The sequence below is a fragment of the Nanoarchaeota archaeon genome, assembly GCA_018897155.1.
Taxonomy (GTDB): Archaea; EX4484-52; EX4484-52; order EX4484-52; family LFW-46; genus LFW-46.
Genome location: JAHILE010000024.1, coordinates 1 through 52,624, shown reverse-complemented (window position 1 = coordinate 52,624; position 52,624 = coordinate 1). Strand labels below are relative to the sequence as shown.

Below are 52,624 nucleotides of genomic sequence, written 5' to 3'. Positions count from 1 at the left end.
GCCGGAAGTAGTTATGGCGTTATTTTCTATGAGGCTGTTTGCCATGCCGTATGCCTCGATTGCGTGGGCGGCTGATACGGATGAATTCCCCTGAACAATATTTAGGTTCTTTATGGTGATGTTATCATAGCCGCCGGTATTATTGATTGCGTACCCCGTCACTTCCTGCGAATAATTCACCATAAATCCTGCGCCGTCTAGGATTATGTTGTTGGCTAGAATATTGAAGCACGTCCCGTTCGATGTTACGTTCTGCACCAGAATGTAGCTGCCTCCTGCTATCGTCAGATCCTGGCATGCTGTCAAAGTGTTGGCGGACGTATAGTTCAAAGTCACGGTCATCGTCTCCGAGACATTCATGTTCCCTGCAGTGTCATTTGCATAAACTTTGTAGGTTATCGTCCCATTCTGATCTGTCATGTTAATGTAGAAATTTGTCCCTGAGCCATGCATTGTGTAATTTGCTAACGTTCCATTGTTCCATTCCAGCAATGAAACATTCCCCTGCTCGTTAAGCGTGATATTTACATATGCCCAATTCTCCGGCCTTTGCGAATTGTTTAGCCATTTTGGAGAAACAAAGGTTATTGATGGAGGCATTGTATCTGACTCCATACTACCAAGTATATCATAGGTTGTCGGGCTGTCAAACGTCATGTTTATCCAGACGAAAGATGCGCCAGAACAGCCCCAATCGACATCTTTGGTTTGGAGTATGCTTTGCCGAAGGATAGTTGTAGCTCCATTGCATGTTGCATACACCGTCAGGTTTGTCTCATTAAATCCTTCAGCATTGATTGTCCAGTTGCCCGAGGTTACGTTTGCATGAAGATATGTTAAGCGTTTGGTTGCATCCAAGTAAGTTATGCCGTTGAATGTGTAATTGGATCCAGATATCATGAATATGCTTTGAAGTGTGCCGTTTGCGTATCCTCTGCTGTAAGATTGCTCCGCATTTGAGCCGTATGAAGAATCAAATGTTATGTATTCGCCATCAGTATTTGTTATTCTGTCTATGAATGTAGAATTTACAACCTTGACTGCATAATCATTGCCAGAACCTCCGGAAACCGATACGGTTGTTACGTTTTTTATACTTCCAAGAGTGGTGTTAAATGTGTCGTGGATCGTGATGTACTTTACATTGTTCCCAACTTGCCGGGATTTTATGTAGGGGTGCCACATATGATCTCGGGAATTATTTGAGAGCTCTCCTGTCTGGTGCCCTGTTCTGTCGTTAGTAATATTGGTGGATGGCGCAATATATGTCCGGATACTAACATTATCATTTGTGCCCCATAACGGATTTATGTAAACACGTTTTACGCTCTCGGTTGTCCAATTGATGGTGTTCGTTTCTATTGTAACTGTCTCGTTTGTCTGATTCCATCCGCCGTACCATGAAACACTTTCATTTCCAATATTTAGTTCGCCTTTAACAGGAAGGTTTCTGTCTGCAGGGTCATCTGTGTTCGTTACCTCGGAAGTGTCTGCTTCTGTTCCACCATAATGTATAGTCATATCAAAATCATATGGTGATGTGGATGCTAAGCTATCCAATACAATAAAATAATCCTTCGGAAATAGCACTGTCCGGTTCCAATTTATTGCGGGTTTTATTGATTCAGTATCTGTGGATAGATCCCTGAATTTGCTCAAAGTTATTCTGTGCTTTGAATAATCTATCTGGCTTGAAGTGTAGTGTCTGACTAATTCAGCGGGGTTTGTCAATGGCGAATACGTCTCATGTCGAGAGGGTACTAATGTGTTATTGAATATGAATGATGAAAATCCCATCCCGCCTTCCTGTTCGTTTTCTGCAGTGGTGTTTACCCATCCGCGTTCGTCTGCCCGTTCGACAACAAGGTATGCCCTGTCGCTCCAGATGGTGTACGCCCCCTGATACGTTCTTGTTGTCTCTGCATTCGCGGCGCTTGATTCGTTTATGCCGTAAACTTTCATCCATTTATCATAATGTCCCGGACCGCTTCTAAAAATTACGATTGGATTGAGATTGTTTTCTTCAACATAGGTGTAAGAACCGTTCCATAACGGAAGAGTATAACTTTCTGAATAGTTCCAGAAAAGCCCTTTCGTAAAGTGTGTGGACTGGGTGATTTCAGCTCTTGCAAGAGTTGGTGTTTTGTTTAGTACTTCAGCAGCATACCATGCCACATTTTTTCTCTCCAGTCCTGAGAAAAGGTCTGTAAGCAACCACATTTCTCCATATGTTGCGTGCCCCGAAGATTCTCCCTTTCCTGCCGGTTCAGTCCATATTGGTGTAATATGATATACTGGCTGCAGCAGGACACCTTTAGCCAAGGCATTTCCCTGAAACTCTGCTGGTCCGAAAAACTTGCCATATACTGCCAGACCGTTTGCAAGATAAGCTATTGTCTGAAGTCTGTAACCGCCCTGATATTGAAAACCTCCGGCTTCGGAATTGATGCGTGCCTGAGGTTGTGAATCTCCATTCATATCTTCGACAAACTCGTTTCTGAAGCTATCTCGGGCAAAATTATATGGATCCAATTCATCTATTTTTGTTCCGGTATATCCCATAAGACCTATAGATGCAGTCATGGAGACTCCGTTTGCAAGGTATCCTGCATTGTTGGTGTCCCCAACAATGGTGCAGTTGCCACGTGTTCTTGGAATGCCTTCGTAACCTCCGGCGCCTACAAAGTAGTTGTCCCGGAATTCTTTAATATCTAGTGCTTGTTCAACCAAACGATCTTCGATAAGTTCGTATTCTGTAGAATTTAGATACCCTCTGAGCATGTCAAAAGCCAGAAAATACTCCTGGAGATATTCCACATTATAATAGTAGTCCATTACTCCGCCGCAGCTCCAGCCAACATTTGAAAACTCATCGTTTGCAGTCAATAATATTTCCTTAGCTTTATCCCGGTATGTTTGATTAGTGTAGAGATCCGCACATGCAGTAAAATACGTAGCGTATCTGGCTTTGAGTGTATTATTGGTTAAATTTACGTTTAACTGCAAATCGCATGTTGATTTAAGGGCGGTTTTCAATCCAGAATATGGCGAAATTGATTGATAAACATATAGCGGCGATTCAGTAAAATTATTGACAACCATGTACGGGTGGTTCGGTGTTATGTACCTTACAGCATTGTTGTTATCGGGTATTGAGTCATTCGTGCTGTTTATCCGGACATCGATTTTTTTCGCGCCGTCTAAATACGCATAATTCTCATAGAGTATAACCGTTTTATTTTTTCCTTTTGCCAAACTAAAATCTTGTGAACTGTTCATTTTTATGCCATCCACATATAAGTCCAAGGATACATTGCTGGCATTTGCAGAGCCGATATTAAAGACAGTTGCGCTTATGTTAATCGTACTGGATTTGTTTTGGGGATTCTCGGGGCCGAAAATAATGCCCGAAGGCGTTATGCTTAGTTCGGGATACTGCGCAAGAATTTGTGATGAATATTCAACATAGTTGTTTGTTGGTATGCTGTCGTAAACATTCTTGACTACTGTTAGTGTCTGTTGGCGTCCATATACGTTCTTTGCAATAAATGATTCATTGGTTTTGGTAATTGTCCAATTGGCAGACCGCAGATATTCCCCATTCTTTTTTACGTGTATGTTTGTGAGCCTCACCCATAATGCGGTTCCTGCATTCGTATTGATGACCCTTATTTTTACAACATAATTATTGCTTGTGTTTACTACGCCAAGAGATTTGCTAACGTTCTCAGGCAAATTGGTTGGGGCGCGGTAGTTGTCGTTGGTAAAATCTGTCGGGTTGATTGTCGACTTCAATGTGTCATTCAGGTAAATCTCAATCTTTCCGGCACTAACCCAATATCCCTTGACATCGAAAGAGACATATGTCGGATATTCGCTTGTTGAGAAATTATATATGTCGCTTTGGGTTATATTTGTTCCATCAGACACATTTATGCGCCAGCGATATGAGGTTGAATAATTTACTGCCCATACACAAGATGTGTTGCCTCCATCCGCAATTTCCGTCTTTTCACAGATCACAAAATTGGTATCTGCATCATAAAATGTAATATTCATCATATTTCCATCCCAGTCGCCGAAGCTGGCACTCAGAGTGATATTAGTGCTTTCAATATTTGCTGTGCCGTTTGCCGGTGAAACGGATGCGTTGTCTATGAAAGGCGCATGGTTTATGCCGCAATCAGTTATATTGCTGTAAATAATACCTTTGACAGAGCCGGAATTATCTTTTTGCATAGTGTTTGTGAAGAAATTCAGGTTTGCTTGTCTTTCGGATCCGCAGGCAATAATGCTGTGGGTTTTGTTGTATGTCGATTGGGCAAACTCACGTGATACCTCAATACACCCATTTGAATCAGTTGTTGAATTTGATAGTTTCGTTCCGTTGTAGTATATGGCAACATATTTTCCAGAGCCCACGTTTGTGCTGTTAAGTGTGTCATTGTATATGCAAATTGGATAATGCCTTGTTGTAGTGGCAGTTGCAATCCAAGCGCCTCCAGTATCCGTGATATTTGCGTAACCATAAATACTGCTGTTATCGCCGCGCAAAACCACCCAGTTGAGGTTTGATGCTGGAGCGGTCATATTTATCGTACCCTTAGAATACCAGTCTCCAAAAATAGTCATGTTTGAGTTGCTTATCGTCAGCGTTTTGCCAAGCCCTCCTTGATATTGAAAAGTGTACTTGAATGTGGAGTTCACTACATCAATATCACCGTCCATATAATAAAAACTATCTGTTGCAGGTGAAACAGAGTTGTGAAAAATTATCCTGCTGCCTGCTTCAGAAACGTGTTGTTTGCTGCCAAAAGAACCCGTATATGTAAATACTGTTTTGTTGTAATGGGTGTAAGATCCTGACGTCCAATGTATTTCATCTTCAAATGATGCGGTCTGGTTCGATATGAGGGTGCAGTTATTGCACGTCCAATTGGCGCCATTTTTTACATACACGTCAACAGAATAATAGATTGTTGCGTTTATGCATTCCATTTGAGCAGTTATGTTGTATCCTCCGGTCGTATTCCAATAGTATGTGCCATTGGAACACATGGGCGATTTCGTAAACGTAAAATTCCACCCAACATCCAAACTCGATTCACTCGCAGTCCCGTTCGTGCAGTTCACCCACCAGTTATGCGCGCCTTCAGAAATCGTCTGGTTCGAAAGGACGGCGGTGTTCGTATCTGCCGCAACAGCGGCAGTGTAATTTACTTCAACATCGTCAAGAAGCAGAGTGCAGTTTACAACGCCTGTCAAAGAGCCCGTGTGATTATACACGAACTGCAAAGTGTCGTTGTTCTGGTTCGTATACGAATTGTTCAACGGAGAAACAAGATACACTGTATGATGAATCGGCGCATCCGCCATTGCTCCAATACCAAAAAGAGAAAACAAATCCGAAAAAGAAAATGCAGAAGCAGTTGCTGATACAATAAGGAAGGCAATAAGCGCTAAAATCCACAGCTTTTTTCCAGAATACGCCTTAGAAACCAAAACAATCCCTCAAATAATATCTCGTTATATTTACTGTACCCAACTATGCAAATGCTACAGTATCAAACAAAAGCATCAGTTCATAGCCTGATAACTGCCAGTACGATTGTTTTATTCCCTATGCTTTTTTATTGTCTGTGAACGCATATATAAATGCTTGCAATTTTTGAAAAACCGACCCCCCCTAGACATGATTTCGAACCATTTTTTGGATGCGAAGCAGATAAAAAAGCCAAGAACGGAGCGTAAGCGGAGTGAATGGATCCACAAATCGCTTTGGTTTCAAAAGCTTCGAGAGTGGATGCCCGGATTATTTCAGCACAATAAAAAACAGGTGCTCCGAAGCATCATCAAGCATTCAAATTAAAACTCAGAGAACACATAACCTTGCCTGCAAATTGGCGTTTTCGCTTTGAAAGCATCTGAAAGAAACGCAGAGCGCCACAAGTTTGTCGAAAACTTTATGCTGATAAACGATTCCTCAACAGTCGCATGCGAAGTCCTTGTCTGGTTCTGGGAAAAGAATCGTAATGCAGGGATCTGCGGGCACATAGATCTTCTGCAAGTAAGAAACGGATTGATTTACCTCCTTGATTTCAAGCCCGAAGCGGAAAAAGAAGATGAGCAGAAAGTCGCAAGCCAATTGTTCTTTTATGCGTCCGGCTTATCCTTCAGGACCGGAATAAAGCTTGATACTTTCCGATGCGCGCAGTTCGACAACTTGCATTATTTCGAGTTTGAGCCGAGAGAAGTGAGAATCAATTCAAAACAGATGAACCAAGAATTACATATTCCCCAGAACCTTTTTTCCCTTTTCCATCGGCATAACAGCAAGTTTTGCCCGAGTAAATTTCTTCAGAAGCTCCTTGCCTTCGAAGAATTCATGCATGAATATTGCAAGTGCGGCAACCTCTGAATGCGGCTGGCTGGTTACTGCAATGTTGTAGTCTGCGGCGTGATATATTTCGCCCGGAACTTTTTCTCCACCAACGATTATCAGCAGGTTTTTTCCTTTTGCCGCAGTTTTTATCTCGCTGATTTTTTCCTGCACAGGCATGCCGTACATAGTAAGATGCACTTTCACGCCTTTGAATTTTTTGATTATTTTATTTCCTTTTTCTTCGTAGCGGATTTTGAAATTCCCGCCCCAGCGCGAGGACAGCGAAGAAACGGATTTTAGAATATGCTCGTCATGCTCGCCGGATATTATTGCTTCATCAGCACCAAGTGCGCGGGCTGCAAGGCAGACGTGCGTTGTTGCGCGCGCATCGCGCGCGCAGCGGTGGCTGAGGCGAAGGACGGTTATCATAAGAATTATTGGGTGTTACGCTTTTATTAATGTGCCAATGCCTTTTTCTCCGTGAAGTGCGCGCTTTATATTATTTTGTTTATTGCCGTTTATTATTTCACCTGTTAGCCCGTTAATCTCAAAAATTTCTTTGACTTTTGCAAACATTCCGCCGGTAACGTCCGTGTTTGTTGAGCCGGATATTTTTCGGGCAATTTCTGCGAAATTTGCGCGGCTTATTTCCTTTATCAGTTTTGCCTTCGGATTTTTATTCGGGTCTGCATCAAATACTCCGTCAACATCAGTTGCAAGTATTATTCTTGAAGCTTTCAGCCTTTTTGCAAGATAGGTTATTATCTGGTCTCCGGATAGAATTGAGCAGCCTTGCGCAATATCATATGCCGGAACGCCGTAAAGCACAGGCACAAGCCCGATTTTAAGCATTCCTTCAAGCGCGCCGGTATCAAGCGAGATGAGCCTGCCTTCATCCATTACTGCGGTTGATGCCGGCTCAAACGGCATTGCAGGAATTTTGTTTTTTATCAGCTCTTTGCAGACGTCGGAGTTTAGTTCGTTCTGTAGCCTCTGGGTTTCGGCAAAAGCAAGCAAATGCTCTTTGTTTGATATGCCTTTATGTATTCCAGTTTCTTTGACAATAACATGCCCGAATGAGCCTGCTCCGTGGACTATGGCAAGAATTTGCTTTTCGGGATTGAATCCTTGCGAGATTTCTTTGGAGATTCGCGCAAGATTCTTTTGATTTACTTTCGGAACTTTCGCCGCTTTGTCAGTTATTAATGAGCCGCCGATTTTAAGCAAAATTACTTCTTTCATGCCTGCCACCTTTTGTAAAGATTGTGCGCTATGTCAAATGCTTCAAGCACTTTTCCTGCAATATAATATTCTATATCATCGGCATTTTTCGGCTTGAAAAAAAGGCCGTATACTGCAGGAATTATCCAAACATCCTGATTCGAGAGTTTGAGCATATTTTCAAGATGAATCGAGCTGAACGGGGTTTCGCGCGGAACTATTACTAATTTCCTTTTCTGCTTTATGCAGACATCTGCCGCGCGCGTTATTAAATTATCAGAATATCCGTGCGCAATTGCGGCAAGGGTTTTCATGCTGCACGGCGCGACAATCATGCCGTCGGTTTTGAAAGAGCCTGATGCTATGGGTGCGGCAAGGTCTTTTTCGGTGTAGAAAAATGATGCGTTCTTTTTGATTTTGTTCAGAACTTCTTCAGAATTGTTTGTTTCGTGCTTTAAGACAACTTTCGCGCCTTCAGAAACAATGACGTGCGTCTCGATTTTTTTATCGTGCAGAGCTTCGACTATCTTTGCGCCGATTGTTGCGCCGCTTGCGCCTGTGATTGCTACGATAATTTTCATATTTGAATCACTTTTTCATATTATTAAGACGCCTTTATTTGCATCTACTTTAACAGTTTTGCCGTTGTATGATTCTATCTTTTTAATCTCAACTTTATCAATTAAAGGAATATCAGAAATTATGGCGCCTACTGCAACTATGGGCTCGCATTCGGAATTTATTATTGCAACTGGTGCTTTGTTGTTTTTCTTTAAGCGATATAATGTATAAGAGCCAACTGTAGAGCCTTTGCCGCGCGGGAAATAAAGCACTTTTCCTGCAATTGAAATTCCGAGAAGCGCGTGTCCCTTTTCAACAACAATGCCTGTATTTGGATCAACGCCTCCGTAAAACGAAATCGCGTCTTTGCTGATTAATAATTCGCCCGAGGCAGTGCCGCGGGATATGATGCGCGCTTTTAGCTCCATAAAAATACCTATTTGGGAGAAGGTTTATATAGGGTTTTTTTATTATATTGAGACGCTCATCTAACGTGGCGCTAAATGGGTTTGCTTCGCTTCACTCAATTTTTTCGGCTTGACAGAAGGGTAGAGCTTAAATATTTGAGGGGTTAATGGTAAATAGAGCGGTATATTTAGGTTTGCTTTTAACGTCTATTAGAGTCACTTGGAAGCATTTCTGACTCTTTTTGAGTTGAATTATATGGTAAAACAAGAAAGTTTAAGAATTACAAATATGGTTTGTACTGGCAAATTACCTAAAACGATATTACCCATTAATTTTCGCGAGATTGTTAAATCATCTAAATATTATTGCGTGGTGAATAACGAAGACTGCTCACCAATTTTGGCATTTACCTTTCCAAGGGAGAATGGAAAGAAGATTTGCGTTTCTATCTGGACTTCAGGAAGTGTAAATATTGTTGGCGTATTAAGTTTAAATGAGGCAAAAAAATACTATGACGTCGTTGTTACTGAAATTTCAATGCTAAAAAAGCTTGACTTTGGCGCAAAGGAGTTTTTAGGTGTGAAGTCGTCTATCGGCAACTCATAGAGCTTAGATATATATGTCCAACAAGATAATGTTATATAACGCATAATCTGATAAAAAATAATGATGGGCGGGGAATAAAATGAATGATTCTTTATCTTTTCAGGAAAATAGACAAACGTTTAATTTTAATACTGCAAATATTTCGATCCAACAAATCGAAAAACATAATGATGTATTGAATCAAACAACGAATGTTCTAAATTTTTTTGAGTTAAACGGTCATAACTTAATGAGGGGTGATGCGCTCAAAATTTTAAGAACGATACCAGATAATTCTGTTAATTTGATATTTGTGGATCCGCCGTATAATATCGGGAAAAATTTTAATGGATATAAAGATAAATGGGAAAACGATGAAAAATATATGTCATGGTGCTACGAGTGGATTGATTTATGTATTCAAAAGCTAAAAGATAATGGTTCTATGTATTTGATGGGTGCAACTCAATTTATGCCTTATTTTGACACATATTTAAGGAAAAAAATGGATATTCTTGCACGAATTATTTGGCATTATGATAGTTCGGGAGTTCAAGCAAAGAAGTTCTATGGTTCATTATACGAACCAATTATTTTTGCAGTCAAAGGTAAGGGTGATTATGTATTTAATTCTAAAGATATACTTGTGGAGGCAAAAACCGGCGCAAAACGAAAATTAATCGATTATAGAAAATCGATACCGACAATCTATAACAGCAAAAAAGTTCCGGGTAATGTGTGGTATTTTCCAAGAGTTCGTTTTAAAATGTCCGAATATGAAACACATCCATCGCAAAAACCGGAATCTTTATTAAATAGGATCATTTTAGCAAGTAGTAACGTTGGTGATGTTGTGTTAGATCCATTTTCAGGAACGTTCACCACATCTGCTGTTGCTATGAAATTAAACAGAAAATCAATTGGTATAGAATTAGACAAAGATTATTTTGAAACGGGTGTTAATCGACTTCAAAATATTAATAAATCTATAAATAATAACCAAAAACAACAAAAATTAGGTGTGCTTCATGGTCAATAAATCTAATTCATTTACGGAGAAAATTATTGCAATTTTAAAAGAAGATTTTGGGGAGGCCTATGAGGATATCTTCGATAAATCTCTTCTGATTCAGTATTTGAATATTAAAACACGATCAGCACATAGTGGTTCTAAATCAAGGAGTAGTTTTGCTAACATTTATGTAATTTATGTTTTAGTAGAGGACTACCTTAAAAATGACTTTCATAAAAATGGAGGTTATAAAGACTATGAAGGGGCAATATTCACGGATTTATTCAGGCGGCAAAGAGAATTACCCTTTGGTCAAAAGTTACAAAATCACGCATTCAATAATAGATTAAATGGAGAATTTAAAAAATATTTTCCCGCAGCTAAATATCCTCCGATAATTAGCGATGTTACAACACGTCGTTATTGGTTTAATGAAAAGCTCCTTATTGTTTCTAGTGGGAAAGAAAAGATCAATATTGCTGAAACCGTTATTAAAATCATTGATAATTACATGGCTGCAAAACAGTCATCCTTTGAAAGTTTTATCAAATCATGTGAGGAGATTATTCAATTGGAAGGAGCAGAAAACGGGAAAGCGATTATTTTCATCAAGGGTTTATTAGCACCCAATGTTGATGCAAGACTTTTTGAGATTGCAAGTTACAGTATTTTGAAGTATTATTATCACGATCAAATCATATATTTTGGATTTAATTTGAGCAATCTTAAAAAACAAAATTTAGTTTTGTATAAAACTGGAAGAACTAACGCTAATGATGGTGGAATAGATTTCGTTATGAAACCGCTTGGTAGGTTCTTTCAAGTTACAGAAACAACGGATGTGCATAAATTTTTGTTGGATATAGATAAGATCGAAAGATATCCGATTACATTTGTAATAAAATCCGAAAGTAAAGTTGATGTATTATTACAAAAAATGGAAGAAAACGCAGAAGAAATATATTCTGTGAAGGCAATCGTGAAAAAGTACATGGATTGTATAGAGGAAGTTGTAAACATTCCAAAATTGATGGACTGTCTTGACATTGCGATTAAGAACGGGTATCTAAAGTCGATTATTCATGAGATCATGATTCAAAGTAAAGTAGAGTTTAATCTAATTGATGCAGAAGATTTGGAAAAATCCGATAAAAAAACATATTGATGATTTATCTCCACGTTCCACTCACCGCCGCCTCAATGCACTGTTTCAAACTTCCGAATCGCGTTTTGAATCCGTTTGAACCGCGCCCGTAAAAGCATGCTTTTGCAGAGTTTGTTGCCATGCATTTGAATCTCCCTTTTAATGGCGCGACCGCCATACAGGTATCTGTTGCAATGAGCGCGCCTGATTTTTCTATTTTTCCGATGTAGCCTTTTTTCTCTGCTATGTCGCGCACAAAGCGCGATGTTGCAATCCATGTTTCTATCTTTACTTTTTTCCCGTCAAGCATGCTCGCGATTTCCTTCAATTCTTCCAAAGAAGCATGCGGGCAGCCGAGCGCGACAAAGTCAACGTCTTCGCCGTCGGAAAGAAATGCACGCGCATTATCAATATCTTTTCCGGTGATTATTGTACTTTCTTTAGGAACTGTTGTTTTGTTCGGCGTGATTCCTTCGATATGAAATAGCGCGGTTCCGCCGTATGTCGCAATTGATGCCGAGAAATTTTTAAGATTGTCAAGAGTTGCATTTTCTTTCTTTATTCCTTTGATGTATGGGATTTTCTCGCCAATCTTTTTCCCGATTGCGCATCCTAAGGCGCTGAAATCATCAACTGATTTTACCTGCGCATCAACAAAGACAGTAATCTGCGCCTGCCGGTTTTTGTCAAGATGCAGTCCATACTCTGCTGTTTTTCCGACAATTGCGGAAGCCAAAGCAGACGGTCCGCCTTCCCTGTTTGTTTTCGCGCCAAGAACAGAGTTTGCAAAACAAACTGCGGATGATTCCGACCACGCAATGTGCTCGCCGGTTTTTGGCGTATTTCCCGCAAGGTACGGTGTGCATGTCATTGTGATTTCAATCCCGAGCTTTTTGAAAGAATCAATCACTTTCAATTGCTTTTGTGCAAACTCTTTAGTTATGCCGAGCTTTTTCCAGTCAATTAAATCCATGCCTGCGGGATTCAGCGTTGTCTTTACGCGGACTTTTCCGTCTTTTGCAAGCTCTGATAAGTATTCAAGCCCTGCATCGCCTAAATTATGGTAAGAAACCCCGGCCACTTGCACAGAAGTTATCGGCACAAGCCTTTTTGCGCCGAAAATCTCGCCCAGCGCGACAAGTATTTCCATTGACTTTTGGGCCGCGCGCCCGTGCTTTCCGGCAAGCATTTCGGTTTCTTCTTTTGTCAGTTGCATAAAAATCATTTTTGCTTTTTTTCTATTATTCCCACCACCCATTCTTTTGAGATGTCGGTAATGCCTGTCGTGTCATTAACGGGCAAATAAATTAGGTCGTTTTCATTTTTTCCTTTTAATTTATTTTCCCACTTACGAACTTCATTAGGGTTTGTATTATTTGGATATCTCATTAAGAAGAGACACATATCTGCTTTATGATTATGCGAGTGCTTCTGTTTTAAACCACTTTTAATCCAAGCGTAGTTGTTAGATTCGTTACTGCTTTTAAGTTCGATATAAATTGTTTTTTCATTCACACTATTTAAAACTAAATCAGGTCCCATATTCCGTACCTTGACATCATAGTTTAGCGATTCAAGTGCCTTAAGTACCTCAATTTTAAACCATGCTTCGAAGCCTAGTCCGCAATTTTTATAATTGTCTTTATCTAATACCAATAGAGAATCTAATCTATCGAATATTCGTTTTCTTACTTCTTCTAAAATATTCTTAGGGTTCATAGCGCCTCCAAATCAAGTCAGTACTTTCATTTTAGATTATTTTCTAAAGATATTTTTTAATATCTACGTCCTGATATTTCACTTTTTTGAAATCATTTTTATCTGCGCCAAACGGAATCGTTGCATCAATTCCCAGTTTGTCGGTCTTGCTTTTCTTTCCGGGTTCGTGGCGCGCAGACGGGTCAAGAGAGCTACCGTCCGCATCTTTTAGTACAACAAGCCCGCGCCCTGATTGGAATCTTGTAGCAATCGCCCATTCTACTTCTGCAGGATTTCGGATGTCGATATCCGTGTCAACAACAATGCATTGCTTCAGCGAGCCGTGCCCGCGAAAAGCTGCTTCAATCGCCTTTCTGCCGTCGTCTGCGCATTTCTTCTCAATCTGCACAATTGCATGTAGCCAGGAGCATCCGCCTGTTGTGATTGTTATGTCAGTGCATTTCGCGACTTTGTTCACTTCGTTGAAAATCGTCGGCTCGCGCGGCATCCCCATCAGCAGCTTGTGCTCAAGCCCTCCAGGCAAAAGCGCGTGATACATCGCATCAATTCTATGCGTTATGCAGTCGATTTCAATTATGGGCTGTTCGCGCGCAAAGTCCATTGTTTCTGTAAGGTCTACAAACGGGCCTTCTTTTGTTATTTTGTGTGTTATCCTGCCTTCAAGAATGAATTCGGAGTCCGCGGGAACATAAAGATCTTTTGTTTTGCATTTGACAAAATTTGTCGGGGAAAGTGCGTTTGCGATTTTTGCTTCGTCAATGCCACGCGGAACAGACATTGCCGCTGCAAGAAGAATCTGTATTGGATTTCCAATGCATATTGCGATTTGGAGGTCGCCAACGGACTTTTTCAGCGCGGCATCGGTTCCGCGGTTTTCTACAAGTCGCGCGGTGAATTTATTTTTTCCAATCTGCATCATGCGGTGAAATGATATATTCGGACCGAATTCATTGTCTTTGATAATCGCAACGCCTGATGAAATATATCTTCCGCCGTCATCCTTTGTGTGAAGAAGAATCGGAAGCTTATTCAAATCGACATTTTTTTCAACGACTTCCTGGCATGCTGCGGTTTCCACGATTTTGTATTGCTTTGGCTTTTCTGCTGCTTTTGCCATTGCCTGAAGAATTTCACTTTCTTTTATGCCTAGACCTAGCGCAAAATATTTTCTTTGCGAAGCAATTCCTGAGACAACGGGATATGCAGAATTTTTCACTTTTTTGAACAAGATTGCCTTTCCATCAAGCTTTTTTATGATGCCTGCTATCTCAAGATTCGCATCTACTTCTTTTTCAATCTCGATCAGTTCCCCGTCCTTTTTCAAAGCATTTAATAATTCGCGCAAATCCATACTATCGCCAGTAATCAGCAAGTTAGCTGATAATATATCCTATTTGATTTTTTGCTTTTTAAATGATTTTTATCCATTTGATTGTCGGACCATTGTTCATAAAATTTGCAAATGTGGCATAATATTATTACAACACCTTTGGATGGCGTCTTTTTAGTTTATTTTTGCAATCTGAAGAGCTTAAGTTATGGTTTAAAACTATTATCTGTCCGAAGAGACTTCTGCAAGTTCGGCTAAATTTTCAAAGATAAAATCGGGTTTTTCTTTTTCAAGCACATGCTTCATACCCATTCCAGTAAGTATTGCCGCTGATTTGCAGCCTGCGTTTTTTGCAGCGATTATGTCGTGTGCAGAATCTCCGACATAAAGAATTTGGTTAGGTGCCATCATTAGTTTTTCAGATATCAAAAATAAGCCTTTAGGATTCGGTTTTTTGTTTTTCAGCTGTTCTCCCCCTATGAGGCAATTGAAGTATTTTCTAATTCCGATGGCCTTAAGCCAGTCGTCCGTAAGCGAAAGCCTGCTGTCTGTAAGGATTGCGAGAGTGTATTTTTTTGAAAGTTCTTCAACAGCCTCTGCTGCATGAGGCATGATTTTTGTGTATTTGCGCGACTCTGTATTTTCATAGAACCAGAACACGTAGCGCGCAGCCATTTTTTCGATGAGTTCGTCATCGCCGGGTTTCACATGGCTTTTTATCAGCCCGGCAATCAGTTCCTCGGCATCCGGCATTTTCATGATTTCTGAAAGATCAGTTTTCGAGCGCGATACGCACAAAAGCGCGCGCAAGGCACCTCGCCGAGGGTTCCAGTCCCGGAAGCCGCGCAAGTGCCAGACATCAATTGTTGAGAATGAATAGTTCAGCCCGAATTCTTCAAAGACTTTCCTGAAAGTGAAGTCAAATGTTTTCGAGCTGTTTCTTAGAACGCCGCCAACGTCAAATACAATCGCTTTGATGTCGTCATTCATAAAACCCCGCTTCCACCGACTTCTGTTTTGAAAGCATCCGCGCCTGTTGTTTGTATCGCGCGCAATACTTTTTCAGCATCTTCTCTTTTTGTCAGCGCAAACATTATCCCGCCCCAGCCCGAGCCGGAAAGCTTTGCGCCAAGGGCTCCTGCTTTGCGCGCCTCGTCAATGCAGTCGTCAAGCTTTGGATGCGACAGGCCAAGTGATGATAGCAATTCCTGATTCTTGTTTATCAGTTTTCCCAGTTTTGCTTCATCGTTTTTTGTAAGCAATGCTTCTGCCTTTTCAGAGATTGCCGCAATCTTGTCAAAAACACTGAATACAAACGTTTTGTTTCGGGCAATCAGGCTTGGAATGTGATAACCTACGGTAAGCGAGGTTGGGGAGGAAACTTTTGTGTTTCCGACAATGATTGAGAATTTATGCACGCCCAGATGCTTGAATTTTAAATTTGTTTTGCTTTCGGCTTCGATTTTGTGCACCTTGTTGAAGCCTCCGAGCGCGCTTGAGATGATTTCAGAGCCTGATGCATGGCCGCCGTGGACTTTTACCTGTATCGGATAAAGATAGTCGAAGTATTTTTCAGCTGGGATGTTTTGCCCTTCAAATCCGCTTACAGCCTTAAATATTGCTGAGAGAAGCGCAGTTGAGCTGCTCATTCCGGAATTTACAGGCACCTCCGAGCGTATTTTTAATTCAAAGCCGCGCGCCATCTTAAATTTTGCGGCAAGCATGTCGATAAAATCAAATGTTGTCGAGAGTTCCGGCGCCTTGAACGATTTGTTCGAGAGGCCGGTTTCTGAAATTTGCGCGCTTCCACTGCCAAAGCTGTCAGAATATACGAGAATTTTTGAGTCGTTTCGTTCGGCAAGCTCGACATATGTCCTTCGGTCTACGGCTGCGCATATCGCAGGCCTTCCATAGACTGCTGCATGTTCTCCAAAGAAAAATAGATTGCCGGGCGCAGATGCTTTAATCGTGTTGCCATTCATAGAATTACTTGGGTTGCAAACAATTTATATGTTTGTTCATACTGACGATCTGGCATCGGATGCTTTTACTTAGGAAATTTAGTGATAGTTTTTAAAGCATCCGCTAATACTTGTTAAGCAAAGCAACATTACGCGCATTATTCTTGCGTTGTTTCAGCCATGGGTGCGGAAATGTGTTTTATGAGTATTATGTCATTTACCGCCTTTATTAGCGGGTATGGCACAATAACCCCTCTTTTTCCGCCAACTACTTCAGAAAGATAAGAGCCTTTAGCAACGTTTATCACAACTGCATGAACACGGAATTTTGTTAAATCCAGAATAACATCCTCTGTTTTTCCGCAATACAGACCTTTGTCCGTGAAAATGTCTTTTCCTCGTATGTCGCTTACGACGCGTTCATTAACAACCATTTTTAACCATCTCCTTTTCTCTGGGTTAAAAAGCTTGCCGCATTAGCGGCATGATTTTAAACACCACAAAACTATACTACTTAAATGTCATTTAAAGCTTAAATACTTTACATTTTTAATGGTTATTACTTCCGTATTATCTGATTTTGAATAACTGTTGAAAAGCTTAAATTTTATTGGTTTTCAAAATTAGTTTATCTAACGTGCTGGGATCGCCTAGTGGTATGGCGCTAGCCTGCTAAGCTAGTGGGTTCTGCCCTCGTGAGTTCAAATGTTTCTGGCTGAATGGAGAACTAAATCCTTATTTCGCCCTCGACGAAGTCGAGGTCGGCGGTTTTCTCTTTCTACCCAGATTTGTCTTTCTCTTTTACAAAAGAGAAAGAAACTGAAAATCTCACTCCCAGCGCTTATATATTTTAAACAAAAAGATATTATATGAAAATCATCTCGTTCGCTGCTGCGAATTCGAAGCTTTTTCGGCAGAATGCCGAAAAGTCTAGAGTCCTGAAAAGCCTATGGCTTTTCAAGCTTTTGGGAATATTAAATCCCAAAACAAGCAAAGCTTGCGAAAGGATTTCATTTTTGTAGGTTGTGGGTGATTCAAAAATGAAAATTTGTCTTGCATGTTCCGCAGGAGGCCATCTTACAGAAATTCAGCAAATAATGGCTGCTTTTAAAACGCATAAGACTTTTTTCATCACATTTTTGCGCGAAGATTCAAAAAACCTGGAAAACGCTTATTTTGTCGAAGATCCAAGACGCAATCCGCTGCTCTTCATTAAAACAATTTTCCAGTCATATTCTATTTTGAAAAAAGAAAATCCTGCCATGATTGTTACAACGGGCGCGGGAGTTGCAATTCCTGCATGTTATTTTGCAAAACTTATGGGCAAACGAGTGGTATTTGTAGAAAGCTTTTGCAGGGTAAATAAGCCATCGCTTTCGGGAAAACTAATATATCCGATAGCTGATCTATTCCTTGTCCAATGGGAAGAGATGCTTTCGCATTATGGAAAAAAGGCAAAATACTGGGGCGCTGTATTTTAGTTTTAATTTAATTGAATGAGCTAGAGAGGGAGATGTTTTTATGATATTTGTAACTGTTGGAACTCATACACAGGGATTTGAGCGGCTTATCATGGCTGTGGATAGTCTTGTAGGTCAGGGGCTGATTAATGAACCTGTTACTGTGCAGATAGGCAATACGAAATATGAGCCGAAAAACTGCGCAGGATTCAGGTTTGAAAGCTTTGAGCACATTCTTGAATTGAATAGAACCGCCGATATAGTTATAACGCATGCAGGAGCTGGCTGCATATTGACTGCAATGCAATTCAAAAAACCCCTGATTATTGTTCCGCGATACAAGAAGTTTGGAGAGCATGTAAACGACCATCAATGCGACCTTGCAGCAGCGCTTGACAAAAAAGGAAAGGCAGTTGTGCTGTATGATATTAACGGGCTTCTTGACGCGCTGGAAAGAGTTAAAAAACTGCAGCAAGAAGAGGGAAGTAGCAAGATGGTGGAATATCTTAGAAAATATCTTGCTGAGATCGGTATTGGTGATATTTTAGGGAGGAGGGTATAAATTATGAAAACGGCATTAATAACCGGAATAACCGGACAGGACGGATCTTATCTTGCAGAGCTTCTTTTGAGCAAAGGATATGTTGTGCACGGGATAATACGCAGGGCAAGCACGTTCAATACTATACGGGTTGACCACATTTATTCGGATATTCACGATCCTAAGACACGGCTATTTATGCACTATGGGGATCTTGCGGATACGGAACAAGTATCAAATCTGATATATAATGTAAAGCCTGATGAAGTCTATCATTTGGGGGCGCAGAGCCATGTGCGCGTAAGTTTTGACATCCCGGAATACACAGGGAACATAACTGCTTTAGGCACAACGCGCATACTTGAAGCAATACGAAGAAGCGGCAATCCCATAAAATACTATCAGGCATCATCAAGTGAAATGTTTGGGGCGTCCCCGCCGCCGCAAAGCGAAACAACATCATTTATGCCAAGGAGTCCGTATGCAGCGGCAAAAGTTTATGCATACTGGATGGCGGTTAATTATCGCGACGGATATAAGATGTTCGCTTCAAACGGGATACTTTTCAATCACGAAAGTCCCAGGCGCGGCGAGACATTTGTAACAAGGAAAATAACGCGCGCAATAGCCGCAATAATTGCAAAAAAGCAGGATAAGCTTTATCTTGGAAACCTGGATGCTGAGAGGGATTGGGGATATGCTCCCGAGTATGTGGAAGGTATGTGGGCAATTCTTCAGGAGAAAAATCCTGATAATTTTGTTCTTGGAACAGGAGAGACTCACAGCGTGAGGAATTTTGTTGAAGCGGCATTCAAATATGCCGGCATGGATTACGAAAAGCACGTTTCTATAGATTCCAGATATTATCGCCCTACAGAAGTAGAGCGCCTGCGGGCAGATACATCTAAAGCGAAAAAAGCGCTAAACTGGTCGCCTAAAATAGCGTTTAATGACCTCGTAAAAATCATGGTTGACGCGGATATGCGGGCTGCGGGGCAAAAGCCGATAGGAGAAGGCGATGAAATCCTGAAAAGAAAATTTCCCAATCGCTGGTGGGGAACAGATTAACTGAGCGCGCAAATCGTGAATTGCTATGATTAAGCACAAGACAATACAGGTCGGGGACCTGAAAATTGGCGCAGAGGAGCGCGAGGCAATAAATGCAGTGCTTGATTCCGGAAGGATTACTGAGGGTGCTAAAGTCCGCGATTTTGAAAAAAATTTCTCATCTTATATCGGCACGAAATATGCGGTTGCGCTTAACTCGGGAACAAGCGCGCTTATTGCCGGGCTTACTGCATTAAAATATCTTGGCATTGTAAAAGAGAACACCAACATAATTACAACGCCTGTGACCTATATATCAACAAGCAGCTCAATAGCGCTTTCAGGGTTTTCTCCTGTGTATGTTGATGTGGATCCCGAGACATTTGTGATAACTCCGGATCGGATTAAAGAATATCTTGAATTTGGCGATAACGCCCAAAAAACATCAGTAATTCTTCCGGTGCACCTAATGGGCTATGCCTGCGATATGGAAAAAATAAATGCTCTTTCAAAAAAGGGAGGCTCTGTTGTTTTTGAGGATTCTGCCCAGGCGCTTGGAACAGTGTATCGCGGTAAGCGCGCCGGGAATATGTCTTTGTTGTCTGATTTTTCATTCTATATCGCGCATAATGTTCAGGCCGGTGAAATGGGTGCGCTGGTTACTGATGATCCAGAAATACGCAGGATGGTGACGAAAATAAAGGCAAACGGAAGAGCATGCGATTGTTTCAGATGCACAAGAAGTGAAGGCATATGCCCCAAAAGCTTCAAAGGCGAAGAAGATCTGGACCCGAGATTTACCCACGAAGTCATAGGTTATAATTTTAAGACAATGGAGTTTCAGGCAGCCATAGCACTTGAACAGCTGAAAAAAGTTGAGCAGATAATCAAAAAAAGGAATGAGAATGTTAAGCATCTTAATGATTTGCTTGCGAAGCATTCGGGAATCATTCAGCTTCCCAAACACTCTTTAGATGTAAGCTATCTTGCATATCCTCTGGTTATAAAAAAACCCGGGATTATTTCCCGCAAAAAGCTTCGTGAAAATCTTGAGAAGCTCGGGGTTGAGACGCGGCCGCTTTTCGGATGCATCCCAACACAGCAACCTGCTTTTGCGCATCTTAAAAATGATTATAAAGGAAAGCTTCCGAATGCAGAATATCTTGGGGAAAATGCATTTTATATCGGGTGCCATCAGTATCTTTCAGAGGATGATTTGGAGTATATGGCAAAATGTTTTTCCGAGGTTTTACTGTGAGCGCTAAAGATTTCTGGAATGGAAAAAAAGTGCTGGTTACAGGAGCGCACGGCTTTCTTGGAAAGAGCCTAGTGCCTTTACTGGAATCAAAAAAAGCAAGCCTAATCCTTCTAAGGGGCTCTGAATGCGATCTTCGCGCGCGCGAGGATGTTGAAAAATTATTCAAAAACGCAAAACCCGAAATAGTGATACACCTCGCAGCCCACGGCGGTGGAATAGGGCACATGCGCGCAAATCCCGGCTTGATATATTATGACAATATTACAATGAACACCAATGTGGTTGAAGCGTGCAGGGTGTTTGGCGCAAAGAAATTCGTCGGCATAGGGACTGTCTGCTCCTATCCAAAATACACGCCAGTGCCTTTTAAGGAAGAAGACCTCTGGAACGGCTATCCCGAAGAAACAAACGCGCCATATGGGCTTGCAAAGAAAATGATGCTTGTGCAGACAGAGGCATATCATGCGCAATACGGCATGAATGGCATACATCTTCTTTTTGTAAATATGTACGGACCGAATGATGATTTCAACCTGGAATCATCGCACGTCATTCCTGCATTGATTCGAAAGTTTTTCGAAGCAAAGCAGAACGGCCTAAAAAGCGTTGTTTTGTGGGGCACAGGAAATGCATCGCGGGAATTCCTTTATGTTGAGGACGGCGCGAAAGCGATAATGCTTGCAGCAGAGCAATACAACAGCTCGGCTCCAGTGAATATCGGCTCAGGCACAGAAATCACGATAAAAGATCTTGCGCACAAAATTGCGGGTCTGGTCGGATACAAAGGCGAAATAACATGGGATGCGTCAAAGCCCGACGGCCAGCCGAGAAGATATCTTGATGTTTCGCGCGCAAAAAAAGAGTTCGGTTTTTCTGCAGAGACTGATTTCAACGAAGGGTTAAAAAAGACAATTGAATGGTATTATAAGAACATGAAGTAAGGGATTCTATATGAAGGAAGTTACTATACTGATAACTACGCGCAATGAAGAGAAAAACATGCCAAATTGCCTTGATGCTTGCTTGGATCAAGATTATGATAAAAAGAAATATCAGATACTTGTAATCGATGATTGCTCGACAGATCGCACGGGAGAAATCGTTATGAAGTATGCCAAAAAAGACAAGGAGATTGTAAAATACATAAAAACCGATTACCGACTAGGTTATGTGAAGTCAATTAATATTGCGATAAACAAATGCAATACGCCGTTTTTCGTAGAGATGAATGCGGATTGCATTCCTGAAAAAAACTGGCTTCGTTTGCTGATGGCGGGATTTACCGGCGATAACATTGCAGTTACAAAAACCACAACGCTTTCTGAAGGCGCGAGCAGCACTTACAGGACTGATATCGTTAAAAAAATGGGTTTGTTTGACGGAACCTATAATGAGATGGGCTCCGGGCTTCGGCATGATACTGACATGATGTTCAAGATACTTGATGCAGGATACGAAATAAAACGAATCACAGGAACTGGATATGAGCATAGGCATCCGGTTCCTGCGACATTCAAAGGAAAAATAAAATATGCGATTTCCCGTGTCAAAGTCCACAAATATGATCCGCTTCTTTATAAGAATCATCCAAAAAGAACAAAAGAAATGCTTGACATTTGGTGGGGATTTTTGAGGAATCCGTTTCTTGATTTTAAGACTGCGACAGGATTATGGAAAGGAAATAAGCTAGAACTGTCCAGCCCCCAGGGCGTAAAGATAATTGAGAACAAGACGCCAATACATGCAATAGTTATTATTATTCTTGGCATCTGCTATGTTTTTGCTGTGAAGCTTACAAGGCTTTACGGCAGCGTAAAGTATGGAAAGCTTTTGCTTTAGGCGCGGCTGAGGATTTAATAGAAATCGGGCAAGTATAGAATTTGAATCCTGATTTACTTATTCAGCGCCATATTTCTTTTAACTATGTAATCAAGCATAGCCTTTCTGCTCGCTTTTAGCTCTTCATTTGATAGATTTGGATGCTTGTAAATGAAGTCGGTTTCTTCCTCACCCTGGCGCAATCCGAGAGTCATCACGAATCTTTCATAATCTTCTGTTAACAGTTCTATTCCGTAGTCTTTCGGATTATTATATATGTCGCATCCCGGGAAAGGGACTAATGTAGAAACATCCACTCCGTCAGGCTGGACCGCATCAATGAATTCTATGTTCTTTTTATATGTGTCCTTTGTTTCGCCCGGCAGGCCGACAATAAAGAATAATCTCACTCTTAGGCCAACTTCCTTGGCAGTTTTTACAGCCTGTTTTGCCTGCTCTACTTTTATATTTTTTTTGTTAAGGTCAAGAACAGCCTGCGACGCAGATTCTATGCCATATCCTATTTCATCACAGCCTGCCTTTTTCATTGCGGTGAGCGTTTCAATGTCCGAGCAGTCTACGCGGGTATGCGCGCGCCAGTGTATTTTCAGTGGCTCCATTTTTTTGCACAATTCCAAGAGTCTTGATTTGTTCAGGGTCATTGTATCGTCATGGAACCTGAAGTGGCATGTTTTGTAGTCCTGAATTATCTTTTTTAATTCTTCGATAACATTGTCAGGGCTTCTGAACCTTACCTTTCGCCCCCACATTGTTTTGCTTGCGCAAAACGAGCATGCATTGCAGCAGCCCCTTGAAGTGATAAGGGATGTTGCAGGCTTTCCTTTTTCTACGAGGCTGTAGCTGATTATTGAATCTTCAGGAAGAAGATGCCTTGCAGGGAACGGAATCGTGTCCAGGTTGCTTATCGGTTCCCTTTGATATATTCTTTTATTGATTTTGTTTTTATGATCATTCAATAAATCCAGAAAAGCGAGTTCTCCTTCGCCGATAACTATTTTGTCGAATATGGTGTCAATTGTATTTGGCGTTGCAGTTGCATGAGCGCCACCAAGCACTACTATGCATTTGCGGGCTTCTTTTATTTTTTTGGCAATATTTATAGACCTAAGATAATCTATGGTTGTCGCGCTTATGCCGTAGACGTCCGCTTCAGGAATTTTTTTTAACCAGTCAGTCTCTTCAACATAGCACAGGTCAACCAAAGCCACGTCATAATTCTCTTTTTCAAGCACCGCTGCCAGGTACATTATTCCCAGAGGCTGGTTTCTTTTCTGGTCAGTGAGATAAGGATGCGGAGGATTTATCAGAACTACTTTCATTATATCGCCAATTATAATTTTATTTAAAATCTTTATATTAGTACCTAATGGAGGGATATTTGCTAATTATCAAGGTGGAATAGTCTTATAAAATCAACATGCTAAAAATAGTTGTGATTAAATGACTGATAAGTTTTATCTAGATCGGATGGACATAACAATGTCATTAATATCTAAGGATAAAAAAGAGATTCTTATTTTGGGTGATTCAAACAAAGAATATGTGCCAACAAAATTGAGAGAGAGAGAGAGAGACGAAGGCTTTCTAGTTAAAACACTAAATCTTGCCGGAGATGCGGATATTATCAGCGATTTGAATAAAAAAATCCCGTTAAAAAACGACAGCGTGGATTGTGTGGTTGCAGGAGAGGTTTTAGAACATCTGTACGGAACTAACTTTTTCTTGGAAGAGGTCCATAGGGTGCTTAAAAAAGATGGCGAATTTATACTATCTATTCCAAATGTTGTGTGTTTCAAGAATCGTATAAAAGTATTGTTTGGTAAATTACCAACATATTGTGCGGATACAGATGAATGGATAAAATTAGCAGATTATTCGGGCCATGTGAAGGATTTTAACCTTGAATTGATAAAAAGATTGCTTATTTCCAAAGGATTCAAGATAAAAGTAACGACAACAAACGGCATATATGTAAGATTTAAGAAAGTATTTCCCCGCAGTTTAACTCCGACAACATTCGGTGATGGCTTAATCATTAAATCCGTGAAGTAACTATTCACAATTCTGATTTGTCCATTTCCTTGTTTTTATGTTTGTACGTGTGCAGTACTATGAATAATATTACAAGGGAAATTACTGTAAAATAGATGTTTCCCTCCCAAATCAGCTTTAGCGGAAATATGTAATTCTGGCCTAGAGGGTATAGAAGAATCCGCTCAGACCAAATCGGGAAGAAAAGAGGAACTCCGACACCGTCAAATAAGTCAAGGAATGTGTGAAGAGAAAGCGCCCAAGCTGCTGATTTCATCAGTTCATTGTCTTTCTTCTTCCGGTTCCATAGCCACAATGCGGAAAGCAGGAAAATTATGAAAAAGATGTTATGAAAATAGTCGCGGTGGTCAATCGGCCGTTTCCAGAAAAAATCCAGTATGAAATCAAAATCAAGAAGTATCCCGAAGAATAAAAAGCGCGCAACATTTTTTATGCGCAGTATTTTTGAGAACGTTAGAGACCATACGAGATGCATGAGTGTTGAAACCATTTTTTGTTCATCTCTTTTTTATTATATAGACATGCATAAGCCCTAAACGGTTGATTATTTTTTTCGGAATATTCACCTCAATTTTTTCAAAAGCGGTTAGTATTTTGGAAGGGAGTTTTGACATTATAATTATTGTTGTAAATGAGCTTATTTTGAAATAAGGCTCTATTTCTTTTTCGAACTGTTTTGTCGGTATCCTGCCGTCTTTTGCATCAACCTTAATCCCGATTTTTCCAAGAGCGTTGAGTGCAGGCACCCATAAGGAATTTGGATAAGTTATGAATAGTTCTCCGTTCTTTTTGAGAACTCTTTGCAGTTCGTTTATGGCCCTATTCCTGTTTTCGATATGTTCAATTACATCAGTCATGATTATTGCATCGAACATCTCTTTTTTGAATGAAATATTTTCAGCATCTCCCAGAACCCGTTTGCGGCAGGTATCTGATTTTAAAAGGGATGATGAAATGTCTGCATCAACGATGTCTCTGAATCCGCAATCTTTAATGAGCCTAGTGAATCTGCCGTCTCCACAGCCAAGATTTAGGATTTTGGAAGACTTTGGCATTTTGCTTAAGAACTGCAATAAATGCTCCGCGCGCCTTTTAAAATAATACGGGTCTGATTTGTTTGTGAATTCTTCAAGAGCGTTATAGTGCTTTTTTGTTTCTTCTTTTGTTATAGCTTCAAACGGCATATGGCTACATTATTATATAAATTTAAAAGTTTCAAAAGTGTGTATGATTACGATAATCATCCCCACATATAACGAAGAAAAAACAATAAAAAAAATAATTTCTGGCGTAAAACAACATGGGGCTGAAATTCTTGTTGTCGGCGCAAAAAAATCAACCGATAATACTATTCAAATAGCAAAATCCCTTGGCGCGAGAACTCTCATTGACAACGGAAGGGGAAAAGGCGCGGCAATGCGACTTGCAATTGACGCGGCAAAGGGCGACATACTCGTTTTTATCGATGCCGACGGCTCGCATATATCTGCAGATATTCCGGCAATAGTGGCTCCGATTAAAAGCGGCTCTGCAGATATGGTAATTGCTTCAAGAATGCTTGGAGGCAGTGAAGAGCTTCACGGAACAATTTCTCAGTTTATCCGGATGTGTTTTTCAGCCATCATAACGCTTATAATCAATTACCGGTTTGGAGTCAGGATAACCGATAGCCAGAACGGCTTTCGGGCAATAAAAAAAGACGTTGCAAAAAAACTCGGACTAAAAGCCAATATTTTTGACATTGAAACTGAAATGACAATGAAATGTGCAAAGAACAAATATCGCATTCTTGAGGTTCCGAGCAAGGAATTGAGCCGTGTTTACGGAAAATCCGGAATAAATGTATTGAAGATGGGGCCCATTTATTTATGGCGTGTTATTATCAATCTTTTTTAATTCTTTGAGCATTATCGTCAACGAGATAATACTGAAAAATACTGGTAGGGCTATTGCAGAATATTTCACATGGACGCCAAGAATGCCCAGATAGTATGCGGATGTGCCAAGCAGTGCCGCACTGATTGCAACGGATAATGCGAGCCGTTCGAAAAAGTTTATGTCTTTGAGAAGATACGTTATTCCAATTCCCGGAAGAATAAACATACCGTATATCATCATGCATATCTTAAGCACCACTGCCCAGCCTTCGTCAAAGAATATGATTCTGATGATGAGTGTGCCGAGTACAATGCTTAAAATAATTTTTTCAAATTCTGAATGATTGTCTAGTTTCATATCCTATCACTTTGAATATGTACAAGTCAATGACTAGGCTGCGGTATCATTGAGTTTTATCACTTCAAATATTGCATACGCTCCGTTTTTATATGTCTCTTTAATCTTTTCTTGTTTTAACAGCTCTTGAAGTATCATAAGATTGTATTGTGAAACATATTGGTTGTTTGTTGCGGAAATAGCCAGCGGAAACACATAATAATTCAGATCATTTGAATACAAAAAGTATGTTGACGTGTCGTTATGATATCCGTAACTGAACAATGTTTTTCTGTATGGATAATATGCATTAACTATCTCATTTGTTTGCATCATTGTGTAATTGTCTTTTACTATTCCTTTTTTAATCCCGTCCGAATAATCTTCCAAATCAACTATGTATGCAATTCGATTCGTTGACCAAAGGCTCATCGGTTGTGATGGCAGGGTTCCATAAAAATATCCTATATTTGCATCTTCCGGAGTGTTATTTTTTATCCACATCAGTGCATTCCATCCATCTTGATCAATAAGTCCACCACCTTTTAACATCCCTATATGTGTGTATGAAAATAATATGATAAGTGTGACGCTCAGTATGGCGTAGTGTTTATAGTTCCAGTTTTTGAAGTACTTTGCGCCTAAAGAATAAATTACAATTCCGCAAAAAACCGAAAAATAAATGGGCCATGCATGCCGCGATTGCCATGCTCTTAAGCCGAGGCCGAAATAATTTCCATAACCTATAATCAAGATATATATTCCGGCAATAACTGCAGTAAACGGAAACTCTTCTTTTTTCCTGAATGCCAGCTGTTTGATTCCAATCAAAAGGCCAGCAAGCACCAATAGGACAACAATTCCAAAGTCAGTTATTTTTACCCCGAGGCTTGCGGCAATCGGCGACACTGACATTACTTCGAATGAGAATTGCTGAAATCCCACCATCCAGCTATTCTTAAAAATAATCAGGTAGTATGAAGCGATGATGGCGAACATCGTAAATCCAATAATCACGTTCTTAAGGGCGGGCATATCCAATTGTTTTTCTTTCAGATATCTTAATGCCATGAAGACTGCTAAGAATCCTGCCGAGAATATTGCTTCGGACATGTGCCCCAGTGCCGCGCCGGTTAATAATATTGCAAGGAATATGCTGGAATATTTTGCATGCAGGCGATCTGCAAGCCATACAACAGATGCAAGAAATAGCGCGCCCGTAATGTATATCCACTGCCCAAAAGCACGCTCTACTTCAAAATTAAAGTTAAAAATTCCTAGCATGAATGGCAGGCTCAATATGGCGAGTTCTTTGGAATATCTTCGTATGACAAAATAAATTAAAATGAAAGGTGGTATTGAAAATAAAATGGCTATTATGTTTGTTGCATCATATGTTTCGACACCGGTAATTATGGAAGCCATTGCGCCTAAGTGAGATTGAAGCGGCGGATAATATCCCACAACATCCTTAAATCCGGAAACTGTGTTTGGAGGTTCGTATTTAAAATTGCCCACTTCTTTTACGTATTGGGGCATCGAATATCCGTTGCCGAAGTTATCATTCGCATTATAAAACGTCGGATACTGGTGAGATAGCTCGTAATTCAACGGCTGCGCGAGTTTCAGAAAAATGAAAATGGATACGAATAAGATGAGGATTGCTGTTTCAATAAATCGTTCGCTTTTGATTATGTCTTTAAAATTAGAGTTTTCTTGCATTCATCCATCCCTGCATAAACCATAATCCGTTAGTGACAAGATTGTACAGATGCGGAAACGACCGCACTTTTTTCAATTCCTGAATTGCGATTCTTGGAGTAACATAAAAGTCGAAAAAGGCCTTGTCGCGCCAGTGTTCAAGGTCGTTGTTTGAAAGATTCGGAAGCGTTATGTTTGCCTTGGGCGATTCGAGGCGCGTGTATTCCTTGTTTATTATGTATCCTTCCTTGTCGTAGCGCGCGTAAAGCTCTGTTCCCGGGTACGGCGTCGCTATGTGGAAATTCGCGTAATTGGGCTTTATCTCTTTTACAAAATCAAGAGTTTTTTTGATTGTCGTTTCAGTCTCAAAGGGCGCGAGGCCGAATACGATATGCGCAGCGCTCTCTATATTGGTTTCATGAACCCACTTGAAGGCATTTCGCGTCTGCTCGAGAGTTATGCCCTTGTTCACATAATTCAGTATTTCCTGGTTGCCGCTTTCAGCTCCGAAAGCTACAAGGAAGCAGTTTGCTTCATCCATATGCTTTAGCATTTCCTGGTCGATTGTGTTCACGCGCGAATTAACAACCCAGGACATGTCTTTTTCAAGCCCGCGTTCAACCATTCCATTGCACAAATCAATCACGAATTTTTTATTGAATGTGAAAGTATCTGCCCAGAAGAGTATTTTTCGAACACCCAGTTTTTTTACATGCTCTATTTCTTCAAGAACCTTTTCCGGATTCCTGTACCTGAAATCGTGGCCGTAAAATTTTGTTCCAGTGCAATAGATGCACTTGTAGGGGCATCCTCTTGAAACATCTATTAATACCTGTTTTTTCCTGTCTATCGGAGTTCTATAAGCATCAAGAGGAAGAGAATCAAAATCCGGCATCGGAAGCGCGTTTATATCAACAAGAGGCGCGTCCGGATTCGTTACTATTGCCTTGTTATGGACAAAGCTTATGCCCAATACTCTTTTCCAGTCTTTTCCGGATGCGATACAGGCAGAAATCTCTTTTGATATCATTTCCGGCTCTTTCCTTATGCAGATATCAACAGGGCCTGCTTTCAGTATTTCGCCTGTGATGAGCGTGGGAGCAACGCCAATCATTGCAATAATTGCTTTCGGGTATTTCTCCTTGATTTTTTTGACTGCAAACATGTCTTCGGTCAGCACAGAAGGCAGTGATGTGTTTATTATTGCCAGGTCCGGCTGGAATTTTTCAAGGATTGAGTCAAGCTTTGTTTTGTCGTTTAAGGAATATTCTGCAATATCGTCAATAAGCCGGACTTCATGTCCGTCTTTTTTGAGTATGCTTGATATGTACGCAAGGCTTATCGGCATGCGCAGATTGCTCCACGCGCCGCTTCGCTCCATACACCTGCCTTCTTTCACAAACAGCTCTTTTTTGTCAATGCTGCCGGAAGGCCCAGGATTGAGGCAGAGAATTCGCATAGTATTTATTGAAGAGAATACCTTTAAAAAGTTTGTATGCAGTCACTATTTATTTTTTAAAAAGCTCTTTTAAGAAAAATATTGAGAATCTCCAGCCCATCCGAAATGTCTGCGCTTTGCGCGCACCGCCTATCCGCTCCATTTCTATTGTCGGAATCTCTGCGACTTTGAGCTTATTTTTTGCCGCGCGAATCGACATCTGGAATTCTATTTCATATTCGGTTGCATCAAGTTTCATGTTTTCAAGCGCGCTTTTTTTGACTATCCGGAATCCATTGACTGCATCAGTGTATTTTGAGCCGTAAAAAAGGTTTATTATCGCAGTAAAAAAATGATTGCCTAGATTTCGCACATGCAGCGGATCATCGCTGTCGTCGCTTTTTCCGCCATCCATGAAGCGGGATCCCGCCACAATGTCATATCCTTTTTTTGCTTCTGCTACAAGCCGTGGGATGTCTTTGGGATTTTCGTTTCCGTCCGGGCTGAAATAAAGAATATAATCTCCCTTTGCATTTTGGAGACCGTACATGAAACCTCTTCCGCGGCCGCGCTCTTTCTGGACAACAACCTTTATTCCCTGTTTTTTGAAGAATTCTATTGTGCCGTCTTTCGAGCCTCCGTCAACCGCAATCACTTCATCAACTGCATCAAACGGTATTTTCGGATACATTTCCTTTACCGGAATGATTTCATTCAGTGTTAAAAGGACAAGGGTTACTTTCATGCAATTTTTTTAATTGCCAATCTTTATAATCCTATAATCCCTTTATCCTGTTCTGCTTTTTGTTGCGTTGCGAGGCACGAGATCCTCAAGATCATATATGTATGCGGCTTCAATGTTGTTTATTAGAATGACTTTTTTGGGCTCGTAATTGCGGAATATTTCTTTTTTATTTTCAATTGTCCCTTCAAAAACAGGTTCAAAAGAGGACATAATGAAATACCTGATGTGCCTGCCTTCAAAATCGAATATATTGGATACTTCAGTAATTGTCGGCGGGCGCCCGTATTTTTGCTGGAATTGCGATTCTATCTGCCATATTATAAAGTCGTCTTTTTGCCTGAGGTACATGTGCAAATTAATTCCGTAAAATGTCTCATTTTCTTTTAGCATGTTTTTCATAGTGTCTGAAACGAGTTTGTGTATGGGCCACGGGTATGTTATACATTGAGCCTCATCAAGTTTACATAGCGGCCCCTTTGTTTGGGCATAATACGGTGCGGCAGAAAAGAGCGATGCTGCGGAAAACACTATATAAATGGATAAAAATATGAAGAAGACGGCGCGTTTTTTATCAGAATCTTTGATGTTCAAAGCGCTAAAAATAGAGTATTCTGCATCTGAAAATGCCAGAGACATAAGGAAGACTAATCCAAAAACATAAAGAATCAATCTGCGCCCGAGCCCGCTATTTATGCTGTAATCAAAAGCAGCGGATATTGTTAAAGACACAATTAACAATACGACTAGATAAAGTATGAAGCGTTCATTATTAGATGCATTTCTTGTTATTGCAGTCTTTTTCAATAATATTATGAATGTGCTTATTGAAAAAATTGCGATGGCTGCGTCAAATAAAGAGATATTGAACAGGAAATCGATGAAGAATTTTGGAAACGATCCGCTGATGACAACTTTTCCAAGATTAGGGTAAAATGTAAAAAATGTATTTTTCACATCAAAAAAGTCAGTCAGGCTGAATTTGTATGGCAGAAGCATGGCGAATAAAAATGCAATAACTGACATTATCATGTATTTTGCAGATATGAAAAAAGAGTAGCCCTCTTCTTCTTTTTCCGGATTGCTGAGCGTCTTTAAGTTTATCTTTGCCATGCTGGAAAAATGCTTAAAGAAACCGAATGAGTATTTTTCCAATATGATAAATATCGCAAATGGAAGAAATATAACGGCCGTATATTTTGTCGCAGTCGCAAGCCCGAAAAAGGCTGCAGAAATTAGAAAACAATAATATTCTTTTTTGTTTCCTTTTTCTGCCTTGTATGCCCGCCATAAAAATAAGAGCCCGTATATTGTTAATGTCCACAAAATCACGTCATAGTATATTACGCGACCCCATTGGATAATAATGCCAAAGAATGCAAAAAAAGCAATTGAATACGCTGCACTATATTTGTCAAGAATTGAAAAAGAGAAAACAACAAGACCCAGGAATAACAGGATGGATGCGAGGTATGATGGCGCTACGCAGTATTTTTCTGCCCGGCTATACGGCTCTCCGATTAACGGAAATATTGACGGATAGAAGTTTTGTGGCTGCTGGATTATTGGAGAGAAGTCAGCGCCAGAAAGCATGCACCCTGCACCAAAAATTATGTTTCCCAAAGGAGGGTATGTGTGCATCAGGCCTGGAAAGTAGTCGTGCGGATAATACCATTTAAGGCTTCCGGCCACTACGCCCGGAGAATCCCCTTCAAGAGCACCTTCAGCATTATATTGGTACACTCTGAAAAAAATACCTAGCGCGAGGATTAAAACAATTGCAGTGAATAGCAGCTTGTCTTTTTTGTAATTTTCCGACATCTTGTTAAGAATTGATTCGGGTTTGCCAGGCGTTTCATTCATAATATTCAGACATTTAAAAGCAGTTTATATATATTTATCTGCAAAATACGTCTTGTATGAAAGTTTTATTATTAAATCCGCCATTTATTCCGAAATATTCAAGGCAGAGCCGCTCGCCGTGCGTCATGTGATGTGTTACAAAATATGGGACCTTTAAATATATTAGTAACTAAGTAGTTTCGGTATAAGATGAAAGACCAGAACAATGATGATTTTACGAGGAAAAGCAACATCCCTTGGAATAGAGGTTTGACAAAGGAAACAGACAAACGAGTAAGAAAAATCGCAGAGTCTAAAACAGGCAAAAAACGATCCGAAGAAACAAAACAGAAGATGTCGAAAGCAATGAGCGGTAAAAACCATCCGTTCTACGGAAAGCCCCGTTCAGAACAAACGAAACTAAAAATATCTCTGGCAAACTTAAATAAGAATCCTGAATATTTGGATATATTGTTTACTGAAGATTGCAAGCAGGTGCTTTTGGGTAGTTTATTAGGGGATGGTAGCTTATCACACGGTAATGGAACAAATTATTATCTTGAGGAAACGCACTCATCAAAACAAAGAGACTACTTAATATGGAAAGACAAGATCCTGAAAATTTTCGGGTGTAAGTTAAAGGATAAAGAATATATGAATTATAAATTAAACAAGAAATACCCCCAAGTCATAATTAAAACATCTTCACTTCCTTTACTAAGCGAGTATCATAAAATATTTTATTTTGATAGAAAAAAAAGAATAACCTCGGAGATTTTAGACCAAATAAATGAACTAGGTCTAGCAGTATGGTATCTAGATGATGGACACGTCACAATATTAGAAAATTTAGTAAATTTTTCCACCGATTCGTTTACCTATATAGAACACACCATAATAAAAGACTGGTTCATAAAAAAATGGAATGTAAACCCAAAAATATGCAGAAGGAACAATACATATTATATTAAATTTAATAGTACTGACTCTAAAAAACTTTTAGCAATTTTTAAGGTAATTTTCGAAAAATATGGGGTCCCAAATTGCGTGTTTTATAAACTGGGTGCATTATGGGAAGGAAATAAAGACAGAATAACATTATCTCGCAAGGAAAAGAATGAATATAAGCGGGCATGGAGAAGGAAAAGGCGAGAAATAAGAGAGAAGGAGAAATTAGAAAAACTTAGGGAAATGGGGGGGGCTATAAAAAAAATGTATCATGATGAGTGCTTAACCATCTCAGAGATTGGTAAAAAACTTAGTTATAGCCATGCAGGGATCATAAAAATTATGAAAAAACTCAACATCCCGCGAAGAACAACACAAGAAACAAAGAAGTTGAGGGGTCAAATATGAAAATATTGGCAGTAAATCCACCTTATATTAAAGGGTTTTCGAGACAATCGCGCTCTCCCTGTGTTACAAAGAGCGGAACATTATACATGCCTTACTTCTTATCGTATATGGTGGGCGTTCTTGAAAAAGAAGGTTTTGACGTGTTGCTCATCGATGCCGTTGCAAAGAATATGTCGCGCGATCAAGTCATGGAACTTGCAAAGCGCGAGAATCCCGCTCTTGTTGTGATTGACACAAGCACGCCAAGCATCTATAATGATGTGGCTGTTGCAGATGCAATAAAAGAGGCAGTGCCAACGGCTCACATAAATCTTGTCGGAACGCACCCTACTGCGATGCCGCACGAGACTATTGCGCTTGGCAAAATCGATTCTGTCTGTTGCAGCGAATATGATTACACTGTAAGAGACCTTGCAAAAGCCCTTGAAGCGGGGAAAAAGCTTGACAGCGTTGCAGGGCTGAGCTTTGCGAGCGGCAAAAAAATTGTTGATAATCTGCCGCGCGAATTAATCAAAAATCTTGACGAGCTGCCGTTTGTCTCTGAAGTTTACAAGAAGCACCTGAATGTGCGCGATTATTTCTACGCATCGCTGACTTTTCCGCAAGTGACAATACTTACCGCGCGCGGATGCCCTTATTCATGCAGTTTTTGCAACAGCCCTTTTAAGGGATCATACCGCTCGCGCTCTATTGAAAATGTTGTCAAAGAGCTTGAATACATCCAGAAAGAACTGCCAGAAGTTAAGGAAATCATGTTTGAGGATGAGACATTTCCCGCAGTCAAGCAAAGGACTATTGAGCTTTGCGAGCTTATGAAAAAGCGCGGCATAAAAATCAAGTGGTCGTGCAACGCGCGCGTAAATACTGACATGGAAACACTTAATGTGATGAAATCCGCAGGATGCAGGCTCATGTGCGTTGGCTTTGAAAGCCCGAACGCAAGGGTGCTCGAATCAATACATAAAAGGACCACGAGAGATATGCAGCTTGAGTTCATGAACAATGCAAGACGCGCAGGGCTTCTTGTTAATGGCTGCTTTGTTTTGGGCCTTGACAGCGACACAAAAGAAAGCATACAGGAGACTATTGATTTTTCAAAGGAACTGCATCCGGATACTGCACAGTTTTATCCGCTCATGGTTTATCCGATAACTGAGGATTACAAGCGCGCAAAAGCAAAAGGGTATCTTACAACAGAAGATTATTCAAAATGGCTGACTCCTGAGGGGTTGCATAATTGCGTTGTTGACAGACCCGGATTGAGCGGAGCCGAGCTTGTTAAGATTTGCAATAAGGCGCGAAGGCAGTTTTACCTGCGGCCAAAATATATTGCAGGAAAGCTTGTCCAGGGAGTGAAAAATCCAAAGGAAATGGCGCGGATAATCAAGGCAGGCGCGACGTTTGTCAAGCATCTGAAATAATGGTTTTTTATCCAAAGAAAAAGGAGAATGATAAAAAATCATGGCATTTTGCGCCAAGCTTTTTGAGGTTGGAGCCCTCAAAAGCTTCGAGTTTGCGAGCAGCAAACGAGATGATCTTAATCCAATGCATGAAGAGATGATAAAAAATGATTTCTGTAATAATGCCATCCTACAATTCCGAGAAGACAATAGGCAACTGCATCAAGGCGCTTCAGTTGCAGAGCATTAAAAATTACGAGGTTGTTGATAAAGAAGGAAGCACTGCATATATAAGCCAGAAATTTGAGATTATTGTTGTCGACGACGGCTCAATTGATAAAACTGTAGATATTGTCAAATCTTTCAAAAATGTTAAGTTCTTTAAGCGCCAGCACAAAGGCCCGGCATCTGCGCGCAATTTCGGCGCGAGAATGGCGCGCGGAAACATACTATTATTTACGGATTCCGACTGCGAGCCGGAGGAGAACTGGATTGCGGAAATGGCCGCGCCTTTCTCGGATAAAATTGTTGTCGGAGTTTCAGGCACTTACAGGACGCGCCAGAAGGAAATTATCGCAAGATTTGCGCAGTATGAAATCGAGGAGAGGCACGCGAAAATGGCGGGAATGAAATCTATTGATTTTATCGGGACGTTCTCTGCAGGGTACCGCAAGGATATATTTGAAAAATTCGGCGGATTTGACGAGTCGTTTTCAACATCCGCCGGAGAGGACCCTGAGCTTTCATTTAGAATTGCCGAGTCGGGCTATAGGATCATCTCGCAAGGCTCGAAGCTTTTTCAGACATCGTCTGAAAAGCCTAAAGCGGAGCGCAAGGATTTTGGGACTTTGACAGCCCCAAAAATGGTTTTCGCGCCTAAAGCCATTGTTTACCACACACACCCTAACACTTTAATGAAGTACTTGCGCCAAAAATACAGAAACGCGCGATGGAGATACAGAGTTTACCAAAAAAGAGAAAAAACGCTCAAAAAAGGGCATTCATATACGCCAAAGAGCGCCTTTTTGGAAATCTTTTTTGCAGGACTATTTTTTTCCTCTGCACTTAGTGATGTTGTGCGTTGGATTATTTTTCAAAAGATGCCGCCATTTTCATGGATTGTAATATATCAAATAATTCCAACAATAGCAATATTATTTCTTTCTTTACCTTTGCTAATACACATATTCAAAAGAGATATTCTGGTTGGATTTTGGGCATTTGTTATAATACTGTTCAGAGCATTTGCAACTGGTTTTGGTGTTTTCCGCGGTTTTGCGGATGATGTATTTAGGAGGCTTAAAAAATGAAAATACCCTATTTGATGTCGATTTAACTAATTGGCTTTAAAGCTCTTTTTGCGGATTCTTTGAATAGAATTCTATGCTTTTTTTAAGCCCATCTTCAAAAGGCATTTTAGGAGCCCATCCGATTTCGCGCTTTATTTTTGAGATATCCGAAAGCGTGCTTTGCACGTAATTTTTAAGCGGGTTTTTTACGTATGTCGGCTTTATGTTTGTGCCAAGCTTTTTGTTTAAAATCCCTACAAGCTGATTGAATGAGTATTCAATTCCTGTTCCGACATTGTAGATTTCGGCATCTTTTCCCTTTTCCATGATATTCATGAGCGCCTCAACAACGTCGCTCACATATGTGAAGTCGCGCGTCTGCGTTCCGTCGCCATAAATTATTGGAGCGCGCCCTGCCCGGAGGTCCCAAAGAAACTGGGTCGCATTATTTGCATACTGCGTTTTGTGCGATTCGTATGGCCCGTATACGGAAAAGAAGCGCGCGCCCTTTGCAGAAACGCCAAAATACTGGAGGTACATCTGCGCTGTGATTTCCATCAGGTATTTGCTGAGTTCATAAGGTGTTCCCGGGACAATTTTCATATCCTCCGTATATGGTTTTTGGCATCTCGCATAAAGAGAGCTCGTAGTTGCGTAGACTACATTTATTTTACGGGTTGCGGCAAGCTCAAGAATGTTTTTGAATCCGGTGAGGTTGCTTATTATGCGTTCTGAATGGTCTTTAAACATCGGCGCGCTCGAGAATCCGGCCAGATGGTATATTTTTTTAATGTCGTGCGTTTCAACTATGTTTTTAAGCTTCTGGAAATTACAGATATCGCATACAATTTTTTCGCAGTTTACGCCGTCGAGATTTTCGACGCGGCCAAGAAATTGATTATCAACAGCCACGACATCCCGTCCATCGGCTACAAGCCGCCTGACCAGGTTAGTCCCTATGAATCCGAATCCTCCGGTTACGAGTTCTTTTGACATATAATCACACACGTATTGGAGGAATATTGTATTTTTTAAGCTTTTGTTTATAAGTTAATTAACGCGGTTTGGTGATTTTATCAGAATTCTTCATGTTTGCGGGCATTTTTATCCATGCACCGGCGGAATTGAAAGCTATGTTCTTGACCTGTGCAAGGAGCTTATTTCGCGCGGACATACGAGCGATGTCGCATGCTTGAATACCTGCGCATACGCGAGCGAAAAACTTCCTGCAAGGGATATTTTTGAAGGCATAAACATTTACCGGCTTCCATATTCTAATCTGAAATATTACAAAATCGCGCCTTCTGTCCTGAAATTCGCCAAAAACTATGATGTGATTCACATACATGGCGTCGGTTTCTTTTCAGATTATTTTTCCCTTACAAAATGGCTGCACGGAAAGCCGCTTGTTCTTTCGACGCACGGCGGAATATTTCATACAAAAAACTTGTCTGTTCTTAAGAAATTCTATTTTTTCGGATGGTTCAGGCTTGTTTCATCCGGCATAAGCAAGATATTTGCGCACAGCAAAAACGACCTTGAGCTGTTTTCAAAAATATCAAAAAACAAGTGCGCATATGTGCCTTATTCCATACGCTATGATTTTTTTGACATTGCGCGCAAGCCGGAAAAAAGTACATTGCTTTTTGTCGGAAGGATTTCAGAGAACAAGCGCGTCGACAATTTGGTAAAATGCGCTGCAGAAGCCAGGAAAAAAATCCCGGGCATAAAGCTGTTTGTTGTGGGCGGCGACTGGGGCAGACAAAAAGAGGCGCAAGCTATTGCAAAGTCCCTAGGTGTCGAAAAAAACGTATTTTTTGAAGGCGAAAAGCATGGAAAAGAACTTCTTGAATACTACAAAAAATCAGGCATTTTTGTGCTTGCATCAAGTTATGAGGGCTTTGGCATATCTGCAATTGAAGCCATGGCAGCGGGCTGCATACCGGTTTTGAATGATATCCAAGCGTTTCGCGCATTTATCAATGACGGAAAGAACGGATTTATTGTCGATTTCTCGGATGCAAAGAAGGCTGCTGAAAGAATAATAGAAATAAATAACTTGCCTTTGAATATACGCAATAGGATTGAAGCCGCTGCAAAGAAAACCGCAAAGGAATATGATTGGGCTAAAACAGCAGGGGATATAGAATCTTTTTATGGTGAATTGATATGAGAATCATCTCGTTTCGCTTCGCTTATTCGAAGCTTTTCATTTTTCAAGATTATGGGGATTCAAAATGAAAATTTTAATTACTGGTGGCGGAGGATTTATAGGAACAAACCTTGTGGAAGCATTCTCAAAAAAAGGCTTTGATGTTACAATATTTGACAACTTTTCAAGAGAGACTTCTGTAAAAAACAGGGCGTTCATAAAGAAGAATTACCCTGATGTCAAAATAATCGAGGCTGATGTAAGGAATTTTGATGCTGTTAAAGATGCTGTTGTAAACAAGGACGCTATAGTCCATGCCGCCGCCCAGGTGGCTGTAACCACATCTATTGCAGATCCTATGCTGGACAAGGCTACAAATATCGACGGCACTTTAAATGTTCTTGAAGCCGCGCGAAAGTATGGAAAAGCGCAGGCAATCTTATTCTTTTCAACCAACAAAGTATATGGCGATAATGTCAATGCAGTTCCTCTCCAAGAGCAGAAGACGCGATATGATTTTGCCGGCGAACTGAAAGGAAAGGGGATTCCTGAGAACTTTTCAATAGATGCGCGGGAGCACACGCCTTACGGATGCTCAAAACTTGCTGCAGACATCTACATGCAGGATTACAGCCAGGTTTTCAAGATGCCGACAGTAGTCAACCGCTGCAGCTGCATGTACGGGAAAAATCAGTACGGCAACGAGGACCAGGGCTGGATAGCACACTTTGTTATTTCTGCGCTGCGCAAAAAGGCGATGAGCATCTACGGCGACGGAAAACAGGTCCGGGACGTGCTTTTTGCAAGCGATGTTGCCGCGCTTTGCATAAAAGAAATAGAGAATATCACTGAGGCAAAGGGAAATGTTTTTAACATCGGCGGAGGGCCGAAAAATGTCATATCAGTAAAGGAATGCCTTGAAGAAATCGGCCGCAATCAGCTGCTTCCGCCAATAAGCCATCACGAATGGAGGCCTGCGGACCAGAAAGTCTATTACAGCGATATAAGGAAGGCGGAAAGAATTCTGAAGTGGGCGCCGAAAGTTTCGCCGAAGGAAGGGATAAAAGAGCTTTACGCATGGGCTAAGGAGAATGCGGTGTTGCAAGAATAAGTTATACCTCGTTCATGAGGCGGAGTTATTTTTTAAATAATGCCTATGATTATTCCGTTTGCATTGCGGTAAGGGCTGTCGTATTTCACATTCTCAATATCTTTCAAATCGACCTGTACCCAGTCATTATTTTTAGAGACCCGTTTTAGGAAATATTGTTTTTTGAACTGTATTTTTCTCTTTTTAATCAATTCATCCAAATAGGGATTTTCGCCAAGAGGCATTGTAACAATAATTGCTCCGCCCGGCGAAAGGCATTTTTTAAGGTTTTCAATTGCTCTAGGTATTTTATTCGGGTCTTTTGGCTCTTCATCCCATCCCACGTGTTCCATAGTCGATATGCTTAAAATCAGGTCATATTTTTTTGACGGCTTGTAATCCACAACATCTTCATTTATGACGCCATCTGCAATCTCATATTTGTCAACAACATCATGTGTGATCGGGATGTAGTGCGATAAAACATTTCCGATTTCAAGTATTTTCTTACCCTCATATTTTTTCAAGGATTCAAGGGCGACTGAAAGTTCTACTGCGCGCTCATTTTTCCAGGTCACATTATGGATGTGATAAAAGTATGGATATTGCTTTCCGTTGATTTCAAATGTTTTCCCTGACGTGAATATTTTGCGGTAGTGGTACAATAAAAAATTAGCCGGCTTTCTGATTATTTTTCTGGCTCTGCTGTCGCCCGGAATAATGCTTCCTTTATTTGCTGTGTTTTTTATTTCATTCATAAATAATCACCAAATGTTAGGTACTGTTCTATGAGTTTGTCTACTCGCATATGGAGGGTTTCAACTTTGTCATCAATATTTTAATAAATCATCAACCGTGATTTCTTTTGATATCAGCTTTGATCGAAGGTCGTTATGTATTTTTTCTATATCTTTTTTTTGCAGGTTGTGTTCAATATCCCAAAGCCGCAGATACAGTCCCATGTAGTGTGTAAACCGGTAATATGAGTGCATGAATCCCAGGTGCCCTTGTTTCCATGCCCCCCGTACAAAATAACAGACAAAAAATGCTCCTATGCTCTTGTACAGCATTTTAAACAATGAATATTTTTCCCCTTTTTCATAAAGCTGTATCGCATTGATATCGTTGTATCCTGCGTGTTTGATTTCGGTCCATGAAGAGTCATAATCCCTGAACTGATAAAACATAAGGTGCGGATCAATTGACGGTGCTAATGATTTTTCCGGATTGACCATTTTCCCTTCACGGTGTATTATGTTGCCTTTGTAGTCTATGCTTCCCCGTCGCATGAATCGTAAATGCCCTATGCCTTTTGTTCTTTTTGTGAATTTACGGGCATCGCCCCACACCAAAAGATGCTTTCCGGCAGTGATGCTTATTCTCCATGCGCGCACAACATCGTATGATTTTTCGTTTGCAACTTTTGCATATAATTGCAGTAATTCGTCCGGAATATATTCGCCGCATGCCGCAAAAAGCATATACTCAGTTTTAACCTTTTTCCAAAATTTATTCATTAAATCAGGCTGCTCAGCGCGGTTGCCTCTGTTTACATTTGTATACTCTACGCAAAGCTTTTTGCAGATTTCATGAGTGCGATCCGTGCTTGGCGGGATGTCGTCTATAACCAGTATTTTGAATTTGTCTTTGAAATTCCTGATTGCATTTTCGATTCTTTTTTCTTCATTACGACAAAGAAGGCAAACAGTTACATTATCACTCCACATAGCTACACTTCCATGAATTATTTTTCTTGCGAGATTTTGTCGCACATGAATTTATCAAAACTACTTATTATATAATCAATCATGCTTTCAGTCATTCCGGGATAAACTCCAATCCAAAACGTGTTATTCATTATATTGTCAGTGTTTTCAAGGCCGCCGGATATGCGATAGTTAATATTCTTAAAGCTTGGCTGGCGCGTAATATTGCCTGCAAACAGCATCCTTGTCGCTATTTTATTATCTTCAAGGTATTTTACGATATCATTCTTTGTGAATCCTGCGCCTTCACGGATTGTCAGGAGAAATCCAAACCAGCTCGGATCAGCCCCTTTTTCAGTTTCAGGCATAATGAAATATTTATCGTACTTTTTCAGCCCGTTGTATAATAATTTGAAATTTCTTTTGCGCGCATCAATAAATTCCGGGAGTTTTTTGAGCTGTTCAACTCCGATGGCAGCCTGCATGTCAGTGACTTTTAGGTTGTATCCTATGTGCGAGTACATGTATTTATGATCATACCCGAACGGAAGTGTGCCCAATTGCTGGCTGAATCTTTTTCCGCACGTATTGTCGCATCCCGGCCCGCAGTAACAGTCCCGCCCCCAGTCCCTAAATGATTCTATTAGCTGTTTTAGTTGAGGATTATTTGTTACAAGCGCGCCTCCTTCACCCATAGTGATATGGTGGGCCGGATAGAAGCTGAATGTCGCTATGTCTCCGAAAGTTCCGGTATATTTTCCATCGTATTTTGAGCCCAATGCGTCGCATGAATCTTCTATAAGCCAGAGGTTGTGTTTTTTTGCAATTTTTGCAACTTCATTTAAATTGAACGGATTGCCCATTGTGTGCGCGACAATTATGGCTTTTGTCTTTTCAGTGATGGCATCTTCAATTCTGTTATGCTGAATATTGTATGTGCCAAGAGCAACATCCACAAACACAGGAACAAGCCCATTCTGCACAATAGGATTTACGGTTGTTGGAAATCCCGCAGCAACGGTTATTACTTCGTCTCCGGGTTTTAGCTGCTTGTCTCCAAGAGCCGATGAAGTCAAGGCAGAAACTGCAAGAAGATTGGCTGATGAGCCGGAATTTGTCAGCAGGCAATATTTTACGCCCAGAAAATCTGCAAATTCCTTTTCAAACTGCGCTGCAAATCTGCCTGCCGTGAGCCAGAATTCGAGCGCAGAATCAACAAGGGATATAATTTCTTTTTCGTCAAAAACGCGGCCGGCATAGTTTATCTTTGATTTGCCGGGAATAAATTCGTCTTTTTTGTGGGCTAGCAGGCAGTATTCCTTTACTTTGCCAAAAATTTCTTTTTTTATCTCTTCTTTTGTTCGCATTTTGACCCTCGATAGGCATTGTAGCTGGTGCCTCTAGAGATATTTATGAGTTTCTTATTGTTTATAAATTAAAAGACGACGCTTGACGGGAATTATTCTAAATTATGCTATTGGCTTAACTAACCAGTCGGACCAAAATGTCATTTCGGTTTTACGGTTCTTATTTTGTGTTATTTGTGCGTCTTCATAGAACGAGTCGTTTTTATAGTGTGTGGTTGAGACTTCCTCAAAAACCACGCCGTTTTTAGATCTGAAACTATGCTTGACGCCCCTTTCAACAATAATTAGCTCACCTGGCTTGTATTCCTTTTCGACGTCTTCAAGTGTTATGGTAATATCTCCATAGAGAACATGAAATGTTTCCTCTTTCTTTTCATGGTAATGTACCGGATGCTTTTGCCCGGGAAGCATTATGATTATCTTTTTGCAGTACTCCCTGTTTATGCAGCTGATTATTACTGCCCCATATTCATCGAATTTTTCAATGCCGTAATGGTGGGACAATTCAAATTCAATCTTGTTTGGAAGAGTTATCTTGCTGTCGATGAGAATTTGCCTGACGCGCTGGATGATCTGTAAAAATTTTTCTCTCAAATTTTTCATTACGACTTCATTAAACAATATGGGTTTATTCAGGGTTATTTCTTTGTTTGCACAGTATTCCATGTATTTGGAAAAATCATTGGCAAGTATCTGGTTTTTAACATTGGGTATCGCAAAAAATGTATTCGCCATATCCAGTTTTTCGCCTTTTTTTATGTTTCTTTTGGCAAAGACCCCTCTTTTCAGGCCGCATAAGTCTGCTTTTTCCTTTTCCGAGCAATCTCTCCTTATGTCCGAAACCCCGCACATAGCATATGCATCTTGTGCGGATAACAGCCAGTTATTGATTTGTTCCTGTGTGGATGAATATGTATTGAGAGCATATTTGTCTGTTTTAATACCTACGTGCCTTTCAAAAACAGCTGCCCTTTTACTTACTGCTATCTTAATTGCATCTAAATTACCGGGTTCTTCATGCGTTGAATAACCTATGGCGATGTCGGGGTATCTTTCGCGCAGAAAATCTATTTGATTCAATTCCAATACCTTATTGCGGGTTGGATACTCGCCTACGCAATGCATTAAGCAGAAATCTTTCTTCCTGTGCTCAAAAAACGATACTACGCGGTCTATTTCTTCCAGTGACGCGCCAGCTGTGGAGGCAATTACATGTTTTTCAGTTTTCGCTATTCTTTCCAATAATGGCCAGTCTGTGAATGAACAGCTGCCGATTTTTATTATATCGAAATCGTGTTTTTCGATTAAGTCAACCGAGTTTTCATCAAAAGGCGTGCATATGGCTATAAAGCCGTGTTTTTTAATCTCGTCTTTTAGTATTTTTAATTCACTTTCTTTCAATCTTGTTTCTGAGAAGCGTTTTATGTATTTAATATCCATCCTATTTTTAAAATCCGGATGAATGAATGTATCTAAATCCCTGTATTGAAGCTTAAAGCCAAATTTGAAATCAAACTTTTTGCTGACTTCGTGGAATTCTCTTATTATCTTCAAGCCATGTTCCAAGCTGCCCATATGGTTGTTAGCCATTTCAAAAATGAATAATTTTTTAAATATGTCGTTTTTAACCATTTAGACCCTCTTGACTATGCTTTGGATGTTTTTAATAAGTTATCAAATCTTTTATTGAGTTCACGAGGCAAATCATTTTAATTCAGCCAGGTTAAATTGTTTGGCGTAGTTTCTCCAAAATTCAGATTCTTTTATTATTTCTTGATACTTCGTTTTGTATTCTTCGTATTTTTCTTCTAAATTCATCATCTCATAGCACTTGGCCGCAAAATAATAGGCAAATGCATGATCGCTCTTTGTTTTTATTGCGTTTTCAAATCCTTTTAATGCTGTTTCGTAATTTCCCAATCTAAAATCACTATTGGATACAAAATTAAGTTCAAGATTTAGTAAATATGCTTTTTCTTGTATGTATTCTGCTGTAAAATCTTTAGTTTCAACAACCGCTTTTTTGAAATCACAATTTATGTAATCTCCTTTAATATAGTTGTTTTTGATGCAAATATCAAGCATTTCGCTGCCAACAAGCGGAGTTGCCATACTGATTCTGAACCACGTTGCGTCAAGTGTTTTTAAAAATACTCTGGCATCTTCTATGTCTTGTTTTGTTTCTCCCGGAAGCCCTATAAGTATCGACACATCCGAAGCTATTCCTAATTCCCGACAGTCTGCAATTACACGTTTTACTATGGATAGGTCAAGAGGCTTGTGCATTATTTCCCTTAAAACCCTATTACTGCCAGACTCTACAGACAAAACAAGATTATCTACACCAACGCTTTTTAGAGCTTCAAGAACTTTTCTATCCAGAGCATAAAGGGCTAAGGACGATGGGAAAAATGCCGTCAATTTCAGGTCATTTAGGAGATTAATAATTTTAAAAACTCTTTGCCTATTAGACATCAAATGATCATCGAAAAAAACTATTGTTTCCGCTCCATATTGTTTTTTTAGGCGCTCGAAATCCTCTTTTACTCGCCCCACACTATTATATCGCATTTTCCTTCCATGGACTGTGTGCGACGAACAAAAACAACAATGATGAATACAACCTCTTGATGTCATGATTGGCATTCCTTTTCTTCCTCTTTCTTTCTCAAGCGGGAATAAAGACAGGAGAGATGTTTGTTTGTAACCCTCCATATTCAAAATATCATAATCAAAAAATGGTATCTCATCAAGGTTTTCGATGAAATCATGTTGAAAAGACTCTTTGTTTTCTATCTTCTCTTTTGTAATCCACGACGAATTTGTTTTCAGGAACTTTTTTTTGTCTGTCGCCTTTGCAAGTCCCAACAGTGGTTTTTCTCCTTCGCCATAGCAAAGAGCGTCAAAACATGTGCTAGCCCCATATATTTCTTTATACATATTGGTGGGCACACCACCACCCGCAGTTATCAAAGCATTAGGAAATAGATTTCGTAGTATTTTTGCAACATCTAACATGTTATAATATGCGGGGGCAAACAAAGTGGATATCGCTATTATGTTTGGTTGATAGTCGCTCCATTCTTTTGTCGAGAGAATATCCTGAAACATTTCTGAAAATGATTCGTATTTAAAAGCTTCCATATTGTTTAGAATAATATTGAAATCAATGAGTTTTGTTTCAACCGTGATGTGTTTCTTCAAATATGCGCTCATGGAGATCACTCCTAGCGGCATTTCAGCAATAATGCGTCCATAAATACCTGATTTTTTGACGGTTGTGCGCTCATTAAAAGCAGGATTTACAAAACTATCAAAATTCATATACGGCGGAATTATAAATAATATTTTATCCATTATTTCATCTCTTTATCAAATGAGCTTTATGTCATTACGTTATTTGTTTTTTAATTATATCGTTAGTTAAATCATTTTTAAATCTTATGGTATTTTTGATTGAGGAAAATGAAATTCTTTTCCTCAGTTGAATCGGTCATAATTTCAAGCGGAATTAGTTGTTCTTTGCATAAGGTATAACATTTATAATCGAGTTCTTTAAAAAGCGCTATAATTTGATTTGGGTGATATCCAAATTTTGAAGACCATTTCCGAAGCATCTCTGCAAAAACAATCGGGTGGTTATCGGATATTATTTTTCGAGCACCTTTAAAAACAAATAATTCTGCACCTTCTACATCAACTTTGATAAAATCCGGCTTAATTGATTTTTGAGAGCAATAGTTATCCAAAGTGATTAACTGTGCATTTACGGTTGATACATTTTTCTTTTCACTGAGATTGGTTAGTGATGCATTTCCTGAAAGTTCGGTGTCATAATAAAACGTTTCAACACCCTCATGATCCGATACACCCGAGTGAATTGTTGTGATATTGGTTAAGTTATTTAGTGCAATATTAGATAATATGTTGGCATAAGATTCCGGAATTGGTTCGAATGAATATATTTGTGACTTTGGAAATGATTTAGCGAAGTTCATGCCATACCAGCCAATATTTGCTCCGACATCGATCATTACGAACTTATCTTCGTAATTTCTTTTTAAAAGATTTTTTAATACCTTAACTTCGTTTTCTTCAGATTCTAGCGAGTTAAGAATACCTACGGGGGCAATTCCTCGGTCAATGCGATTTGCCATCATCTTTATCCCCATTTCTCTAGTGGTCATGCAAACGCCGTTATCGGTTATCTCAATGGAACGAATATCCGTATTTTTCATAAATTCCGAATAATCAAATAGTTGAGCATGATGAGCCTGGCATTGTTTGGCATAATCTACTTTATTTAATATCCCTGACAGATATTTTGCTCTGATTTCTAACAAATTTGATTCCATATTATTCCTCTAAAAAACTTAATATGGTTCTCTTAGAACCTTCGCTTAAATCAAAAACAGGCTTCCAACCAAGTGATTTGATTTTTGATATGTCAAAACAACTTCTTCGTGTTGAGCTTTTAACAACATCGAACGTATTTACATCCTGTTTTTTTATAATCTTAATACCTCTTTCAGGAAATAGCCCTACTAAAGTGCGTGCTAACTCAAAAATACTTGTCTCTTTTTCGGTTCCTACATTATACGCTTCTCCGTTGCCGCCCTTCAGTAAAACAGTAAAAAATGCCAAAGTAGCATCGGCAATATAACAAAATGATCTCGTAGCATTGCCGCTGCTTTCCATTAAAATATCCCGATTATTAACTATGTCTGAAACAAATGAATGAAATGCCCGTTCATCATTTAAATCCATTCCCGGACCATAAACGTAAGATATTCGGACTATTTTCGTTGGAATGCCGTACTGGTGAAACCAACCGACGCAAATATTTTCGCCCATCCTCTTACTCTCATTATAACACGACTTAACATCCGTCGGGTCTAAGTACCCATAAGCATCTTCATTCATCGGAATGTTTTTATCTTCAACTCTTCCATAAACTCCTCCGGTACTGAAAAACAAAAACCCTTTAAAATCTTCTTTGTTTGTAAGTTTTAATAGGTTTATTGTTCCGAGCGTATTGGCACTTAGAGTTCCTATCGGATCGGTATCGTAATATTTCGGAATTGCCTGACTTGCTGCATGTATTATATAGTTGATCTTCTCGTTTTTTTTCAGGATGATTGGCTGACTAACGTCCTGAACGATAAATTTCAAGTCTTTTCTATTCTTATGGTGACAGAACCGTTTTAGGACCTTTTCTTTGTTCCTAACTAACGCGATAACTTTTATATTTTTATTGCACTTGTCGTTTAAATAAAGGAGCGTTTCCAGCATATATGCAGGTACGTAGCCATTTGCACCGGCAATTAAAATTGTAGAATTATCTAACATTTCCCACGGTAATTTTTGACGGATAATGAATTCCAGATCTTCTTGCATAATTTTTGTAATCATTGGGTCATCTCGTAATTATTTTGTGCGCATGGTTTTTAATTTTTATCTTGAAGAGGGATTCCACATAATATATGTTTCTATGGAATTATTTCCTTCTTAATATAGTTTTATTATTTCGTTATTTAATTTCAGAACTTCTTTGATTTGATGAGCAATTTCTTCTTGATAGGAATAAGAGGATATCAATATTGGAATGTCTTCCTCCCGGATATCGCCCGGTGTCTTTATTTCTATTCCTTTTAGCTTTTTATCGCTATATTTTGCGTTTGAATCGACAAAATATACTATCTTTGATAAATCTAATCCAGAACTTAATAGTCTTTGAGTATGCGTTCCCACACCCCAAACAATTATTTTGTCTTTGTTCAATAGCTTATCATGGATGGATTTCTTTGTTTCTAAATCATATTTATTACTTTTGGTTATGTAATTTCTCAAATGTATTTCAGAAACATCCTCATGGATCAGTTTAAACTTCTCAGCGTTTGTATTTTTTGATAGAACAAAAATATCTGGATCTATGGACCTATTAGTTCTATTTTCTGTTTGTTGCAGCTCCAGTATTTTAAAAGAATGCATAGCTAATAAATTTCTTATGGATTCTTTGGAAAAGTAATTAATATGTTCCGTACTGAAATGTTGAAATGGAGGGATGATATGCTGTTCAAATCTTTCAGCATCAGGAATTTCTAAGAATAATAAACCATCTTCTTTTAATAATGACTTGATTTTTTGCATCGAATTGTCAAGGTCAACCAAGTGTTCCAAGACCGCAGATAAAGTAATCAAATCGAATTTTTCATCAGTTTTAAAATCAAAAATATTATTGGCGATTGCTTTAATATTGTATAATTCCATTGTTGTTTTTGCACACGACGGCGATGGGTCCAGTCCTAAAAGATTGGAATATCCGTTTGTTTTAAATATTGATAATAAACCGCCTGTCGAACATCCAATATCCACTATTCTTGCGTTGTGGTTTTTTAAATGCGGATTTAAAAAGTTAAAAATTTTTGTGAAGTGGTTGATATACTCATTTGAAACAACACCCTTTCTATAATTAAATTCCCATTTTGATTGTAACGCATAATAATCGTTGAATTTGTTTTGCTGGGGTATGTTATCTGCATAGGCAAATCCACACTTCTTGCATACGACAACATCATAACCCGTTATTGGAGAAATAACGTCGTTATTAAAATTCTGTTTATAGAGATGAGTCTTTTCTGAGCACTTACATATTGGACAAACTCTTTCATTTTTTTTATGTTTTTTCATCAGTGCACCTATTCATATGCTTTTTTAAGCCTTTCAGCATCGTTATTCAAGACATCTTCGGGAAATAATCTATACTTAATTATACTACATTCTGCGCATGTTTTGCACACTGTTTTGGTTCCATCAAGCATAGTTCTCCTAAAGCGTTGGAAAGTCTTACCGTTCCAAACTTCAAGTACTGATTGTTCATTGCAGTTTCCCATTATTTCAGGATATTCAAAAGAATAACAAGGAACTACTTTTCCATCAGGATTGATCTGCATGTGGAAAAATGGTTGCGGGCAAATTTGAACTTCAGAAATAGGCAACCCGAATTGAGTGACTGTTATGTCTTTATTTTTCAATACTTTCTTATAGTCCACACCTGAATGAATAGGAACGGCATGTTCAATTGCAATGCTGTCACAAATATCTCCAAAAATTTTGTAAAATCTCTGCTCGTCTTCTTTATTATCTAATGCCGTATCTACGATTTTAAGATAAACGTGCGCATTTCCCTTATTTTTATAAAAATAGGCTATATTTTTAACGAATTTCTCAAAGTCAATATCTACTCCACAAATATCTTTGTATTTCTCTTTTGAAGTTCCTTGTAACGATACAACTAATCTCGAAAGCCCTGCCGAGATAAGAGAATCTGACACTTCTGGAGTCAAAAGTGATGCATTTGTTAGAAGTTCCACTTTATTTGCTACCTTTTTTGAAACCGCGTATTTAATCATATCTACGATGTTTTTATGCAATAGTGGTTCTCCTATACCTACAAAACGCAACACCTTTATTTTATCGGGAAATTTGGCGAAATCATCCATACATTTTTTGAATAGTTCAAAGTCCATGATAACCTTGTCCGAGATAAATCCTCTCTTGGAAATATCTAATGGAAAGATACAATATTTACATTTAAAATTACATGCGTATATGGGAAATATCTGTACAACAAATGGCGTATTCAAAGGAAGTACCTCCGCAAGTTTTGTTCTTTGTCCACCCGGCGCATGTCCACTAAGATCTTTTGCTTTCATTATCAAACCTCTTAAATTGTGAAATTTTTATAGATATTTTCTATACCTTTCATGAAATTTTATTAAGTTGTTAGGACTAGAATCATGCCACATAAGATAGCCCGCATCATCGCGAGAGCATCCTTTGTTTTTTGGGATGAATGTGCCGGGTATATGGCATTTGTATAAAATCGAAATGAAATGACCGCGTATGTCCCTATCTTGAAGTATGCACTGATTTATTGCTATTGGAGTTGTTTCAAAAGTAACTCCAGCTCCTATTTCTGTTTCAGCTACTTTTTTTACCCTTTCTTCTAATGTTTCCTTAAACCGGACAATTCCGCCAGGCACATGCCATCCTTTTCCGCAATATTTATCGTTTCTCCACGATAAAAGTGTGCGCCCCTTTTCATCTTTTATTAAAAGATCAACATTAACTAGCGGCGTTGTTTTGCTAATATAATAGAATAACTCATCAGGCAAACCCGCTGATGGATTAGGAACATGTTTTTCAAGAAAGTCTATGGCGTTTGTAATGTTCATAAGCCCCACACGATTCACGTAAATATCATGTTGATTGGAATAAGCTCTTTTCTTTGTTGAATGGCTTTTGCGTTTTGTCTTCTTCAGTAAAAACTTCATTACAGGGAACTGGAAGAGGTTTTCCATAAACCCTTTTTACTATGTATTTGTTAATAAAATCCCTATCCTCTGCAATAAGGCATGTTTCGATACGTTCTCCAAAGAATTTGATATTCATTCCTCTTTGAAGGATGTCTTTCAGGGGCTCCTCGAAGACATTTCCGATTGATACGTGAATATAAGGACACGGTAGTACATCCCCATACTGTGTTACAGAAAACATTCCTTTAATCGCAATGCAACCCATATTAAGTCCATAGGCGGGTGTTAAATGCGTAAACACATTATACTTTTTCTCAAGCTCCCGCATATAGTTCATGTCATCCTTATTAACAAGGGCCTCAAAATTACCTTCCCATGCACCAACAGGCTTTGCATAGGTCACAAATACGCCTATGCCCTTTTTATTGAAAAATTCTAGAAATTTTATAAACTCCTCTGAGTGAAGCCTTTGTTTGGTAACTACGGTTTGTACGAAGATGCCTAAGCCCGCCTCTTGAGCTATATCAATTGCTTTCATTGCCCGGTCATACGCACCCATGGTGTTTCTAAAGGCATCATGTTCATCAGCATCAAAGCTGTCCAGACTTAATTGAATCCTATCAACACCAATGCTCTTTAGATGATTGGCTCTCTTTTCATCCAATAGCCATCCATTAGTATCGCAGTTGATATAGAATTTTTGTGGGTCAATAGCTTTTACCAATTCATCAAAATCCTTGAATACCAAAGGCTCTCCGCCGGTAATTGTAACGCGCGCAAGCCCCAATTCATCAGCCTGCCGGAATAGTTCTTTTACATCCGCTATGGTGAATTGCCTTTTATCGTTTTTGCCTTGAAACCCTTTTACAGAGCAGTGTTGGCAGCGGAAATTGCAAGTATAATTATACTGAAACTGAATAATGGCAATGCTTTCGCCTCTTTTAATCTTTTCGTTAAATTTCATGATTTTTTCATAAACCTGTGGCTTCGCTTCTTTTAACTTGTTCCTATTGCTTGCTTCTGCGGTTTTTAATTTTTGAGATTCCATAGTATCGCCATATATTTAGGTATCCTATTGATCGTATCATAAATCTGTTTGTGATACTTTGATGTTCACTTTATTGACAAATAATATAAATCTATATTTGTGCAAACAAGGTTGCAATATGATTGCGATACTCAATGTTTTACGATTACACACATGCAGTTATCCGTATTTCATTAAATGCCCGTTTCTTTGACTTTTTAGGGAATACGCATAGAAATAACAGAAGTTTGAGATTTAACGGGTTCTAAATTGTCGTAATTACGTTACCCGATTGTAAAGAATGGCAAAAGAAAGCTTAAATATCGTAAATGGCTACTTAAGTTAGAATTGTCCAGAAGTTAAGAAGTTGTAACTACTTTACAGAGATTATAATTTAAAGATTTATAAATGTCATTTTTCAACATTGAGTATGGCATTGAAAGATGGCGCATTTACGGGATC

Annotated in this window: 47 protein-coding genes; 16 read left to right on the top strand and 31 right to left on the bottom strand. The window is 39.5% G+C overall.

Features of this window, described 5'->3' with window-relative positions:
• The 5 genes from KKB09_02760 to KKB09_02740 all read right to left on the bottom strand — a co-directional run.
• Window positions 1-5,502: hypothetical protein (locus KKB09_02760; GenBank protein ID MBU4300117.1), on the bottom strand; the 5,502-nt coding region annotated here is incomplete at its 3' end.
• A 784-nt stretch (window positions 5,503-6,286) separates the two neighbouring features.
• Window positions 6,287-6,811, bottom strand: coding sequence for a tRNA (cytidine(56)-2'-O)-methyltransferase (locus KKB09_02755; protein ID MBU4300116.1), 525 nt, complete (start codon window positions 6,809-6,811; stop codon window positions 6,287-6,289).
• 15 nt (window positions 6,812-6,826) lie between these two features.
• A complete protein-coding gene (locus tag KKB09_02750) occupies window positions 6,827-7,624 on the bottom strand; it encodes an isopentenyl phosphate kinase family protein (protein ID MBU4300115.1) in 798 nt (265 codons plus the stop codon).
• Complete coding sequence (locus KKB09_02745; GenBank protein ID MBU4300114.1) at window positions 7,621-8,184, bottom strand: UbiX family flavin prenyltransferase; 564 nt, start codon at window positions 8,182-8,184, stop codon at window positions 7,621-7,623. Before KKB09_02745 ends, KKB09_02750 begins: the two co-directional genes overlap by 4 nt.
• 15 nt (window positions 8,185-8,199) lie before the next feature.
• Entirely contained in the window at window positions 8,200-8,592 is a 393-nt protein-coding gene (locus KKB09_02740; GenBank protein ID MBU4300113.1) for a DUF126 domain-containing protein, read from the bottom strand.
• 235 nt (window positions 8,593-8,827) lie between these two features.
• Here KKB09_02740 and KKB09_02735 point away from each other — a divergent pair, with 235 nt between their 5' ends.
• The 3 genes from KKB09_02735 (at window position 8,828) to KKB09_02725 (ending at window position 11,334) form a co-directional block, all read left to right on the top strand.
• Window positions 8,828-9,178, top strand: coding sequence for a hypothetical protein (locus KKB09_02735; GenBank protein MBU4300112.1), 351 nt, complete (start codon window positions 8,828-8,830; stop codon window positions 9,176-9,178).
• Window positions 9,179-9,257: 79 nt separating this feature from the next.
• Complete coding sequence (yhdJ, locus tag KKB09_02730; protein ID MBU4300111.1) at window positions 9,258-10,196, top strand: adenine-specific DNA-methyltransferase; 939 nt, start codon at window positions 9,258-9,260, stop codon at window positions 10,194-10,196.
• On the top strand, window positions 10,186-11,334 hold the full coding sequence (locus tag KKB09_02725) for a restriction endonuclease (GenBank protein ID MBU4300110.1): 1,149 nt from the start codon (window positions 10,186-10,188) through the stop codon (window positions 11,332-11,334). The genes yhdJ and KKB09_02725 overlap by 11 nt, the downstream gene beginning before the upstream one ends.
• Before the next feature lie 4 nt (window positions 11,335-11,338).
• On the opposite strand, the gene KKB09_02720 is transcribed toward KKB09_02725, so the two are convergent.
• The 6 genes from KKB09_02720 to KKB09_02695 all read right to left on the bottom strand — a co-directional run bounded on the left by KKB09_02720 (window position 11,339) and on the right by KKB09_02695 (window position 16,757).
• Window positions 11,339-12,529 carry an aconitase X catalytic domain-containing protein gene (locus KKB09_02720; protein MBU4300109.1) on the bottom strand — a complete coding sequence of 397 codons (1,191 nt, stop codon included), beginning with the start codon at window positions 12,527-12,529 and terminating at the stop codon, window positions 11,339-11,341.
• A 5-nt stretch (window positions 12,530-12,534) separates the two neighbouring features.
• Window positions 12,535-13,032 carry a hypothetical protein gene (locus KKB09_02715; GenBank protein MBU4300108.1) on the bottom strand — a complete coding sequence of 166 codons (498 nt, stop codon included), beginning with the start codon at window positions 13,030-13,032 and terminating at the stop codon, window positions 12,535-12,537.
• A gap of 43 nt (window positions 13,033-13,075) precedes the next feature.
• Window positions 13,076-14,383: a UbiD family decarboxylase gene (locus tag KKB09_02710; GenBank protein MBU4300107.1), complete on the bottom strand. Its 1,308-nt coding sequence runs from the start codon at window positions 14,381-14,383 to the stop codon at window positions 13,076-13,078.
• A 201-nt stretch (window positions 14,384-14,584) separates the two neighbouring features.
• Window positions 14,585-15,352, bottom strand: coding sequence for an HAD family hydrolase (locus KKB09_02705; protein ID MBU4300106.1), 768 nt, complete (start codon window positions 15,350-15,352; stop codon window positions 14,585-14,587).
• The gene (gene mvk, locus KKB09_02700) at window positions 15,349-16,344 is read right to left on the bottom strand and encodes a mevalonate kinase (protein ID MBU4300105.1); all 996 of its coding nucleotides are present in this window, start codon (window positions 16,342-16,344) and stop codon (window positions 15,349-15,351) included. The genes KKB09_02705 and mvk overlap by 4 nt, the downstream gene beginning before the upstream one ends.
• Window positions 16,345-16,481: 137 nt before the next feature.
• Window positions 16,482-16,757, bottom strand: a complete 276-nt coding sequence (locus KKB09_02695; GenBank protein ID MBU4300104.1) for a PRC-barrel domain-containing protein — start codon at window positions 16,755-16,757, stop codon at window positions 16,482-16,484.
• A gap of 606 nt (window positions 16,758-17,363) precedes the next feature.
• Here KKB09_02695 and KKB09_02690 point away from each other — a divergent pair.
• Genes KKB09_02690 through KKB09_02665 form a run of 6 tightly spaced genes read left to right on the top strand, consistent with a single transcriptional unit; the run spans window position 17,364 to window position 22,468 of the window.
• Window positions 17,364-17,804 carry a capsular biosynthesis protein gene (locus KKB09_02690; GenBank protein ID MBU4300103.1) on the top strand — a complete coding sequence of 147 codons (441 nt, stop codon included), beginning with the start codon at window positions 17,364-17,366 and terminating at the stop codon, window positions 17,802-17,804.
• Between the two features lie 40 nt (window positions 17,805-17,844).
• On the top strand, window positions 17,845-18,345 hold the full coding sequence (locus KKB09_02685; protein MBU4300102.1) for a beta-1,4-galactosyltransferase: 501 nt from the start codon (window positions 17,845-17,847) through the stop codon (window positions 18,343-18,345).
• A 3-nt stretch (window positions 18,346-18,348) separates the two neighbouring features.
• Window positions 18,349-19,392, top strand: a complete 1,044-nt coding sequence (gene gmd / locus KKB09_02680; protein MBU4300101.1) for a GDP-mannose 4,6-dehydratase — start codon at window positions 18,349-18,351, stop codon at window positions 19,390-19,392.
• A 25-nt stretch (window positions 19,393-19,417) separates the two neighbouring features.
• The gene (locus KKB09_02675) at window positions 19,418-20,629 is read left to right on the top strand and encodes a DegT/DnrJ/EryC1/StrS family aminotransferase (protein MBU4300100.1); all 1,212 of its coding nucleotides are present in this window, start codon (window positions 19,418-19,420) and stop codon (window positions 20,627-20,629) included.
• The gene (locus tag KKB09_02670) at window positions 20,605-21,570 is read left to right on the top strand and encodes a GDP-L-fucose synthase (GenBank protein ID MBU4300099.1); all 966 of its coding nucleotides are present in this window, start codon (window positions 20,605-20,607) and stop codon (window positions 21,568-21,570) included. Before KKB09_02675 ends, KKB09_02670 begins: the two co-directional genes overlap by 25 nt.
• A 10-nt stretch (window positions 21,571-21,580) precedes the next feature.
• Complete coding sequence (locus KKB09_02665; GenBank protein ID MBU4300098.1) at window positions 21,581-22,468, top strand: glycosyltransferase family 2 protein; 888 nt, start codon at window positions 21,581-21,583, stop codon at window positions 22,466-22,468.
• Between the two features lie 53 nt (window positions 22,469-22,521).
• On the opposite strand, the gene KKB09_02660 is transcribed toward KKB09_02665, so the two are convergent.
• Window positions 22,522-23,787 (bottom strand): B12-binding domain-containing radical SAM protein, encoded by a 1,266-nt coding sequence (locus tag KKB09_02660; GenBank protein MBU4300097.1) that lies wholly within the window; start codon window positions 23,785-23,787, stop codon window positions 22,522-22,524.
• Window positions 23,788-23,908: 121 nt separating this feature from the next.
• On the opposite strand from KKB09_02660, the gene KKB09_02655 reads away from it, so the two are divergent.
• Window positions 23,909-24,520, top strand: a complete 612-nt coding sequence (locus KKB09_02655; GenBank protein ID MBU4300096.1) for a class I SAM-dependent methyltransferase — start codon at window positions 23,909-23,911, stop codon at window positions 24,518-24,520.
• A gap of 4 nt (window positions 24,521-24,524) precedes the next feature.
• On the opposite strand, the gene KKB09_02650 is transcribed toward KKB09_02655, so the two are convergent.
• Both KKB09_02650 and KKB09_02645 read right to left on the bottom strand, forming a co-directional pair.
• Window positions 24,525-25,010, bottom strand: coding sequence for a metal-dependent hydrolase (locus tag KKB09_02650; GenBank protein MBU4300095.1), 486 nt, complete (start codon window positions 25,008-25,010; stop codon window positions 24,525-24,527).
• A gap of 7 nt (window positions 25,011-25,017) precedes the next feature.
• Window positions 25,018-25,704, bottom strand: coding sequence for a class I SAM-dependent methyltransferase (locus KKB09_02645; protein ID MBU4300094.1), 687 nt, complete (start codon window positions 25,702-25,704; stop codon window positions 25,018-25,020).
• 43 nt (window positions 25,705-25,747) lie between these two features.
• On the opposite strand from KKB09_02645, the gene KKB09_02640 reads away from it, so the two are divergent.
• Window positions 25,748-26,416, top strand: coding sequence for a glycosyltransferase family 2 protein (locus KKB09_02640; protein ID MBU4300093.1), 669 nt, complete (start codon window positions 25,748-25,750; stop codon window positions 26,414-26,416).
• Here KKB09_02640 and KKB09_02635 read toward each other — a convergent pair.
• The 5 genes from KKB09_02635 to KKB09_02615 are packed head-to-tail and all read right to left on the bottom strand — an operon-like array spanning window position 26,387 to window position 32,478.
• Window positions 26,387-26,755 carry a hypothetical protein gene (locus KKB09_02635; GenBank protein MBU4300092.1) on the bottom strand — a complete coding sequence of 123 codons (369 nt, stop codon included), beginning with the start codon at window positions 26,753-26,755 and terminating at the stop codon, window positions 26,387-26,389. The two genes, KKB09_02640 and KKB09_02635, sit on opposite strands and share 30 nt — an antisense overlap.
• 33 nt (window positions 26,756-26,788) lie before the next feature.
• Window positions 26,789-28,456 carry a hypothetical protein gene (locus KKB09_02630; GenBank protein MBU4300091.1) on the bottom strand — a complete coding sequence of 556 codons (1,668 nt, stop codon included), beginning with the start codon at window positions 28,454-28,456 and terminating at the stop codon, window positions 26,789-26,791.
• Window positions 28,440-29,894 (bottom strand): B12-binding domain-containing radical SAM protein, encoded by a 1,455-nt coding sequence (locus KKB09_02625; GenBank protein MBU4300090.1) that lies wholly within the window; start codon window positions 29,892-29,894, stop codon window positions 28,440-28,442. The genes KKB09_02630 and KKB09_02625 overlap by 17 nt, the downstream gene beginning before the upstream one ends.
• Window positions 29,895-29,943: 49 nt before the next feature.
• Complete coding sequence (locus KKB09_02620) at window positions 29,944-30,618, bottom strand: glycosyltransferase family 2 protein (protein MBU4300089.1); 675 nt, start codon at window positions 30,616-30,618, stop codon at window positions 29,944-29,946.
• A gap of 42 nt (window positions 30,619-30,660) precedes the next feature.
• On the bottom strand, window positions 30,661-32,478 hold the full coding sequence (locus KKB09_02615; GenBank protein ID MBU4300088.1) for a glycosyltransferase family 39 protein: 1,818 nt from the start codon (window positions 32,476-32,478) through the stop codon (window positions 30,661-30,663).
• A gap of 189 nt (window positions 32,479-32,667) precedes the next feature.
• On the opposite strand from KKB09_02615, the gene KKB09_02610 reads away from it, so the two are divergent.
• The 3 genes from KKB09_02610 to KKB09_02600 all read left to right on the top strand — a co-directional run bounded on the left by KKB09_02610 (window position 32,668) and on the right by KKB09_02600 (window position 36,523).
• Window positions 32,668-33,813 carry a hypothetical protein gene (locus tag KKB09_02610; GenBank protein ID MBU4300087.1) on the top strand — a complete coding sequence of 382 codons (1,146 nt, stop codon included), beginning with the start codon at window positions 32,668-32,670 and terminating at the stop codon, window positions 33,811-33,813.
• Window positions 33,810-35,234, top strand: coding sequence for a radical SAM protein (locus tag KKB09_02605; protein MBU4300086.1), 1,425 nt, complete (start codon window positions 33,810-33,812; stop codon window positions 35,232-35,234). Before KKB09_02610 ends, KKB09_02605 begins: the two co-directional genes overlap by 4 nt.
• A gap of 146 nt (window positions 35,235-35,380) precedes the next feature.
• Window positions 35,381-36,523: a glycosyltransferase gene (locus KKB09_02600; GenBank protein ID MBU4300085.1), complete on the top strand. Its 1,143-nt coding sequence runs from the start codon at window positions 35,381-35,383 to the stop codon at window positions 36,521-36,523.
• Window positions 36,524-36,559: 36 nt separating this feature from the next.
• Here the strand turns inward: KKB09_02600 and KKB09_02595 are convergent, their stop codons facing one another.
• The gene (locus KKB09_02595; protein ID MBU4300084.1) at window positions 36,560-37,498 is read right to left on the bottom strand and encodes a GDP-mannose 4,6-dehydratase; all 939 of its coding nucleotides are present in this window, start codon (window positions 37,496-37,498) and stop codon (window positions 36,560-36,562) included.
• A gap of 196 nt (window positions 37,499-37,694) precedes the next feature.
• Between KKB09_02595 and KKB09_02590 the strand changes: the two genes are divergently transcribed.
• Entirely contained in the window at window positions 37,695-38,675 is a 981-nt protein-coding gene (locus KKB09_02590; protein ID MBU4300083.1) for a glycosyltransferase family 4 protein, read from the top strand.
• A 64-nt stretch (window positions 38,676-38,739) separates the two neighbouring features.
• Entirely contained in the window at window positions 38,740-39,765 is a 1,026-nt protein-coding gene (locus KKB09_02585; GenBank protein ID MBU4300082.1) for a GDP-mannose 4,6-dehydratase, read from the top strand.
• A gap of 32 nt (window positions 39,766-39,797) precedes the next feature.
• On the opposite strand, the gene KKB09_02580 is transcribed toward KKB09_02585, so the two are convergent.
• The 11 genes from KKB09_02580 to KKB09_02530 form a co-directional block, all read right to left on the bottom strand.
• The gene (locus KKB09_02580) at window positions 39,798-40,502 is read right to left on the bottom strand and encodes a class I SAM-dependent methyltransferase (GenBank protein ID MBU4300081.1); all 705 of its coding nucleotides are present in this window, start codon (window positions 40,500-40,502) and stop codon (window positions 39,798-39,800) included.
• Between the two features lie 72 nt (window positions 40,503-40,574).
• Window positions 40,575-41,471, bottom strand: coding sequence for a glycosyltransferase (locus tag KKB09_02575; protein ID MBU4300080.1), 897 nt, complete (start codon window positions 41,469-41,471; stop codon window positions 40,575-40,577).
• A gap of 17 nt (window positions 41,472-41,488) precedes the next feature.
• Window positions 41,489-42,817, bottom strand: a complete 1,329-nt coding sequence (rfbH, locus tag KKB09_02570) for a lipopolysaccharide biosynthesis protein RfbH (GenBank protein ID MBU4300079.1) — start codon at window positions 42,815-42,817, stop codon at window positions 41,489-41,491.
• A 102-nt stretch (window positions 42,818-42,919) separates the two neighbouring features.
• Entirely contained in the window at window positions 42,920-44,449 is a 1,530-nt protein-coding gene (locus KKB09_02565) for an N-acetylneuraminate synthase family protein (GenBank protein MBU4300078.1), read from the bottom strand.
• Between the two features lie 72 nt (window positions 44,450-44,521).
• Window positions 44,522-46,174, bottom strand: a complete 1,653-nt coding sequence (locus KKB09_02560; GenBank protein ID MBU4300077.1) for a B12-binding domain-containing radical SAM protein — start codon at window positions 46,172-46,174, stop codon at window positions 44,522-44,524.
• A gap of 77 nt (window positions 46,175-46,251) precedes the next feature.
• A complete protein-coding gene (locus tag KKB09_02555; protein ID MBU4300076.1) occupies window positions 46,252-47,172 on the bottom strand; it encodes an FkbM family methyltransferase in 921 nt (306 codons plus the stop codon).
• 1 nt (window position 47,173) lies between these two features.
• Window positions 47,174-48,229 carry an NAD-dependent epimerase/dehydratase family protein gene (locus tag KKB09_02550; GenBank protein MBU4300075.1) on the bottom strand — a complete coding sequence of 352 codons (1,056 nt, stop codon included), beginning with the start codon at window positions 48,227-48,229 and terminating at the stop codon, window positions 47,174-47,176.
• 96 nt (window positions 48,230-48,325) lie between these two features.
• Window positions 48,326-49,507: a class I SAM-dependent methyltransferase gene (locus KKB09_02545; GenBank protein MBU4300074.1), complete on the bottom strand. Its 1,182-nt coding sequence runs from the start codon at window positions 49,505-49,507 to the stop codon at window positions 48,326-48,328.
• Between the two features lie 8 nt (window positions 49,508-49,515).
• Window positions 49,516-50,532 (bottom strand): radical SAM protein, encoded by a 1,017-nt coding sequence (locus tag KKB09_02540; GenBank protein MBU4300073.1) that lies wholly within the window; start codon window positions 50,530-50,532, stop codon window positions 49,516-49,518.
• A gap of 27 nt (window positions 50,533-50,559) precedes the next feature.
• Complete coding sequence (locus tag KKB09_02535) at window positions 50,560-51,054, bottom strand: NUDIX domain-containing protein (GenBank protein MBU4300072.1); 495 nt, start codon at window positions 51,052-51,054, stop codon at window positions 50,560-50,562.
• Window positions 51,055-51,079: 25 nt separating this feature from the next.
• Window positions 51,080-52,183, bottom strand: coding sequence for a radical SAM protein (locus tag KKB09_02530; GenBank protein MBU4300071.1), 1,104 nt, complete (start codon window positions 52,181-52,183; stop codon window positions 51,080-51,082).
• Between the last annotated feature and the right edge of the window lie 441 nt (window positions 52,184-52,624).

Bases quoted from the DNA above. Each gene is read 5' to 3' on its own strand.
- KKB09_02755 (MBU4300116.1), bottom strand. From the start codon at position 6,811: ATGATAACCGTCCTTCGCCTCAGCCACCGCTGCGCGCGCGATGCGCGC.
- KKB09_02750 (MBU4300115.1), bottom strand. From the start codon at position 7,624: ATGAAAGAAGTAATTTTGCTTAAAATCGGCGGCTCATTAATAACTGAC.
- KKB09_02745 (MBU4300114.1), bottom strand. From the start codon at position 8,184: ATGAAAATTATCGTAGCAATCACAGGCGCAAGCGGCGCAACAATCGGC.
- KKB09_02740 (MBU4300113.1), bottom strand. From the start codon at position 8,592: ATGGAGCTAAAAGCGCGCATCATATCCCGCGGCACTGCCTCGGGCGAA.
- KKB09_02735 (MBU4300112.1), top strand. From the start codon at position 8,828: ATGGTAAAACAAGAAAGTTTAAGAATTACAAATATGGTTTGTACTGGC.
- yhdJ (MBU4300111.1), top strand. From the start codon at position 9,258: ATGAATGATTCTTTATCTTTTCAGGAAAATAGACAAACGTTTAATTTT.
- KKB09_02725 (MBU4300110.1), top strand. From the start codon at position 10,186: ATGGTCAATAAATCTAATTCATTTACGGAGAAAATTATTGCAATTTTA.
- KKB09_02720 (MBU4300109.1), bottom strand. From the start codon at position 12,529: ATGCAACTGACAAAAGAAGAAACCGAAATGCTTGCCGGAAAGCACGGG.
- KKB09_02715 (MBU4300108.1), bottom strand. From the start codon at position 13,032: ATGAACCCTAAGAATATTTTAGAAGAAGTAAGAAAACGAATATTCGAT.
- KKB09_02710 (MBU4300107.1), bottom strand. From the start codon at position 14,383: ATGGATTTGCGCGAATTATTAAATGCTTTGAAAAAGGACGGGGAACTG.
- KKB09_02705 (MBU4300106.1), bottom strand. From the start codon at position 15,352: ATGAATGACGACATCAAAGCGATTGTATTTGACGTTGGCGGCGTTCTA.
- mvk (MBU4300105.1), bottom strand. From the start codon at position 16,344: ATGAATGGCAACACGATTAAAGCATCTGCGCCCGGCAATCTATTTTTC.
- KKB09_02695 (MBU4300104.1), bottom strand. From the start codon at position 16,757: ATGGTTGTTAATGAACGCGTCGTAAGCGACATACGAGGAAAAGACATT.
- KKB09_02690 (MBU4300103.1), top strand. From the start codon at position 17,364: ATGAAAATTTGTCTTGCATGTTCCGCAGGAGGCCATCTTACAGAAATT.
- KKB09_02685 (MBU4300102.1), top strand. From the start codon at position 17,845: ATGATATTTGTAACTGTTGGAACTCATACACAGGGATTTGAGCGGCTT.
- gmd (MBU4300101.1), top strand. From the start codon at position 18,349: ATGAAAACGGCATTAATAACCGGAATAACCGGACAGGACGGATCTTAT.
- KKB09_02675 (MBU4300100.1), top strand. From the start codon at position 19,418: ATGATTAAGCACAAGACAATACAGGTCGGGGACCTGAAAATTGGCGCA.
- KKB09_02670 (MBU4300099.1), top strand. From the start codon at position 20,605: ATGTTTTTCCGAGGTTTTACTGTGAGCGCTAAAGATTTCTGGAATGGA.
- KKB09_02665 (MBU4300098.1), top strand. From the start codon at position 21,581: ATGAAGGAAGTTACTATACTGATAACTACGCGCAATGAAGAGAAAAAC.
- KKB09_02660 (MBU4300097.1), bottom strand. From the start codon at position 23,787: ATGAAAGTAGTTCTGATAAATCCTCCGCATCCTTATCTCACTGACCAG.
- KKB09_02655 (MBU4300096.1), top strand. From the start codon at position 23,909: ATGACTGATAAGTTTTATCTAGATCGGATGGACATAACAATGTCATTA.
- KKB09_02650 (MBU4300095.1), bottom strand. From the start codon at position 25,010: ATGGTTTCAACACTCATGCATCTCGTATGGTCTCTAACGTTCTCAAAA.
- KKB09_02645 (MBU4300094.1), bottom strand. From the start codon at position 25,704: ATGCCGTTTGAAGCTATAACAAAAGAAGAAACAAAAAAGCACTATAAC.
- KKB09_02640 (MBU4300093.1), top strand. From the start codon at position 25,748: ATGATTACGATAATCATCCCCACATATAACGAAGAAAAAACAATAAAA.
- KKB09_02635 (MBU4300092.1), bottom strand. From the start codon at position 26,755: ATGAAACTAGACAATCATTCAGAATTTGAAAAAATTATTTTAAGCATT.
- KKB09_02630 (MBU4300091.1), bottom strand. From the start codon at position 28,456: ATGCAAGAAAACTCTAATTTTAAAGACATAATCAAAAGCGAACGATTT.
- KKB09_02625 (MBU4300090.1), bottom strand. From the start codon at position 29,894: ATGCGAATTCTCTGCCTCAATCCTGGGCCTTCCGGCAGCATTGACAAA.
- KKB09_02620 (MBU4300089.1), bottom strand. From the start codon at position 30,618: ATGAAAGTAACCCTTGTCCTTTTAACACTGAATGAAATCATTCCGGTA.
- KKB09_02615 (MBU4300088.1), bottom strand. From the start codon at position 32,478: ATGAATGAAACGCCTGGCAAACCCGAATCAATTCTTAACAAGATGTCG.
- KKB09_02610 (MBU4300087.1), top strand. From the start codon at position 32,668: ATGAAAGACCAGAACAATGATGATTTTACGAGGAAAAGCAACATCCCT.
- KKB09_02605 (MBU4300086.1), top strand. From the start codon at position 33,810: ATGAAAATATTGGCAGTAAATCCACCTTATATTAAAGGGTTTTCGAGA.
- KKB09_02600 (MBU4300085.1), top strand. From the start codon at position 35,381: ATGATTTCTGTAATAATGCCATCCTACAATTCCGAGAAGACAATAGGC.
- KKB09_02595 (MBU4300084.1), bottom strand. From the start codon at position 37,498: ATGTCAAAAGAACTCGTAACCGGAGGATTCGGATTCATAGGGACTAAC.
- KKB09_02585 (MBU4300082.1), top strand. From the start codon at position 38,740: ATGAAAATTTTAATTACTGGTGGCGGAGGATTTATAGGAACAAACCTT.
- KKB09_02580 (MBU4300081.1), bottom strand. From the start codon at position 40,502: ATGAATGAAATAAAAAACACAGCAAATAAAGGAAGCATTATTCCGGGC.
- KKB09_02575 (MBU4300080.1), bottom strand. From the start codon at position 41,471: ATGTGGAGTGATAATGTAACTGTTTGCCTTCTTTGTCGTAATGAAGAA.
- rfbH (MBU4300079.1), bottom strand. From the start codon at position 42,817: ATGCGAACAAAAGAAGAGATAAAAAAAGAAATTTTTGGCAAAGTAAAG.
- KKB09_02565 (MBU4300078.1), bottom strand. From the start codon at position 44,449: ATGGTTAAAAACGACATATTTAAAAAATTATTCATTTTTGAAATGGCT.
- KKB09_02560 (MBU4300077.1), bottom strand. From the start codon at position 46,174: ATGGATAAAATATTATTTATAATTCCGCCGTATATGAATTTTGATAGT.
- KKB09_02555 (MBU4300076.1), bottom strand. From the start codon at position 47,172: ATGGAATCAAATTTGTTAGAAATCAGAGCAAAATATCTGTCAGGGATA.
- KKB09_02550 (MBU4300075.1), bottom strand. From the start codon at position 48,229: ATGATTACAAAAATTATGCAAGAAGATCTGGAATTCATTATCCGTCAA.
- KKB09_02545 (MBU4300074.1), bottom strand. From the start codon at position 49,507: ATGAAAAAACATAAAAAAAATGAAAGAGTTTGTCCAATATGTAAGTGC.
- KKB09_02540 (MBU4300073.1), bottom strand. From the start codon at position 50,532: ATGAAAGCAAAAGATCTTAGTGGACATGCGCCGGGTGGACAAAGAACA.
- KKB09_02535 (MBU4300072.1), bottom strand. From the start codon at position 51,054: ATGAACATTACAAACGCCATAGACTTTCTTGAAAAACATGTTCCTAAT.
- KKB09_02530 (MBU4300071.1), bottom strand. From the start codon at position 52,183: ATGGAATCTCAAAAATTAAAAACCGCAGAAGCAAGCAATAGGAACAAG.